Genomic DNA, 49,864 nt, shown 5'->3' on the forward strand with positions numbered 1-49,864 from the left:
TTCAGCGTTTTCACCGTGTCGTTTTGAGTGGGCTTTAGAAGCTGTCTCGGTGACGACGGAGGCGAAATATACGGAGGTAGTGGCGATGGTGCAAGAAGTTTCTTCTCATTTCACAACATGCGTTAAAGTTAGAATCTAGCGCAACAAACTTTACCCCCTATAACGACAACTACTTCACCACCCGCAAACTTGGACGACCACTCTTAACCGGCGGCTCTGTTGGCGCTGGAGGCTCTGGTGGCGGATCCTCAGCCTCAAACAAGGTCCCCTCGCCATTTTCCTTCGCGTAGATACCAAGCAAAGCATAAAACGGCACAAACACGTCCATAGGCGTACCTGCAAACCTAGCATTAAACGAAAGATACTCACCTTCTATTTCTAAGCTCCGTACGGCCCCGGGAGCAATATTCAGTACTATCCTACCATCCTGAATAAACTGCTCGGGGACGACAACATCACGAAGCAAAGCATCAACAATAATGTACGGAGTACAGTCATTGTCCAGAATCCAATCATATGTCGCCCTTAATATATAAGGGCGGCGAGAGGTCATTGTCATATCGCTACAGCCTCATTACTACAAGCAACATATTAAAGCTTTATCTGCAGGCGCATTTCGAGCTCTGCCTCAGAAAGACTGGCTTGGAACGACTCGCGAGCAAACAGACGCTCCATGTACTCATGCAACGGCTTTGTCTGCTTGGTTTTCGGAATCTCAATACCTAGATTAGGCAGACGCCAGAGTATAGGAGCCATACAGCAATCGACCAAGGTAAAATCATCACTCATAAAGTAAGGCTTCTCAGAGAAAATCAACGCGACGCCGGTCAAACTCTCACGCAATTCTTTTCGAGCCGTATCAGCCTCTTTAACCTTTGATTTCGGATCCTCAATTATATCAACAAGACGACACCAATCACGCTCGATGCGATACATCCAAAGACGGCTTTGGCCGCGAGCAACAGGATAGACTGGCAGTAACGGGGGATGCGGGAAGCGCTCATCCAAATACTCCATCATTACTTTCGACTCATACAGAACCAGATCCCTATCCAGCAATGTTGGAAGACCGTTGTATGGATTCAAGTCCGCCAGCTCAGCCGGCTTATTCTCAATATCGACATCGACGATATCAACAGTTACACCTTTCTCTGCCAACACGATGCGGACGCGGTGGCTGTAATGACTAGACCCGTCAGAGAAAAACGTCATGGAAGATCGCTTAGCAACTACACCCATCAAAATATCCTCAAAATTTCATTTTTTAAAAACACAAAAACAGCAGTGCCAGCTGACACTACTGTTATTACTAAAACGAGCAATCCGCCTTAGTGAATATCTTTCCAATACTCGCGATTGAGCAAGTAGACAAAGATAAACAAGACACACAAGAATAACAGTACATACATACCAATCTTGTGACTCTTCATTTTCGTAGGCTCACCAACATAGGCCAAGAAGTTGGTCAAATCATAAACAACCGCTTCATACTCCTTATCGCTAAGCCCAGTACCCTCAACATGCTCAACACGACCACACTGGTGCTCGGGATCTTCCTGCGGGTTGCCCGTTAACGGGTCACGCTTGACACCACCGTTGGCTGCGATCGCCCACGCAGGCTTACAAACCGTTAAACCCTGCAGCTCTCGCAAAGCATGCGGCATACCCACATCCTTAAACACTAGGTTGTTCACACCCCAAGGGCGAGAGCTATCTTGATAGAAGCTTAGCAGATAGGTGTAAACCCAGTCTTCACCACGAGCACGAGTCACCAAGGTCAGATCCGGCGGTGCCACACCAAACCACTTCTTAGCGTCCTTAGGCGTCATACCATTAGTCATGAGATCACCAATCTTTGAGTCATCAAAGATCAGATTATCCATAACCAGCTGATCGGGAATACCCAGATCTTCTGCGACGCGACCATAACGCGAGTAGGAAGCCTCATGACACCCCATACAGTAATTAACAAAGGTCTGAGCACCGCGCTGCAAAGAAGGCTTATCCGTTGGATCTACCGTAACCTTTTTGCACTCAATAGTGCCGCAAGACATCTCTTCTGCAGCCATAGCCACGAGGGGCAGCATTGACATCGTCAAAACAATTAACAATTTTTTCATTTCATTGTCACCCTATCTGGAACCGGCTTAGTCTTCTCTATAGAGGTATACCAAGGCATCAATACAAAGAACGCAAAGTACAACACGGTACATATTTGCGCCATCATCGTACGCCCAGGTGTTGTCGGCTTAACACCAAGATAACCCAGAATGACAAAGACAATAGGTAGCAATATTAGAGCAAACTTACTTATCCGCCCCTTGTAGCGCCACGATTTGACCGGACTACGATCAAGCCAGGGAAGCACAAACAGGATCGCAATAGCTCCACCCATGACCACAAACCCTAGGAACTTGGCATCAAGAGGACCAATACTTATCGTTACAGCGCGCAACATGGCATAGAAGGGGGTGTAGTACCAGACCGGGGCGATATGAGCCGGGGTCTTAAGCCCATTAGCCACTTCGAAGTTGGCGTGCTCAAGGAAGTATCCACCCATCTCCGGCATAAAGAACAGAATGCCACAAAAAACGAATAGGAAGACAGCAATGCCCACAAGATCATGCACAGTATAAAATGGATGGAACGGCACGCCGTCCTTAGGAATGCCGTTGGCATCTTTATTTTCTTTAATCTCAACGCCATCCGGGTTGTTCGAGCCCACCTCGTGAAGAGCGAGCAAATGCAACACAACCAAAGCCAGCAGCACAATAGGTAGCGCCACCACATGCAAAGCAAAGAATCGGTTAAGCGTAATACCACTAATTAAATAGTCACCCCGAATCCACTGCACAAGGTCTGGGCCGATACCTGGGATCGCACCAAACAACGACACGATAACCTGAGCCCCCCAATACGACATCTGCCCCCAGGGCAGTACATACCCCAAGAAACCTTCCGCCATCAGGGCGAGATAGATCGCCATACCAAAGATCCACACCAACTCACGTGGTTTCTTATACGAGCCATAGAGTAAGCCGCGGAACATATGCAGGTAAACAACCGCAAAGAATGCCGATGCGCCGGTCGAGTGCATCAAGCGAATGATCCAGCCGTAGTCTACGTCGCGCATGATGTATTCTACAGAGGCGAAGGCCTTATCAGGGTCAGGCACATACATCATAGTCAGCCAGATACCCGTCAGCAGCTGATTAACCAACACCAACAGAGAGAGAACACCGAAAAAATACCAAAAATTAAAGTTCTTTGGCGCATAGTACTTACCCATATGGGTATCCCATGCACGCATGATTGGCAGACGAGCATCCACCCAATCACGTAAAGCAATCAAACCTTTCATTACGCTTGCTCCTGGTCTTCGCCAACGATGATCACTACATCAGAGACATAGCGATAGGGAGGCACCTCTAAGTTAAGAGGCGCAGGCACCCCCTGATATACGCGACCAGAGAGATCATACTTCGAGCCATGGCAAGGGCAGAAGAAACCACCGACCCAATCCTCGCCTAAATCGGCAGGAGCGACTTCTGGACGATACTTAGGCGCACAACCAAGGTGAGTACACAAACCAACCAGAACAAGTAGCTCAGGCTTAATCGAACGCTCGATTCCTGTTACATAGGAAGGCTGCTGTGGCTGCTCTGATTGAGGGTCGAGCAAATGATCGTTATGCCCTGCCAACGTATCCAACTGCTCTTGCGTTCGGTGCACCAAATAAACCGGCTTACCACGCCACTCGGCAATAATCATCCGCCCCGGCTCTATCTTACCAACATCCGCGCTCACTGGCGCGCCGGCAGCCTTAGCCTTGGCACTAGGGTTCCAAGACCCCAAAAACGGCGTAGCAACACCGACGGCCCCGACTGCACCCACAACCGAAGTTGCCGCAGTCAAAAACCGTCGCCGCCCTGAATTTACCTCGTCAGTCATGACGTTCTCCCCCGTAACAGCATATCAATTATCATTCAGTCGCACTTCGGCAACCTTATAACCCTACTATAAATGCGGTCGATATTAATTAAATTAGCCCTCTCTTACAAGCAAAACCCTTGTAACAACAAGTAGTTTTACCTTTTCAACGAAGCTAACTAATTACAAGCAAAAAAAAGCGCCCGATAACGGACGCTCTTGTCGATAACACCAGCAAATTAACGCTTAGAGAACTGAGGCTTCTTACGTGCTTTACGTAGTCCGACTTTCTTACGTTCAACTTCACGAGCATCACGAGTAACAAAGCCAGCCTTACGAAGAGCTGGACGAAGACCTTCGTCGTACTCCATCAAGGCACGGGTGATACCGTGACGAATTGCACCAGCTTGACCGAAGCTACCACCGCCTTTAACAGTAATGTTCAGATCAAACTTTTCTACCAGTTCAACCAACTCTAGAGGCTGACGCACAATCATGCGCGCAACTTCACGACCGAAGAAATTTTCGATGGTGCGGTTGTTGATAGTGATGTTGCCCGTTCCTGCAGTAAGGAACACGCGAGCTGTCGAGGTCTTACGACGACCGGTACCGTAGTATTGAGTAGCAGACATTATTTACTTACCCCAAGATCAAGTTCTAGAGGCTGCTGCGCAGTGTGAGGATGCTCACTACCGGCGTAGACCTTCATTTTCTTAAACATTGCACGCCCCAGAGGGTTGCGTGGCAACATGCCCTTAACGGCAGACTGAATAACACGCTCAGGCGCTTTATCAATCAACTGCTCAAAGGTGATGCTCTTTAGACCACCAGGATATTCGGTGTGACCGTAGTAAATCTTATCCGTTGTCTTCTTACCAGATACACGGATCTTCTCTGCATTAATCACAACGATATAATCGCCGGTATCAACATGAGGAGTGTATTCTGCCTTATGCTTACCGCGTAGACGGTGTGCAATTTCGGTAGCCAGACGACCAAGAGTCTGGTCTGCCGCATCAACAACATACCAGTCGCGTTTTACATCAGCTGGCTTAGCGCTAAAAGTCTTCATCTATTTATGCCCCTTGGGCGATTTAATGTGAGTATGAACGAGTGGACTTCGCAGTAGATTTTGCCAGCTGGGACTTAGATTAGCCTCAACTAATACGACAAAACCACTACCCGAACACCCTTAAACTACCAAGCAAAGCCTAGGGCCTATGCTCTCTAGCGAGGTATTCGTGCGATTGCATTTCCAGCAACCGGCTGATTGTACGCTCAAACTCGAATGATAACCTGCCAGTGGAATACAGCTCTTCCAACGGCACCGCGGCGGATAGTACCACCTTTACCCCCCTGTCGTAAAACTCATCGACCAAATTAATGAACCTTCGCGCCAAATCATCCTTTGAATTGAACTGCGGCACCGACGAAATGACTACCGCATGAAACTCTTTGGCAAGCTCAATATAATCATTCTGCGACCGCGGGCCATCACAAATGGCATAAAAATCAAACCACACAACATCATCCGCGAGATGGCGACTCAGTATTTCCCGCCCTTCTATCTCGACCCCAACATCAGAGACACAGGCATCAGGCGCTAGATTAGTAAAACTACTCGCCAACGACAGCTCTGCCGCCTCATCCAGCGGATAATGATATAGCTCAGCCTGCTTCAGTGTCCTCAAACGATAATCAACACCACCATCAACGTTGACAATCTCCGTACGCTCATTCAGCAACTTGATCGCTGGCAAAAATCGGCTGCGCTGCAAGCCATCCCTATAAAGGCCGTCGGGAACAATATTCGATGTCGCCAATAAAGTGACGCCGCGCTCAAACAGCGCCTCAAACAAGCCCCCCAAAATCATCGCATCCGTAATATCCGAGACAAAAAACTCATCGAAGCAAATAATACGCGTCCTAGCGGCTATCTCGTCAGCGACACGGCTCAAAGGGTTCTTCTCGCCCTGCAACTCATTTAGCTTATGATGCACATCACGCATAAAGCGATGAAAGTGCGTCCGCTGCTTCTCAGAAAAAGGCAGGCTTTCATAAAAGTTATCCATTAAATAGGTCTTGCCACGACCAACCCCACCCCAAAAATACAACCCCTTAACCGCAACGGGCTGAGGGGACCCTGCAAACAAAGCTCTGACTTTAGCAACAAAACCTCCCGACCTCAGATCAGGGTTGGCCAGCAAATCATCATACAATCTCTGTAGATGCAAAACGGCCTTCTCTTGTGAAGCATCGTAGTTAAAGCCCGGTTTCTTTAAGTCATTCTTATAACGCTGAAGAGGAGTCATCTATTTTTTAACCATCATTTTGATTGCAGCACACCTCGGCAGCATAGGCTACGAGGTGCCGCACACTGTAACCACTCAATGCCAGCGACGCAATCTCAAGCGCGCAAATCACTAGCCAGGAGATCCCTTATAATGCTTTAATATTCACCAATCAATGCAACAAACATGCTGCTACAACCAGCAGCACAATCTTTAGGAGCTACCGTGTTTTCGACCCTTGAAGCTATTATTATTGCGGCCCTTTTTACGGTTATCGGTGCCGCTATTGGCATCATCCTCTCTCAGCAATTCTCGTCTAATAGCCGTAAGAATCGCGACCTTTCAGGCGAGCTAAACTCAACCAAAGACGAACTCAACGAGTACCAACAACAGGTTGAGAAACACTTTGTCGAAACCGCCCGCCTCGTCGACAACCTGACTCAAAGCTACCGAGACGTGCACAACCATCTCGCCCAAGCCGCCACCGACCTACTCGATACAACGGAGCACGAGCAGACTATCAAGAAGATCCCAAACCCCAGTGAGGAGATAGCGGAGGTGCCGGAAACAATAACTAGCGCTCCCTTGGATTACGCCCCTAAAGACCCCAACATCAAACACGGCGTACTCGATGAGAGCTTTGGCCTAGATAAAAGCCTGATCAAAAAGTAGCTCGAAAAGGCTAAGGGCAACCTTAGCCTTCCCCTCCTCTATACCGGGTTGTCAATATCCACAAAAACCACGTCAACCGCCAGCTCCCGCGCAATTCTCTCACCCAGCGCCTGCACACCGTAGCGCTCAGTGGCATGATGCCCCGCCGCATAGAAGTGGATACCGTGCTCTCGTGCTAAATGCACGGTTTGCTCTGACGCTTCACCACTAATAAAGGCATCAACACCCGCAGCAACGGCCTGCTCAATATAACCCTGACCGCCACCGGTGCACCAAGCCACAGACTTTATTGGCCTATCTGCAGCAATATGCAAAGGCTCACGAATAAGTACCCGCTCGATCCTGTCACGCAATTCCACCCCCGTCAGCGGCACTGAAAATCGCCCCATCAGCGCGATAGCCGGGCTACCGGTAGCAGGCACACCACCGACCACCTCAATCCCCAGCAAACCTGCAAGCTGCACATTATTCCCCAGCTCTGGATGGGCATCTAGCGGCAGATGATAAGCAATCAGACTGATATCATTATCAATCAAGGTCTTAATACGACGATACTTAATCCCTGTCAGGCACGGATCCTCGCCGCGCCAAAAGTAACCATGATGAACCAATACAGCCCCCGCACCGAGCTCAACAGCCCGATCCAGTAACGCCTGACAGGCTGTCACTCCAGCAACAACCAACGCCACCTCCTCTCGACCCTGCACTTGCAAGCCGTTGGGGGCAAAGTCATCAAATTGCTCGGGCCGCAACCACGACTCACAAGCCTCAAGTAATTCTCGCAATTTTATCGCCATAAACAATCCGCCTAATGAAATTTGATTGGCAAGCACGCGATGCATTCAACAATAGATAGCAGACAGCCGCAAGTTATCGCTATATCATAGCGGGTTTACACCGTAGCATTTCAATACTGGGTCTCGAATGAAGTCTCTGCTTAAATTGTTTGGCTGGCCAATCATTTCCGGCCTACTCCTTGCCGCACTAACTATCATCCTTTTCCCGCAGTATTTTTCCTCCTCGCCGGCAATATTCTTAACCAGACCCCAGCAGCAAGAGGCCGCCTCCTACGCCAACGCCGTCGAAATAGCCGCCCCCTCCGTTGTGAGCATCTATACAGCACGACGAACAGCCCCTAGCGCACACCCTTTGCTGCAAGATCCTTTTTTTCGCCACTACTCCAACAACAGCAACAGCTCTCGCCAACAACGCATAGAGCGTAGTCTCGGCTCCGGCGTCATCGTACAAAAAGATGGCTACATACTCACCAATCACCACGTCATCAAAGGAGCCGATCAAATTCTCGTGTCACTACTCGATGGCCGAGAGAGCCTCGCCGTTGTCGTCGGCAGCGATCCCGACACAGATCTTGCCGTACTTAAGATTGAACTCCCCTCGCTGACCCCCATTCGCTTCGGCCAGGCCGAGCAATCACGCGTGGGCGATGTCGTTTTAGCGCTCGGCAACCCATTTGGTTTCGGCCACACGGTCACCCAGGGAATTATCAGCGCAACCGGCCGCTACGGACTAGCACTCAACACCTACGAAAACTACATCCAAACCGACGCAGACATCAACCCTGGCAACTCCGGGGGAGCTCTGATCGACGTCTATGGCCGCCTGATTGGCATCAACTCAGCTATCTGGTCTAACGACGGCGACTCCCAAGGCATTGGCCTGGCCATTCCGGCTGACATTGCGCACAATGTCATGCGAGAAATTATCGCCAACGGACAAGTAGTCAGGGGCTGGCTTGGCATAGAAGTACAAGAGCGCAGCGCTGCACTAGCAAAAAGCAGCGAAGGGATAATCATCAGCGCGATCTACCGCAACAGCCCTGCCGCTAGAGCAGGTTTGCTCCCTGGCGACATTATCAGCAAGATCGATGACCGCCCACTGATCACCGGCAGAATGGGAATGACTCAAGTCGCCTCACTCAAACCAGGGCAAGTCATCAACGTCGAGGTGATCCGTAAAGGCAAGGCATCGAGCTTTGAGCTATCCGTGGGCAAGCGCCCGACAAAGCTCGACTAGTGTCGAGCAAAAAAATGGCGCTAGTCTTTAACCCGGTATTCAGCCGAACGGGCATGCGCCGTTAAAGACTCCCCCCTAGCAAGCACCGCCGCCGTCTTACCCAGCACTGAAGCGCCTGCCGCCGAGCACTGAATCAATGACGAGCGCTTCTGGAAGTCATAGACACCTAGGGGCGAAGAGAAGCGCGCGGTTCCTGAGGTTGGCAACACATGATTAGGCCCAGCACAATAATCACCTAGCGCCTCTGCCGTATAGCGCCCCATGAAGATTGCCCCTGCGTGACGAATCTCTTTCAACAACAATTCCGGCTCAGCCACCGATAACTCAAGGTGCTCAGGGGCTATAACATTGGCAATTTCAGCCGCCTCTTGTAAGTCATCGACAAGAATTAAGGCACAGCGAGCCTCGACTGACGCTCGAATAATTTCAGCTCGCTCCATGGTTGGCAGTAGCGCGCGCATGCTATCACGTACCGCAACCAGAAAATCAGCATCGTCACTCAGCAAAATAGCCTGCGCATCCTCATCGTGCTCCGCCTGTGAGAAAAGATCCATAGCAATCCAGTCAGGGTCGGTACCGCCATCACAGATCACCAATATCTCCGACGGCCCCGCAATCATATCTAGACCAACTTGACCAAAGACTTGGCGCTTCGCTGTCGCGACATAAATATTGCCCGGCCCGACAATCTTATCAACTTTCGGCACCGTCTCTGTACCGTAGGCCAAGGCGGCTACCGCCTGCGCCCCGCCTATCGTGTAAATCGTATCCACGCCGGCCACAGCAGCGGCGGCCAATACCATATCACTCAGCTCACCTTCCGGAGAGGGCACCACCATGACAATCTCCCGCACCCCCGCCACCTTGGCAGGAATCGCATTCATCAACACCGAAGATGGGTACGACGCCTTGCCACCAGGCACATATAAGCCCACTCGATCTAGCGGCGTAACCTTCTGTCCGAGAATAGTCCCATCGGATTCCTGATACTGCCAAGACTCCTGGCGCTGGTGCTCGTGATAGCTCTTAACTCGCTCCGCCGCCAATTCTAGCGCCGTACGGCGCTCTTCACCAATTCCTGCCAAAGCAGTAGCAACACGCTCTGAACTGACTTTCAAGGCCTCCATTGAGCTCACCGAGTAACGATCAAAGCACGCCGTATAGTCGAGTAGAGCTGCGTCACCTCGGTGTCGAACAGAGGCTATAATTTCAACAACCGCAGCTTGAACGTTATCATTAGAGACCGATTCCCATGCCAGCAACTGTTCTAGCTGGGCCGAAAAGTCGGCCGCCGAGCTCTCAAGCATCTTCACTTTGAGGGTGTTCATTTTTCCTACTCCAATACTAAAAAATCCGCTTTTAACAGCGGATTTCACTTCGACTAACTGAAAGGTTACTGCGAGGCTTAACGCTTAGCAACGACTGCGGCAGATATTTTCTCCACCACCTGCTCGATACGTTGATGCTTCATCTTCATCGCAGCCTTGTTAACAACCAAACGACTACTCACATCCGCGATCAAGTCCAACGGCTCCATACCATTAGCACGCAACGTATTTCCAGTATCAACAATATCTACGATCAAGTCAGCTAACCCCATAATCGGCGCCAACTCCATGGCACCATACAGCTTAATAATTTCAGCTTGTAGACCACGCTCCGCACAATAGCGCTTGGCGATATTGGTGAATTTTGACGCCACTTTGACACGGCCTTGCGGCAGTGCAGCCCCCTTAATCCCTGCGGTCATCAAACGACACTTTGAGATTTCAAGATCCAGCAACTCATACAGATCTGCACCGCCAACCTCTAGCAGCATGTCTTTACCCGACACCCCCATGTCCGCTACCCCGTGCTTCACATAGGTCGGCACATCAGAGCCGCGAATCACCAGCAACTGCACTGCTGGATCCGTGGTATCAAAGATCAACTTTCGACTCTTAGATATATCTTCAACAGGTTCAATGCCCGCTGCCGCCAAGAGCGGTAAGGTCTCTTTTAGAATTCGCCCTTTAGTCAGCGCGATAATCAAAGGTTGGTTCATCATCAGTCCACAATACGTTTAATAGAAGCGCCCAACAAATGCAGCTTCTCTTCAATACACTCATAGCCGCGATCAATATGGTAAATACGATCCACGATAGTATCACCTTCCGCCACTAGACCTGCAATAACAAGACTTGCCGAAGCCCGCAGGTCCGACGCCATAACCGGAGCAGCCTGCAATCCCTCCACCCCCTGGATAATGGCAGTATTGCCTTCCAGCACAATGTTAGCACCCATGCGGTTCAGCTCGTGAGCATGAACCAGGCGATTCTCAAAGATCGTTTCCGTCACCATTGCAGTACCTTCTGCAATGCTATTGAGCACCGTAAACTGCGCCTGCATGTCAGTTGGAAAACCAGGGTAAGGAACCGTTTTCAAGCTCACAGCCTTAGGGCGCTTACCACGCATATCCAACTCGATGTAGTCATCGCCACAAGTGACTTCCGCCCCAGCCTCCTCTAGCTTAAGTAATACTGCCCCGAGAGTATCACCCGTGGTATCCAGCAGCTTAACGCGGCCGGCAGTCGCTGCAGCAGCAACAAGATACGTACCCGTTTCAATACGGTCGGGCATAACTCGATACTCGCAGCCGTGCAGGCGCTCGACACCGTTAATGGTAATAGTATCAGTGCCATGGCCGGATATATCGGCTCCCATCGCTATAAGGAAGTTAGCAAGATCTACCACCTCAGGCTCACGCGCAGCATTCTCCAATACTGTTGTGCCTTCAGCTAACGCTGCTGCTGTCAGCAAATTTTCTGTACCCCCAACAGTCACCGCCTCCATGACGATATTTGCCCCGTGCAGACGCCCATTCGACTTGGCGTGAATGTAACCACCGTCAACAGAAATCTCGGCTCCCATCGCCTCCAGCCCTTTAAGGTGTATATCGACCGGACGACTACCGATAGCACAACCACCAGGAAATGAAACCCGAGCTTCACCATAATGAGCCAGCAGAGGCCCCAACACCAAAATAGAGGCGCGCATAGTCTTAACTAGCTCATACGGGGCGGTATAACAATCGATCGTCCCCGTATTAATCTCCACACTGAGTTTCTCAGTTATAGTTAACTCTACCCCTAAACAACGCAACAACTCATTCATCGTCGTCACGTCGTGTAGGTGAGGCAGGTTGTGAATAGTTAGAGGCTCATCACACAGTAGTGAAGCGGCCAAGATTGGAAGTGCGGCGTTTTTAGCGCCTGAAATGCGGATCTGCCCATCGAGCTTAGCCCCACCAGTAATCAGTAACTTATCCATTGGTTTCCTAGCGAAAAATACTTAAGATAGATAACAGCACGAGCGAACTTCAACTAAAGCCTAGGCTAGTTGATCCCACTCTGCACGGGTATAAGCTTTTATAAAATCAACGGCATGGACCTCACCCGAGGCAATCAGCTCAGCAATAGCAGCGTAAACCATCTGCTGCTTTTTGACCCGACTGACTCCTGCAAAAACATCGCCGACAATCGTGATGTCAATATGACTGCCCATGACGTTAACGGTGGCATTAGTATTGGCTAACTGCTGCTCTAACAATGCTTCTATATCTTGGGCTTGCATAGAAAAGACCTAAAACTTGGTTGGCTGTAAATTTAGAAGCCGCATTCTAGACAATTTACTCCACAATTGCGAGAGGCTGCACTTTCCCCCCTCAAAACGAATGCGACCAAAAGCACCAAGTTGGGAGCTACTTCTCCTCTAGCGGGGAGGCAGAAACAGCCCAAGTATCAATCACCACGTCGATATCTCCGTTATGAGCGCGGATAGCACTAACGAACTGCTGACGGTAAACACTACCAAGATTGACCGACTCAACCACGACATTACGCAATTTCCATTGCCCCGCTTTATTTTTGCGCATTTTATAATGCACCTCATAGGGCTTAGCGCCTTTATTGTAAATACGTTGCACAACATCAACGCTACGCCCCTCTGCCATATTGTTTCGCTGCTGCTCGGTCAAAGGCTCGATATTTAGCCTCTCACCACCAAAGCTCAACAGGCCTTTAGCATAAGTATGAATCAGCCCGGTTTTAAAGGTTGCGCTAAAGCGTCGGACCCGCTCAATAAACTGCTTTTTCTCAGCATCGGTATTTAAACGTCGATACGACTCACTACTCCCATAGTCACCCATGACATTGCGCGCAAACGTCGTGAAGTCGACATAGGGCCCTAAAACCTCATCAACTCGTCGATAGAATCGTTCAGGGTCCTTCGGGAAATAGTCTTTGGCCAGCTTAATTTCCGCGATCAGCTCCGTTCCAACACGCTCAAGAACCTGTGCTGGGTCGCTCTCCGCCTCCGCAGCCTGCAAACTCATCGAGGTGAAAAAGCAACTCAACACCACCAAACAGTTAAATAATAAAGCTTGAACTTTCATCGATACTCACTAGGCACAATAGGATTGAAGAACACATTATACTCCGTCAATTAAATAGCGACACCTCTATAAGGGGGTAAGGTAAGCTTACCTTCTATAGAGAAACATCATCCCTTCTTATAAATAGCCTAGCGGCACTAAAGATAACCTGTACTCTGTTCACGGCATTGATTAATATGCAGTCTATTTCACCTATATTAAAGTGAGTACCATGAGTAATAATGCATCCTTTATAGCCTCAGGTCTTCGTACCATAGATCTTGAACAGCAGGCAATAAACGAGCTCAGAGGTTCTATCGACGAAAATTTTGCCGAAGCCTGCTCTATTATGCTTGCCGCAAGAGGAAGAGTTGTTGTCACTGGTATGGGGAAATCGGGCCACATCGGTAATAAAATCGCAGCAACCCTAGCCAGCACTGGCAGCCCAGCCTTCTTCGTTCATCCGGGTGAGGCCAGCCATGGCGACCTAGGGATGATCACCAAAAATGATGTCGTGCTAGCGCTTTCCAACTCAGGCAACACCGCAGAAATTGTCACGATAGTGCCGCTGATTAAGCGTATGGGAGCGCCTTTAATTACCATTACAGGCAACCCAAATTCTGCCCTATCTACCGCTGCCGACGTCAACCTTAATGTCAGCATCGATAAAGAGGCGTGCCCGCTAAACCTCGCGCCCACCTCCAGTACAACGGCAGCGCTGGTCATGGGCGATGCCCTTGCTATCGCCTTGCTTGAAGAAAAGGGCTTTACTTCCGAGGACTTCGCCTTCTCTCATCCCGGAGGAACACTGGGCCGTAGATTATTACTCAAAGTACGCGATGTCATGGTTAGCGACACTGCAATCCCCCGCGTAACACCAGACACCCCCCTCAGCAAGGCACTGATAGAGATTAGCAGCAAGGGTTTGGGCATGACCAGCGTCACCGATGTCAATGGCCAACTCATCGGCGTATTTACAGATGGCGACCTGCGTCGCAGCCTAGACGGCGGCACAGACATTCACAACGTGAAGATTGAACAAATTATGAGCAAAGGCTGTCAAACTGTTAGTGGCGATATGCTTGCTGCGAGCGCTCTAAAGATTATGGAAGACAAGGCCATCACAGCCGTCGTTGTCACCGATAAAAATGGCAAGCTAGAAGGCGTCGTACATTTACACGCTCTACTGCGAGCAGGGCTGATATAATCAACTCAACCAGTAAATTTGCAGGTAGCATTTCGTGAGTCGACGTTCAAGACAAGTCCAACAACAGCTAGCGTTAGTGGCGACAGTAGTCGCCATTACGATTGCCACCTTCTATCTTCTTTCAAGCCGCAAAGTACAGGAACTAACCACTGCCGATACGATTACTAGTCCAGAGTGGTATATCTCCAAGGCTGATTTCTTAAGTTATGGGCCCGACGGTATTATTCGTAGCAAGGGCCTAGCGAGTGAAGCCATTCATCATGACTACAATCAGCAAACGACCATCGAATCTCCGAAGCTAACCAGCTTCCTGTTAGGTACCCCCTACCGTACAGCTGTCGCACAGCATGGCACTATCAATAGTAAAAAGGTCATTTTACTGACTAAAGACGTGGTATTGACTCAATTTCCGAGCAAACAGGATCGCGTACTGACATTAACGACACAAAGCCTTTTAATCGACACTAAAAACAATACCGCCGACACCTCAGCCCCCGTCACCATACGACAAGGCAGCGGCAAAACAGACGCCATCGGCCTACACGCAGACCTCGACCTAAACTTCCTCTCCCTTCTATCAGGAGTACACACCGTCTATGCGCCATAACAGACTCGCTCTCAGCAGCCTTTTGCTTTGCCTTTGCTTGAGCAGCATTGTTAACGCACTTCCGAGTGACAGAAACCAACCAATCCACATATACTCCGACCGACTCGAACGCGATGAGAAAACAGCTGTTACCACTTACATTGGTAATGTCAAACTCGATCAAGGTAGCCTCCACATTACTGCAGACAAGCTCGTTATCTATCAAGCGAATGGAGATCTTTCTAAAATTCAAGCTATTGGCAAGCCTGCACACTTACAACAACTGCCCGAAGTAGGGCAACAGATTGTCTATGCTCAAGGCGAAGTCATCGATTACTTTTCTGACAAAGACTTATTGATCCTGACCAAGAATGCCAGCATCACTCAAGACGGCACTCTAGTGAAAAGTGAGCGCATAGAGTACTTAATTAGCGAGGAAATTATCAAAGCCAAAGGTAGCGCTGAAGCCACAAGCGGCGACGACCGTGTACACGTCGTTATTCCACCGAGCCAAACCAACAACAAAGCACACTCAGCGCCAGAGAAAACGCCTGAGCAGCCTTCGCCCTCTCAACCACCGCTATCAGACGAAGAATAACCAATGGCAACGCTTAGAGCAGATAATTTAGCGAAAGCTTATAAGAGCAGAAAAATCATCAAAGATGTTTCTCTCTCCATCGAGAGCGGCCAGGTAGTAGGACTCCTCGGCCCCAACGGTGCAGGCAAGACAACCTGCTTCTACATGGTTGTCGGTATCGTCCCCCAGGATGCAGGACAGGTCTGGATCAACGACATCAACATCTCTGCCGAGCCCATGCACGGACGAGCAAAGTTCGGCATCGGTTATCTCCCACAAGAAGCCTCTATTTTTCGCAAACTTTCCGTTGAGGACAACTTGCTCGCTATACTGGAGACCCGTCACGACCTTAATCGCCAACAGCGACGTAGTAAAATGGAAGGGCTACTGCAAGAGTTTCATATTACCCATATCCGCAAGAGCCTCGGCATGTCGCTATCCGGTGGCGAGCGGCGGCGCGTTGAAATAGCCCGAGCTCTGGCTACCGAACCCGAATTCATCTTGCTTGACGAGCCCTTTGCGGGTGTCGACCCTATCTCCGTCAATGAGATAAAGGCAATTGTTAATCACCTAAAGTCCAAGGGCATTGGCGTACTGATTACCGATCATAATGTACGCGAAACTCTCGACATCTGCGATAAAGCCTATATTGTCAGCGAAGGCTATATTATCGCTGAGGGCAATGCCGATGCAGTACTCGCCAATCAGCAGGTTCGCAAAGTCTACCTAGGTGAACAGTTCAAGCTCTAAGTTGCGCACAACTGCAGCAACAAAACCGGCCTAAAGTTTGCCTGCCAGAGCTAGGCTCGCTAAACTGACCGCGGATACTTATAAAAACGACTGTATTATTATGGGTTACATCACCGTCACCGGCTGCCGAATAACCTCTACACCTAAGCAGCCATCGACCACCCGCCTGGCAACAGACACAGTCCTCAGATACACAACGCGACGGCAGCCCGCTTCTTATTTTCTTTCATTCTGGCTGCTCAGGAGACACTGACGTAGTGAAACAGTCACTTCAATTAAAGATGGGTCAACAGCTCACCATGACCCCGCAGTTACAGCAGGCTATCCGTCTGCTGCAACTATCGACACTCGACTTACAGCAGGAGATTCAACAAGCTCTTGAATCAAACCCAATGCTCGAAATCAGTGAAGATGATAACAGTCAGGGAGGGCTGAGTAGCGAAAATAACCTCGAGGCTTTAAACAGCTCTCAAGAAGGACCATGCCAGAGCACAGAGGAACATAAAAAAACGGAGCCAACAGACCCTAGCGCAGATACCAGCCACGACGATATCGACTGGTCTCAACCGGACACCATTCCCGATTTGCCAGTCGACACTCAGTGGGATGATGTCTATCAAAACACCGGCGGTAGTGCCGGTACCGCGACAGACGACTTCGATTTTGACTCACGCAATAGCCAGTCAGAAACGCTTCACGATCATCTACTCTGGCAACTCAATCTCACCCCTATGTCAGATACCGACCGAGTTATTGCCATGTCGGTCATCGATGCCGTAGAGCCTTCCGGCATGCTCTCTTTGAGCGCCGAGGAGATTCACGCAGGGCTTGACCTCGCCTCCCCGGTAGAGCTTGACGAGGTGATGGCCGTACTCCACCGCGTACAACAATTTGACCCCCCCGGCGTTGCCTCACACGACCTAAAAGAATGCCTATTAATACAACTGAACCAACTACCGGAAGATACCCCTTTGTTGGCGGAAACAAGGAAGGTGATCACTCATTACCTTCCTTTATTGGGTAATCGGGACTTCGCCCAACTGATGCGTCGTGCCAAGATAAAAGAGCCACAGTTAAAAGTAGTTATCGCACTAATACAAAGCCTTAACCCTAGGCCTGGTGACTATATCAATGAGGAGGATACCCAGTACATTGTACCGGACGTCTTCGTGCGGAAAACTGCTGAGCACTGGCAAGTAGAATTAAACCCTGATGTTTCACCAAACATACGTATCAACGGAAACTATGCCGCACTGATTAAGCGTGCCGATAGCAGTAGTGACAACACCTTTCTTAAGGACAACCTACAAGAGGCCCGCTGGCTGTTAAAAAGCTTACAAAGTCGTAATGAAACACTAATGAAAGTGGCTAGCAAAATTGTCGAACTACAGCAGGGTTTCCTTGACTACGGTGAGGAGGCCATGAAACCTATGGTGCTGCTGGACATTGCTGAAGCTGTCGAAATGCATGAGTCGACGATATCCCGAGTCACTACTCAGAAGTACATGCACACACCGCGCGGCATCTTCGAACTCAAGTACTTCTTTTCTAGCCACGTCAGCACAGAGAGCGGTGGCGAGTGTTCCTCCACCGCCATCCGCGCCATTATCAAGAAGTTAATAAACGCCGAAAACCAACGTAAGCCATTGAGCGATAATGCAATAACAAAACTCCTTGCCGAACAAGGAATCAAGGTCGCACGCAGAACAATAGCCAAATACCGCGAGTCGATGATGATTCCTCCATCCAACGAGCGTAAACAGCTGGTTTAAAGTCAGCATATGTTAGCTACAATTTATAGACGAAAAATAACAAAAAATTAGAGTGAGCCATTAACAAGCGACAACGCATGCAATCAAAAATGCTCAGCAAAGTCGCATACCGATATGCAGCTATACCGATACAACAGAGAGGAATATATATGCAAATCAACATCAGCGGTCATCACCTAGAAGTTACTAACGCGCTACATGACTACGTTGTCGGTAAATTTGATCGTTTAGATCGTCACTCAGATCTGATAACCTCCTCATCCGTTACTTTATCGATAGAAAAAACACGGCACAAAGCAGACGCCAGCCTCCATGTAACTGGAAGCAGCCTTGTCGCCTCTTCGGAGAGCGGTAATATGTATGCCGCCATTGATCTATTAGCCGACAAGCTTGATCGTCAACTGTTAAAGTATAAAGAAAAATCCACGTCGAATAATCACGGCCTCCGTTAGCCACTCTAGATATTGATCATTATGCAGCTGCCTAATATTCTTACTGTAGAGCGCACTTATTGTGATGCTCCTGGGTCGTCGAAGAAACGACTCCTCGAAACTATTTCTGAGTTTATCTGTAACGACATTAGCGCGTTCGATGCCGAGGAGCTTTTTCAGCGCTTAAAAGCTAGGGAGCGCCTCGGAAGCACAGGTATTGGGCATGGCATAGCAATCCCACACTGTCGAGTTCCCAACTGCATTACCATCACTGGCGCCCTCTTTAAACTAAAACAAGCCATTGATTTCGACGCAATTGATAATCAGCCCGTCGATCTGTTCTTTGTTTTATTGGTACCGGAAGAGGCTTGCGATCAGCATCTACAGGCGCTCTCTCTACTTGCGGAACAGTTTAACAACCAAGACTATTGCCAATCTCTCCGTGACGCCAGCAGTAATCAAGAGTTATTCGACGCAGCCATTAATATCGTCACCTCCGCTTAGGCTTTATTAATAACGGCCTTTAACATAATGAAAATGAGAAAAAGGACATAGGCAGATGAGACTCGTAGTGATTAGTGGCCGCTCTGGATCGGGAAAGAGCACCGCCTTAAATGTACTAGAGGACGCTGGTTTCTTCTGCATCGACAACCTGCCTGCTTACTTACTACCCGCACTCATTAGCGAGACGCATGCCAACTCATCCCCTGAGCACGAGAGGTTGGCCGTCTGCATTGACGCCCGCAACAACTCTCACAGTCTCTCCGAGTTTCCCCATGTAATGAAAGCCATACCAGAGGAGCTTGATACTTCTATCATCTATCTCGATGCAGCTGATAGCCGCCTCATTCAGCGCTTTAGCGAGACGCGTAGAAAGCACCCCTTGAGCAATCAACACACGGCTCTACAGGAAGCTATTATCAATGAACGCCGAGTGCTGCAACCCATAGCCAACATTGCTGATCTGACCATTGATACCAGCAAGTTGACCTATCACGAGCTACGCGACTTCATTAACAAGGAGGTAGCCCAGCAAAGTAACAATCAGATGACTGTGCTGTTCCAATCGTTCGGTTTCAAACATGGCAGCCCCTCCTACGCCGATATGATCTTCGATCTTCGCTGTTTACCTAACCCGCATTGGGTGACCTCTCTGCGGAGCCAGACTGGCTTAGACGCCGGCGTCAGAGAGTTTCTCGAAGGGGAGCAAGATGTCGATGAGATGCTCAACGATATCACCGCCTACTTAGAGCGATGGCTGCCACGCTTTCTCGCCAACAACCGCTCCTACACCACCGTCGCCATCGGCTGTACCGGAGGGCAACATCGTAGCGTCTACCTAGCAGACAAACTTTTCCAACACTTCGAGGAACATTTTGATCATGTACAAATTCGTCATCGTGAACTCGAATAACAACTTCAAACGCCGATAAGTCTGCCATGGTTAAACAACAAGTAGAGATCATCAACAAATTAGGCCTACACGCCAGAGCCGCCGCGAAACTGGTTACCACGGCGACGAACTTCGCCTGCAGCATACAAGTGACTAAAGATGGCCGCAGTGTCGATGGAAAAAGCATCATGTCGGTCATGATGCTGGCCGCCTCCAAAGGCTGCTGCATCATCATTCAGTGCGACGGTGAAGATGAAAACGATGCCCTAGAAAGCTTGTGCCGCCTTGTGAACAACCGTTTTGACGAGGAGGAATAGTTCATCAGCGGCGGTAAAAAACACCATTGTTGACGAGTGTCAGCGATAATAGATTGTTGTCACACAGCATTTCTTGCATAATCGCGTGCAAACACATACACCAACAGAAAAGGTCACGCCTAGCGCTTACCCACCTCTCTTCGTCGAGTATTCTGCATGCCGCAAGCAAACGATCAAGCCCAAACTCAGCACCACTTACGCACTCTCTCCGACGCTGTCGATACGGGCGCTCTGCAGAGTATTAGGCACTTGCTTAAAAGCCTCTCGTCCCCCGATATAGCCCACCTTATCGAGTCCTCCCCTCCCAGGCAACGTGCTGTTCTATGGCGCTTACTCGATAGTGAGCGCGAGGGTAACGTGCTACAAGAACTCGGTGATGACGTACAGGCGCAGTTCCTTAAAGGCATGGATACCGATGAGCTCATCGCCTTAACCGATGGTCTCGAGCCCGACGATATTGCCGACATACTACAGCAGCTTCCCGATCGTATCATTCAAGAAGTGCTGCTCGCGATGGATACGCAAGACCGTCAACGGGTAGAAAAAATACTTCCATATCAAGAAGATACTGCCGGCGGCCTAATGAATACTGACAATATCAGTGTCAGGGCAGACATCACTCTAGATGTCGTATTGCGCTATCTCCGACGGCTACCAGAACTCCCAGAAATATTCGATACCATCTTTGTTGTCAACCGCAACGACCGCTTCTTAGGGCAGCTTTCCATCAGTAAGCTACTCTCCAGCGACCCAGCGATGACCGTCCGTGAGATTATGGCAACCGATATCGAACCAATACTCGCCAGCGTTCCCGACACCGAAGTGGCAAACTTATTCGAGCGTCATGACTGGGTATCTTCTCCCGTCATCAACGAAGACGGCGAGCTCCTCGGCCGCATCACCATCGACGATGTTGTTGACGTTATCCGCGATGACGCTGATCACTCTCTATTGAGCATGGCCGGCCTTGACGAAGATTCGGACACCTTCGCCACCGTACGCAATACCTTTCCGCAGCGTGCACTCTGGCTGGGCCTAAATCTACTAACGGCGTTATTCTCCGCTAATGTTATCGGCCTATTTGAGCAAACCATCGAGAAAGTTGTCGCCCTTGCTGTATTAATGCCTATTGTCGCCAGTATGGGGGGGGTTGCCGGCAATCAAACTCTCACCATCATCATTCGAGGCATGGCCCTCGGGCAAATAGGCAAGAGTAATACCTACTGGCTATTCAGCAGAGAGTTGGGCGTCGCTATCTGTAACGGTCTACTCTGGGCCAGTTGTGCCGCATTAGTTGCTAGCTTATGGTTTAATGACATTATCATCGGAGCCATCATTGCTAGCGCTATGATCATCAACTTAATGACTGCAGCAACGGCAGGGGTGTTAATTCCCGTAGCCCTCAGAGCGATGAAGATAGACCCCGCCTTAGCCGGCACTATGGCCCTAACCACCATTACTGATGCCGTGGGCTTCTTCTCCTTTCTCGGTCTAGCGACCGTATTTTTAACCTAACGGTTAAAGCCCCCAAACAGCGTAAATATAACGAGCGTTACAGTTAAAAAAGAGACAACTCATGAGTGACGAGCAAGAATTCGAATACGATGGACCTTCAAAAAGCCAAATCAAGCGCGAGATGCACGAGCTACAAAAAATCGCTCAGAGGCTAGTCGAACTGCCTAAAGCCGAGCGAGCCAGAATCCCGCTCAATGAAAAGTTAATCGACGCCATAGCCACGGCTCACCGCATCAAGAGCCGAGAGGCGCTTCGACGTCAAATTGCCTACACCGGCAAAGTGCTGCGAACCATCGACATCGAGCCAATCATTGAGGCGCTAGATAAGATCGATCGTGGACAGCTAGAACTAGCACACCGCTTTCGCCGGGTTGAAGCAATGCGTGACAAAGTCGTCGCAGAGGGGCTGCCTGCTTTAGAAGAGGTACTGAGTAACTACCCCGGTGCCGACCGCCAGCACTTGCGTCAATTAACGCGACAAATCACCAAGGAAAGCAAAGAACAGAAGCCTCCCGCTGCCGCACGCAAGCTATTCAAATATTTACGAGAACTCGAAAGCGAGCGCTAACTTATATCGTGGTTCATCGACAGGGCCGGCTGCGCGGTCCTCGGTATACCGACGACTTTTGCCGGCACACCTGCCACGGTAGTGTGCTCCGCCACGCTACTCAATACGACACTCCCCGCTGCAATCTTAGCGCCTTCACCAATAGTCACACCACCTAAGACCTTCGCTCCCGCACTAATCAACACGCCATCACCCACAACTGGGTGACGAGCCCCCTGCGAACAACCAGAGCCACCCAGGGTAACCTCATGCAAAATCGAGACATTATTGCCAACCACAGCAGTCTCACCGATCACGAGGCCAGTCGCATGATCCAACATTAAGCCAAAACCTATCGTCGCCGCTGGGTGAATATCGACATCAAAAACTGTGGCTATACAATTCTGGAAATAGAGCGCCAGCGGCACACGCCCCTGCTGCCACAACCAATGACTGACTCGATAGGCCTGCACCGCCTGAAAACCTTTAAAGTACAACAAAGGCATCGAATACTCTTTGCAAGCAGCATCCCGTTCCGGGTACGAAGATAGATCAGCCAATACAGCCTGCATAATATCCTTATCCGCAGCAAAGGCCTCATTACACACATCGCGTATCAACATCGCCGGCACCGTCTCACTATCGAGCCGAATAGCCAGCTGGTAAGCTAGCGCCTGATCAAGTCCTGAATGGTTAAGCACCGCAGCATGATAAAAGCTCGCCAGCAAAGGCTCGCTCGAACGATGCCCCCTGACCTCATCAATAATATGCTGCCAAACCTCATTACTATTCACTGCTAGCCAACCCTGCCCTAGTTAATTGTTGCTGTAATTGTGCCATCGAAGACACCCCTGCACTAGCCAGCGATGAGTATTGCTCGCTCTGACAGGCAAAATGAATAACCTGCATACCCGCGGCAACGGCGGCCTCAATACCTGGCTGCGCATCTTCTATCACTAGACAGCGTTCTGCTGACACCCCCATACGCTCGGCAGCGTAGAGGAAAATATCCGGCGCTGGCTTGCCATTAGCGACATCATCAGCACTGTATACTCGCTGACCAAACACCGACTGTAGCCTCGTTTTACTGAGTGTCCGTGACAGTTTTTCATAGCTACCACTCGAGGCCACACAGTTTGCGCACAGTAATTTAGCTAGCAGCCTCTTCACCCCATCAATAGCACACAACTCACGATCAAAGCGCGCATAGGTCTCTACTTGTAGCTCATCAAAGAAACCCTTAGGTAAAGGCTTACCTAGATACGCCTCAATAATCCTTCCGCAACTATTCAAGCTGCGCCCCTTGAAGTTCTGCTGGCATTCATCACTATTCATCGTCCAGCCCTGTCGAGTGACATGTTTCGCCAAAACATCGTTGGCGATGACCTCACTATCGACCAAGACCCCATCGCAATCAAATATAATCAACTCGACCTGAGCTAAATTAAGCACCTATTCACCTATATACATTAATAATAAAACGACGATAGAGGCTGTCCAAGTTATCGATGCAATAATCACCCAAGGCGATTTCATGCTGACGAAGTAGGCTACTCAAACACTCAACGGTCAGGCTCTGCTGACAAAGAGTTGCAACCGGACGATAACTAATATGCCATAGCTCTGGCGCAACGCCACCTCGATCTCGGTCGTAGGGGCGAAAAAAGTCCTCACTGAGGCCACGCGCCCACCGCTCATCTAGCCAACGTGTTAGATTATTAAAAACCCCACCTGGGCCATACTCCTCTGGCACCAGCTGTAGTTGATAACCTGCCGGAACAGCCTGCGCGTCGTAAATATCAAAATCACTGCCCCAGTGATGACGCGACGCACCTGGCATTGCAGACCAACGCATCATAGCCATCACGAGCTCTTCCTTAGAAAGCTCTGCGCATTCAAGTGCCTTTCCCTCACTATCAAGAATAGTTCGCTCGCCCCGTGCCTTGGCATCCCAGATTACCTTCTGCCGAGCAAAGCCACGATGACCACTGGCAATAACGATCTCAATACCACTCTTACTAGCCTCTGCCTGCAGCTCTCGAAATGCTACAGCTGTTTCAGCTTCAAGGTAATGCCTCCCCCGCGCATCAGTTACAGACACCAAATGACTACTGTCTAGCCCTGTGATCTGCTCAATTGTTAACATTGCTCGCTCTCCAAATATGATTCACCGCTCACAACAGACAATATAACTCCGGGACAGTGCCAAGGTATTGTACTAAATTATATTCACGATATTATGTTCAATGAAGTATGTGAACCGATACGGATTTCGGCACCTCCCACCTCCGATATAAAACAAGGACTGTTATGAGTGAGCAGACATCGCTATATCAACTAAAAAACCTCGGCAACACCACCATCAACTGGCTACGCGCCATTGGTATACGTGATATCCACCAACTGAGCCAAGTTGGTGCCGTCAATGCTTATATGAGAATCAAAGAGCGTGGTTTCAACGTGTCAAAAGTCGTTCTCTATGCGTTACATGGTGCACTCAACGACGAAGACTGGAAGAACTTATCTAACAGTCAGAAAAAAGAGCTACTACAACTTGCCGAATCAGCAAAAACTGAAGCAACGGATTGATCAATCCATTATCAATCTTCGCCAATATTATCAGTAGCAACGGCATCTAAGCAGAGACATATCGCAGCTTTAAGCTCTGCTTCCGCGCCCTTTTGCCCACAACAACCTAACACACTTACAACATCGTTCCAGCTTCGGCGTTGCATGAGTTTGAGCGCTAAGATTCGCACAGCCACCTCTGGTAAATCGACACCAATCACAAACGCATGTAGCGCCAAGCTATACAAGGCAGGTGAACAATTATCGTAACTATTACTTGCTTGAGCATAAGCCTTAGCGCTGTCAACAATGTAAGCATCTAGTTGTTCAGCCTCGCCAACGTAGAGCAGACGAGCAACCAACTCCGGAGCCAAAAAACGAAACGGCTCCGTAAGCCAGTGCGGTAACGCTCGCAAAAACTGCTCTCTAGCCTCCTTTAACAACACATTACCTTCGCGGGTTAAGCATCGCAAAACGATAACAGAGTGCTCACCACTAGCGTTATCCCTCTTGAAGCCCAGCTTGACCGATTGATAACCAGCTGACTGCCAAAAACTGATCAGCTCATCGTTGACGCCAAAGACAGAAGAGACAAAATCGACAGAATTCAGTCGTGCTTGATTCTCCACCGCGGCCAGTAGTTGCTGACCAATTCCTTGGCCTTGATAATCGTAATGCACCGCTATCCGCATCACACGATAACTTCGTAATGAGGCAGCCTCATACAAGCGATAACTGGCAATAAGCTGCTGTACAGCCAGTTGTCCACGAGTTCGACGACGCCCTTGCCAAACCTGCTCGCAATCTATCGCAGCACTCCCTCCCCCCTCAACAGCAAGCAAGCAAACAGCAACGATAGAATCACCCGCAAATAACGCAAAGCGCCTAATGGCTGTGCTATCGAGCAACATACGTAAATCATCGGGTGTAGTCTGATAGTGTGCGCCCACCAAAAGACCAAAGAACTGCGTCAATAACGTCTCATCCGTAGTCAACTGCTCTGCACTTAACTCTTTAAACAATAAACGACTACTATCGATCAGACCGATGACCTCTCGATCATGAGGCTCTGCCCCCAATAACAGAGCATCACTAATAAAAGCCTCAAGTGGATCGCCATGCGCCCACCTAATAGGCGCTGTCATCGTTAACCTACGCCACTGGGGGCGCAATTTATCAAGCACTTTAAAAAAACGCTGAGTGAAGCCGCGACCACTACCTTCGTAACCATGTGTCGTGCTGGAAAAAATCACACGAGTATAGCGCTCGGCAATATAGGCCAATTGCGGTACAGGTATTGCCGCGGCCTCGTCAACAAACAATACATCAACCTCTGCTATAGACTCTGCAACCACCACATCGACTGGAAGATACCGCACACGACTTGCGTCGATGTGGTGCAGCGCCATCGCTAGATAAACCGCATCCAATGCTGTACGGCGCATCGCTGTCAAAGCGATATTGAGTTTCGGCCGTAATTGCAACAACTCAACAATCGCCAAACCTAACGCATAACTCTTTCCTCTTCCTCGATCTGCCGTCAGCACAAGCGGACGCTTCGCTCTACCTGATGCCGCCGATACAATCGATTTGACGACCAAGCTTTGATCTTTCTCGAAGTTGATAACTGCAGGCCTAAACAACGGTATATAATTCGAGATCAGCTCAAATAAGCGTCGCTCAAACAGACTCTGAGTGAAGTCTCCGGCGATAATCGCGAACCGCTTAACCTCTTCTGTAAGAACACTCATCCTCTCTGTTGACGGCAAACACAGTAACAGCACCCCCCCTTTCGCGACAAGACCACCACAAACCCCTAGGGCGCGAGCCGAAACACCTGATCTCGCATCGACAATGACTCTCTCATATTCCCGCCCCAGCAGACCACCCACCTTTATCGTTGCACAGCGATCATCAAAAGAGTAATCATCCTCTCCAACATAGAGATAGTCTGCCAGGACAATAGTCGACAATGCATACAACTCTGCTAAGCCCCCCTGATAACAGCACAACATTCGTGCAGCCGTGCCACTATCAAGATGTTTTTGTATGGCTGCAGCAACTTCTGTAGCACTCTCATATATATTCAAATGAAACACCGTATCTTTAAACAAAAAAGGGCCTGCAAAGCAGGCCCTTTATAACAAATATTCTCAGTGTTATAAATCAGCTAACGCCTGCTCCGCCGTGTCTCTGCCCTTAAACTGTAGCTCTTTATCTGCAAGCGCAGATTCAAGGTACTTCTTTGCCTCATCACTCATCTCCGTAGCCTTATACGCCATTCCAAGGTGATAGTCGAACTCGACCCCCTCACCACCACGCGATTTTGCCAAGCGTAAATATGAGACTGCCTGAGTATAGTTACCCAATCGATACTGCAACCAACCAAAAGTATCTAGGAAGGCTGGTACGTTCGATTCCTCAAAGCCGATCAACAACTCCCTAGCCTCTCGTACATCTTTCTCATCACCGAAGTAGTCCAGCAATAATACGGCATAGTTATTTTTGGCAATCACGTTATTTGGCTTAGTATCGAGTATCTGACGATACATATTACGCGCATCATCATAACGCTCTAGGAGGCGATATAACTCAGCCAAAGCCAACTCTCCCTTCTCTGGCTCGGCACTATTATTCACTACGTCCATATAATAAGCTTCGGCGGCCTTATAGTCCTGTACCACCATGGCCATTGAGGCCAAACGTAGATACGAAGTACTAGCAGCAGGGTTTAACTCAACAGCCTTTATATAACTCTGCTTGGCCTTTTCATTTTCACCTTTAATCTGATAAATCATTCCACGCGTTTCATAAGCATGAAATGCCTTTGGGTTATCAACAATAAATTGATTAATGAAAGTCTCGGCATCTGATACACGGTTCGTCGACAGCATCAATTGTATATAAGTAGTTAATGGCTCAATGATACCGGGGGCTGAGTAAATGGACTTTATCAGAAGAGGTTCAGCTGCCTTCAAGTCATTCTCACGCAATAGGATTCTTGCCATCACATAAGAGCGAAGCGCAGTATAGTTCTCATCATTTTCTATTGACTGCAACAGTGACTTTGCATCATCCCAACGCTCCTGCGATGAGTAGATATCCGCTAAAACACCTATGGCAGAACCATTCTTCGGCTGATCTTGAACGACCCGAGACAAATACTGCTCCGCCATTTCGAAGTCCCCCATTTTATTGTTCAGCAACCCCAGCTTTAATAAAGCGGAGAGGTTATTAGGCTCATAGCCAACCGCCTTTTTATAATTTTCCAAGGCTAGTAGGCTATCATTATTAAATTCATATACGCCACCAAGAATTAATAACGCCTCAACAGAATCAGGCTTAACATTCAAAGCTGATCGCAACCCAGTTATCGCCCTGTCGAGTTCAGACCTAGAAAGCTGTAATTTAGCCTTAATAATAAGCGCATCAACATTAACTGAGTCTATCGCAAGCGTCTCATCGACGTACCGTTCCCCTTTCTCTGCCTCGCCTTTTGCTAAACTGATCTTCGCTAGCTTCAACCGTGAGGATAGTGCTGAGGCGCCATCCGGGTTATAGTCAATTGCCGACTGAAATACTTTTTCAGCATTCTCAGGCTCCTTATTCGTCATGTACAGCTTAGCCAGCGCTTCTCGATAAACAAAAACCTCTGGAAACTCAGCTATAACACTTTTAATATACTTTGCGGACTCCTCATACCCCTTATTCATTCTTATAACATCCGCACGCCATAATTTTAGCCGTGGTTCTTCTGGGTTTTCTAATATCGCATCATCAAGAATTAAAGTAACTTTCTTGAAATCTACGACCTCGTCAGACATATAAGACTTAAAATAACCATTATAGTAAGCTATATTATGCTTATCTAAGCTAACAAGATTCTTGAAATCATCGCGAACGCCTTCAATATCATTCGCTTGAGCATCGACCCGAAGCTTCAGCTTATATAGTTCCTCACTAGCAGGGGAAGCTTGTAGCGCAGCTGTTATATAGCTTAAGGCTTTAACTGGTGACTCCGCGTTCGCCTTAACAAGAACCGTAACCGCCAATAAATTAGCGGAATCCACTTGAAGTCCCTTCTCTGCTAGTACAATAGCTTTCTCTCTATCGCCCTCTGTCAAGGCTATAATTGACAGGCTAGCATAAGACTCTGCCCTCTCTGGGGCCACTTTAGTCAGAATATCTGCCGCTAACTTAGCCTCATCCAACTTCTTCATTGCAATATATACTTGTACTAACTTTGCATTAGCCTCGTAGTTTTCAGGGTCCTTATCGACAACGAAAAGTAAATTCTGATACATTCCTTGCCAATTTTTATTCTCCTCTTCAATCTCGGCCAAAATCAATCGACCTTGAATATTGTTAGCATTAATCTGGAGCACATTTTTTACATCGACCAATGCTTTATCGAAGTTCCCTTCCTCAATATAGGACTTAGCCTTATCGACATAAACCTCCTCACGATCCTCACGACCACCACACCCAGACAAAACAATAACACTGGCCATGCATAAAGCTGCCGATGCGACCGAGAATTTATTTTTAAGATACATAATGTATAACCTCAATATAAATACGTAAACAAAGAAAGTGAAAAAACACTCAACGGCACAACCCTACAAACCAATTTTTTACTGAAATCAGTACGACTCACAAGAAATTCGCACGCATAGAAAAAAACTATTATCCGAAAAGTAAAATGATCTACCGAATATTTATCAACTGACTCAAACGGGAGCTGAGAGACTGCTAAGACAGCAATAAAAACCAACAAATCTTGATTATCCAATCTAAAAAACTCTCTTCTCGTCATCCTGATCGCCAAACCAAGAACAAACACAAAAGCCAACAAATAAACATCGACAACAGCAACCATAATATTGCTTTCATCTAACAATGAAAGTAAGTAAGTAACGACAACAGCCCCGCCATACAGAACAAATCGGACTGACATCGAACGACTCACCGCCGAAAAAAAGTATGTAACATAGAGCAAACAAGAAAAAACCATTAGAAAAATAGACAGTGGGTCTGAAATTTTATCTGCCACTGAAAATACAAGAAAAAATGCGGCCAGGAGAAAAACCTGAATAACATACGGTGAGTTCTTATAAAACCACTCAAACCTTCTTAGAAGACTATTCCTTTTATCTTTTTGCAATATACCAGCATCAACGACAAGCAACTCATCAGCCAAAGAAAACTTGCCTGACATTACAAAAAGCATTGTTGACAACATAAAACAAAACGACACGTAAAAAACCAACAGTGTTAAATTAGACTCATAACGCAACAAATACGATACGCAGAGCAAAAACACCTGCATCAAATAGATAACAGCAACAGCTCGATAATGTGGCAGCCCTGACTTCATCAACTGATGATGTAAATGATTTCTGTCAGGCGAAAATGGTGACCTTCCGCTTTTGACCCTTATTAACATCACCATCACAGTATCAAAGATTGGAATACCTAAAACAACAACAGGCAACATTGTGCTGAGATACGAACCATCGACCTGAGTAACAAGAACTAACAATGCTGATAAAACATAACCCGCTAACTGACTACCTGTATCACCAAGAAACACCTGCGCAGGATAAGTATTAAAGCGTAAAAAGCCCAAAAGACCGCCAATTGCTATAATGGCGATAACAGTTGCCGCAACACTACCAACAATATTGCTATAAATAGCGATCAAGACTAAAGACAAGAGGCTGACACCAGCCGCCAAGCCATCAAGACCGTCCGATAAATTCACAGCATTAATACAGCCGAGGATAAAAAAAAACGTAATTAGGTAGCCAACCTCCCGGTAAAAAACAAAATCACGAGACAAAAATGGGACATCTACAACAACAACACCAAAGCGCAGTAAACAAAGCACAGCCAATATCTGCCCAATAAATTTCCACTTGTAATTCAGCTCAAAAATATCATCAGCAAGGCCAAAGATACAAACAATAGCCCCACCAACAATCACCCCCAGAGCCTGCTCTCCCATAGGAAGCCAAAAGTAGAGTGGTAGCACTGATGCTAATGCGATTGCTATACCACCACAACGAGGAATAAACTCCGTATGTACCTTCCTCTCATCACTGGGGTCATCTAATAAGCCTAGCCTAGAGGCATAACGAATCATTTTTGGCATTAAGATTACAGTACCCAATAGTGACATCGCAAAACTAAAGAGTATTTCCAATAGCGGCCTCCATTATTATTGTTCTCTCAGCCTGTGGCTAAACACCAGGCACGGCCTTCATAACATCCGGATAGAATTCAAGTAAAAAACTCTCGAAACGCTTATCGACATCCTCAGCGGTTTCATCAAAGGCTATAGGTGAAACTAACCTTACAAGCGCACCATCTGTTCTATTAATCATTATTGCGTCTTGCATCAAGTACCACTTGAGCAAATACTCATTAGTCAATTTTCGCCCGCGCTGTTCAAACCAATAATACACTAGCTGCTTAGACTCACCTTTAACAATAATACTTCGATTAACATTAACTCCTTTCATTGATGGTACATTACTTATTTCATGTTGCCCAAATTCTTGTAGCACCCAGCCACCTCCTGGCAAACATGATTTCGGAGAATGTATCGAAGCACCTCTTCGTTGTGAGGCATAATACGCTGCGTACAAATTAACTATTGCACCGTCTTGCCGGCTAATATAGTTTGCATTCATATAATCTGTAAGTTTCAAGACACCTAGCACATCCTCAGAAAGCTTCACCGACTTTCCACGCCAGTTATCATTAACCAAAGGCACTGACACAAAACTCTCTCGTTCAGGATGAATATCCTCCCTACCCTTAATCGCCCCACTAACAAACAAAGCGGCCATCAAAACAACAAAGCAGCCAACTAAAGGCCTTTGGTTTCTCATTAAAAAGAAGTCACCATTAAAATCAACCAACTTAAAATCTGGGAGATCTAAATTAAACCTATCAATAACAGCTCCCTTCATCCCGGAAATAAATCCAAGAAGAGCTATTTCAAGAAAAAGAAAGAACAAACAAGCAATAAATATTACCCAGCCTTCGAAGTCATGCAGCACTCCCTCAGCCATCTCAATACCCCAGTACTCAACCGTCACCCCGATCAAACCTATGCGAAAGCTATTCATCAGCACAGTAATAGGTATAGTACTTAGAAATATAACGACCTTATGCCATAATTTACCCTTATAAACAGCCGCCATTAGAAAACCAAAGCTCATCAATGGAAAAAGATACCGAAGGCCACTGCAGGCCTCAACCACCTGAAGTTTATAAACCCCTAGATCAATTACATTACCCTCTAAATAAACGCTAATATCAAAAGCGCGCACCACCATAACGCCAAGCTGAGAGGATATTAACTGAAGAGTCTGACTCAGATTACTGTATAGAAAACTGGGCAGAGGAATCATAAACACCAAATATATTAGCGGTATAAAAACCACAAAAAATCCACGCCAACCGACGACAGCTATTGATACTGCATATATCGCTAACAAAAAGGAATATTGAGAGATAATAAACAAAGAGCTGAGCTCTGCAACCACCCATAGCCCCACGGAAAGAACAACAAGAACAACGCCAGCCCAACTTGATGACCTTGATCTTTTCGACAAACTAGGTAACGACTGAAGAACTAGGAGTAACGAAATCACAGGAATCATATAGCCATGGCTATACTCATCGCGCTCCCACCACTGCACCATCATTGATAGCGAGTCAGAAAACAAGAATATAATTAAAGAAACTGATATCGCCAGAAAAACAAAAAAAACATAAGGTTTCGATCCCTCAAGCACTGTACTATTTTTTAACCCAGTTTCTATATCAGTCATCACAGCTCTCTTCAAATATTATTATATTGATTCACATGAAAACGCCAAATCTAGCAAAAACAGGCTAAAACGAGATAACATCAAACCATCTCACGCCCTAGATTCACCCCTGTTGTCATTTCTATAAACTCCATCACACTCTCTTTGTCATGTTTTTTGTCGACAGCATGATTTAACCCTCCGATTCTCCTCCCTTTAGCCACAGCCAATATAGACTCAACATCCACTACGCTTTTATCATTAGAAAAGGCATACAAAAGTGCATAATCTGCCAATGTATTTATTAACCTTGGCACACCGTTCGTCAGATAGTAAATAGCATATATTGATGAGTCATCGAAAACTGCTTCATCACCACCCGCCACCTTCATCCTATGCTGGACATACGCCACAGTCTCTGATGCTGTCAAGGATTCTAAGTGATATTCCACCGATACTCTTTGCGCTAACTGGATAAGACTCTGAGAGCTTAGCCTTCCAAGCAGTTCAGGCTGCCCCACCAAAATAACTTTTAGCAAGTCATCGCCCTCAGAGTTTATATTATTTAATAACCGCAACTCTTCTAACGAGTCGTCTGATAAGTTCTGCGCCTCATCAACAACAATGACAGTGGTCTTCCTATTAGCATAATTATTAATAACAAAGTTTTGAAACGCTCTCAACAACCCTATATGCCCTTCAGCAGCATGATCCAAGCCAAATGACATCATCACCCACTCCATCAACTTCCCGGAGCCATCATACATATTATTGACTAGACCAATAACCAAATCGTCTGACGAATAGTTATTCATCAAGTGACGCAAAAGAGTCGTCTTACCCGCGCCCACATCACCTGTAATCACGGTTATACCACTTTGTTCCATCAGACCATATTCCAGCATTGAATAAGCTACACGGTGCTTTGCTGAAAAGTATAAAAATTCCGGATTTGGCGTTAGAGAAAACGGCTTTTCTATCAGCGAAAAATGCTTTCTATACATCTCTGCCCCCTCTATTCCGATTTATTTAAAATAGTGCCAATAAAATTATCGCTATCCAGCAACACTCGGCAGCGCTCAACTCCTTCCTTACTTGTCACGCCGTCTTCCACAACCAATAATGCAGCATCTACCTTGCCACCAATGACTATCGCATCATCGTCATTGAGCAGAGGGGGCAAATCATAAATAACAATTCTTTCGGGATATTTCTTTTCTAGCTCGTGCATTAAATCGATCATAGAAGGTGAGGATAATATCTCTGATGTATTGCCTTCTACCTTTAAAGCAGGAAGCACAACTAAACGCTCTAAATCTGGGTTTATAAGGACATCGCAAACCTCAGCATTACCTTCTATAATATCTCTTACACCAAGCCCCACCTCCAAGCCTAATGTTTTTGCTATACTTGGAGATTTGAGATCTAAGTCAACTAAAAGAACTGTTTGATTAACTTCTTTTGATAATTCAACTGCCAAATTTATAGCAGTCAAGGTCTTACCCGCCCCCTTATCGGCCGAGACGAGCGCCAAGCTCTGGTAACCTTTTTCACGAAACGTCTTCAATAAGATAGTTCTTAACTGTCTATATGGCTCGGCACGCTTATCTGATGATAATGCAGTGATCACCCGCTCCCTCTCGAGATGTAGCTTATTCAACTTTTGAATCTTCGTTTCGCTATAGGTTATTTTTGTTAAATCTTGTACTTTATTTTCTTTGCTTTCTCCTGTGGCATTAGCGCCATCAAACTTAGAGTGCCTCTGTGACCTTGCCTTTGCTATTGCCTCTTGAACATATTCCATTTCAGACTCCTCAAATACCTAGCTTTCGTAAAGCAATGAACCACATGACATCCAACGGCTTATAAAAGAAATGAATCAAGGCCATTGAAGTAATTACCAGAAGTATCAAACCACCAAATACAATCAACAACTTTCTATTAGGCTCACTCCGCATCATTTCTTCAGGATTTTTTATATACTGAATAGTCACCAAAGGCATTACCCCCGTCACACCCATCACAGCATTATTCCCTCTAATACTTTGATCTAATGCGTCCTTAAGTAGAGCCACAGCCAAACCTACACCGGCCGATAAAAGCAGCCCCAAAATGACAATGACTATCCTATTTGGGCTAGTTGGTGCCTGTGGCTCTGTAGGCGGTTCGATTAAAGTGAATCGCTCTGATCTCAACTCTTGCTCCAACTGAACAGCCAAGCCTGCCGTTCTCTGCTTCATCTTAATTTCAGCATATTTCATCGAGACTTCTTGGTAATGGCGGCTTAGATCTTGATACTTAACCTCGACATCCGGGGATTTCGCAATAGCTACATTTACCGCCTTAAGCTGCTCCTCCAGCGACACAAGCTTTTCCTTAGATGACCTAATTTCGAGCGTCAAAGAGTTCTTTTTAGTCAATAACTGTACGTAAAGCGGGTTATCTGCAGATGCCACATTTACCTCAGAAACTCTTGCATTACCTTGCTGGCTTTTCATGCTCTTAATGAGATTTCGCTTATCAATAACCGCTGGGTGTTCGTCAGTAAACTTTACCTTTAAAGCATTTAATTCCGATTGATTCTGTAGGATGAGCTTTTTTAAATCGTCCGGCTTTAATGTTGATCCGACAACAGCTGCCAATCTATTAATCTCTGATTTCAGCCGAACTAAATCTGGATGATCCTCCTTATAACGCGCCGACTTTTCCCTGAATTCAGACTGTAGTGCTTTTAGCCTATCTACATCCCCCATCGCAGCTCGTCCATCAGCAAGAATAGTTGGCGCATAAGGTGAAACTGTACTTACCCTCGACTCAATATCGAGTAGTTCACTCTGCAACTGTGCAATATAGCTATTAAGATCTAACAACTCTCTTTCTAGGCGATCGCTTACTTGCATGTTGTAATTAAACAACTCAGGAAGTGAATCTTTGTTCTGCTGCTTAAAATCAGCCATTTCTTTTTCGTACCCGGCCAGCTCATCTTCTAGTGTCCCGCCTTCTTTATCAAGAAATTCTCTGGCATTCTTCGCCTGCTCAGATCTCTGCTTAATATTCTCACGAAGATATATACTAACTAGATCGTTAGTCACCTTCTGGGCCTTCTTTGGATTATTGTGCTCATAGGATATCGTAAAGGCAATAGTCGCCTCTGTGGGCCGCCCAGAAATCGGGTCAACAACATTTGCGGATATCACATCAATCTTCGTATCTTCTTTGAAGTCTAAGGCAATCTCCGACCGAGGTGTCCTATCGAGATCTTTTTTACTGACCAACTCATATTTAGACACAAGGTCCATAATATTAGTAAGCGTCATAGCTCTCTGTGTTATTTCTTGTATTTGTTTATCGGCGAACGTCGTAACAGTGCTCCTTACCATATCGGTCGGGATATCCTGCTCTTCTATCAAAATTGTTGCTGTTGATCGGTACGTTGGAGGCCAGAACAACGCGACAAGCAAAGAGATAATGAACACAATAGAAGCCACTATCATTGACGGTTTTTTATGTCGTTTAATTAGCCGGACATAATCCATGCCAGACTTACCTTGTTCTTCTTGTTCGTAATAGCTACTCATTTAAAACCCCAGAAATACTTAAAATATATAGTTGCTTGGGCTATAAGTGACGCCTAAGCCCCATACCTGACCATTTGCAACGCCACCGCTCTCAGTTTTATTTTTTTTATAATTATATTTTAGAGACCCTCTCCAACTCTCATTAAATCTATAATAGTAACTAATCGCCCCTAAATAATATTCCCTTCCATCCCCTTCCACATCAACATCAACCCTTTTGTTCTCACCATACTTCCCTACAAGGTACAGCGTTGAGTTGTCAGAAACACGACTGCTATAAGAGACCTTTATCGAACTACTTTGCTCAAGATAACCGTTTGAACTCGGTAAATTCTGGATGCTAGCTGACAAACTAAAAGAACTGTTCTCAGCATGCTTATAATCCACATCAAAACCAACAACCTTCGAACTATCTTCGAAGCCTGATATTTCCACTGAACTCTTTGGCGACATTACTGCACAAGAATAGCTAAGCATGAATTCATCGATACACCGTATTTTTTCATACTTCTGAGATAGGTACCCAACTCCAACATATCCTGACAAGCGAATAAGCTCAGAGTACTGATAACTAAGCTGTACAGGAATTGAAATATTACTCGACGAGTCAACTCTCCGACCATACCCTCTCAGCGCATATTGAAATCTAGAATAAATGCTTTCAAGTTCATTAGGGTCAAATTGCTCACTAACATAATCAACAATGCTATAACTAGGTAGCAACGACACAGTCCAGCGCTCTGAAAGCATATAGCGCCATTGTCCATTAACTGTCGCAGACTTACGATCAACATTTGCCTCACTACTATAATCCAGCTGAGAAACACCTAGCCGCAGCGACACGTACTGCCTTTCTGTAAGCACTTTTTCAATATTCGTATCAAGATTCCATTGCTCGACGTCGCCAGTATCTATTTTCCCAGCTTCTGTTAGCTCAGTGACTCTTGTAGGCAGCCTTGTAAAACCACCAGTTACGCCTAGCTCGGTAGTATCATCATAGATATAGTTTGACGCTAGATTGATGTCTGCGTTATTGCTGTTGTAGTCATCATTATCAAAACGCTCAAATTCTAGCCTACCCTTCGCCTCTAAGCGGAATACTTCATCATCCCACGAGTAAGCCAACCTTGGAGATAAGCTATAACCTTGTAGCGCAACTTTATTTTCGCTATCTACACTCATTCTGGCGTTTGAATCATTATCCGTCGACAGCTCTACTGACGACGTAAACAAACGTTCAGCTGCTATGGAACAACTTGAGAACAGCAGCATAATAATGGGTAGACAAAAACTCAGCGTACTCAGCCTTTTTATACAAACCCAACTCATACAAAGCCCCCTGGGCTTTTCTTATTATTATCAGGATGTCGAACGTTAAGGGACGACCACCACATCACCAGACCTCAACATAATGTTGCTACTAAGATCTCGCCCTTTTCTAATAGCCGAATAATCAAAGCTTATTGCGGTCTGCACCCCTTCGCTGTCTCTGCGTATTACCTTGATATCATCTTCGTCAGCAAAGCTGTTTAAACCACCCGCCAGCGCTAGCGCCTGCGCCACATCCGTCTGCATCAATACATTAAACACGCCGGGCCGGTTAACTTTACCGATGACATAAATGTTATTTCCCGCCAGACTGACAATAGAGACGGTCACTTGTGGCTTGTTTTTCATGTAATTGGCAAGAGAGTCTTCAATAGCGTCGGTAACCTCTCCTACGTTTCTTCCACCAGCCTGCACTTCTCCAACCAAGGGGTAACTAATAAAGCCATCTGGCCTTACAATCACCTCTCTCGCCAACGCCTCTTCGCCCCAAATAAAAACACTCAATACATCGCCGGCATTGACATGATAATCCCCACTAGGAGACAGGTCGTCCGCATTCTTTTCTGCATATGCTGTAATCGACAGCAGACACAATAACAGTGCACTTATTAACATATTCATTTTATTATTATTCCCTCTTCCTTATTGCCGCGCATTGCCACTCGCTCAATGCACCAAGATTCTCACACACAGACTTAGCTTTACAATAAGTGTTGATAATCTTTACATTTTAGCGATTAATGGCTACCCCGCTGTTACCTTAGGTGGGGCGAAGTTACTAGTAAGTAACACTACTCACTTATTTTATCTCAACTTATAAGACCATTGCTCAACCGCATTTAGCGCTTACTTACTCTGTTATAGCGCCATTTTTATGTCGTGTTACTGTCAAACGCTAGTCTGTAATGCGATAATAGCTACCAAATGCCTTCTTAACCTTGGATTACAACATGCAAACCCTTTCTATGGCTCTCAGGCTTAACAACACTCCTGTAGAGCTCATCAACACACTCCAAACCATTGCTTTAGCAGGCAAAGATATCGACTTCAAGCTCAGGCAAGGGTCACTAGGGGGAGTGTTAGGCAGTGCGGGCAACCAAAACGTTCAGGGTGAGACCCAAAAAAAACTAGACGTCATATCTAACGACCTCCTTAAAAAGGTTCTGCTAGAATGCGGCTCAGTCAGAGCTATTGCCTCTGAGGAAGAAGAGACGTATGTAGAAGGCCCTAAAGATGGAAGTTATTTAGTTAACTTCGATCCTTTGGATGGCTCATCCAACATTGATATCAATGCCATGGTTGGCACCATTTTCTCAATCTACCCCGACCAGTCTACTCCCTTAAGTGAAGCTTCCTTTCTTCAACCCGGTAACAACCAGGTAGCCGCGGGATACATTTTATATGGCCCCTCAACGATGTTGGTACTCACTACTGGCCAAGGCGTACAAATGTTTACCCTCGACCCTGCCATGGGCGAGTTCATTTTGACCTCTGATCAAGTCAAAGTTAGTGAGCAAACACAAGAGTTTGCCATCAATATGTCCAATCAACGATTCTGGGCCGAGCCGATGCAAAACTACATTGGCGACCTTCTGGCCGGTAAAGAGGGCAAGCGAGCTAAGAACTTTAATATGCGCTGGGTCGCCGCCATGGTCGGAGACGTTCACCGCGTACTCTGTCGCGGGGGGCTTTTTACCTACCCTTGGGATAGCCGAGAGCCTAACAAAGCAGGGAAGCTCCGACTCATGTATGAGGCTAACCCAATGTCTTTCTTGATCGAGCAGGCCGGAGGACTCAGCTGGACTGACAGCGAGCGCATTCTCTCGATCCAGCCCACAGCAATACATCAACGCGTTCCGGTCATATTAGGCTCCAGCGAAGAAGTTAAGCAATGCCTAAAGAGTCACGGCGTCACTATCTAAACCTTTCCGCACAACGTGGTAAGGCCTCAAGAACGGCCTTATCACTTTGCTCTACCACCTCTTGCCACCCCTCCCCTCGTAGCGACGCCAACACACTGGCGATTAACGGTATTACCAATGGAGTATTCTCACAGTTCTTCGGTAAGAAGCTCGGCCGCATATCAGGGCTATCCGTCTCCAAAACAATACTACCCGTAGATAATTTAGCCACTACTCGCCTCAACCTTACAGCTCTCGGGTGGGTAATCGCCCCACCAACACCTAACTTAAAGCCCAACTTCAGCCACTGCTCTGCCTGTTGCTCGCTGCCACTAAAGGCATGAACAATACCACCGTTACTAAAACCTAGCTTACGCACAATGCCTATCAACTCATCAAGGCTTTGCCTTGCGTGCAAAATGACCGGCACCCCTTGCTCCTTTGCTAGCGTAAGCTGCTGATTCAGAATCTCTTTTTGAGCAGACAAATCTTCGCTATGGTGCAGGCGATTAAGCCCTATTTCACCAATGGCGACGACAGATGGGTGATTCAAAGACTGCTCTAACTGTAATAGGTCTGCCGAGCGGTGATCCTCCATAAAAGCCGGGTGTAAACCGAGCGCCAATGCACATTGACTATCTTGCTCCACCACCTCTAGCAACCTTGACCACGTATCAGCCTTAACGCCAGGTATAATGTAGCCCGTAATGCCTGCTGCCCTCATCCTAGCAAGCAGCTCAGCTCTATAAGTATCAAATATTTCAAAGTCTAAATGACAATGACTATCAATCATCTTCACTCCCCGTTACGCTAAGCTTTTATCGACTAAAGACCATCTATGCAAACCTCCACGCCCTCGATCTGCCCTTTATGTCAAAGCGACGAGCACCATCTATTCTACCGTGACCAGCTTCGTAGCTTTCTTCATTGTCAGCGGTGCTCCCTCGTCTATGTACCCTCTTGTTACCACCTCGGGGCTGAACAAGAAAAGGCCGAGTACGACCTCCACCAAAATAGACCAGACGATCAGGGTTACCGTAAGTTTCTTAACCGCCTTTGCGCCCCTTTGATTGAGCGCCTTACACCAAAGAGTCACGGCCTTGACTTTGGCTGCGGGCCGGGACCAACACTGTCATTAATGCTTGAAGAGCTCGGTCACCACGTATCACTCTTCGATATATATTACTGTAATACACCCGAGGTTCTAAACAAGCCTTACGACTTCATCACTGCCACAGAGGTTATAGAGCACCTCTCAAAGCCTGCAGAAGTACTAGATAAACTTTGGCAGCAAATAAAGCCAGGCGGTTATCTTGCGATTATGACCAAACTGGTTATCAATCAACAACGCTTTGCCTGCTGGCACTACAAAAATGACCGTACCCACATCAGCTTTTTTAGCCAAGCAACGTTTAACTATTTTTTCTCCAACAAAAATGCCTACATCGAGTATCTCGGTGATGACGTTATAATCATTAACAAAAGTTAATGGTTAATTGTTACCCAGGCTAAGCCTGATGATAGAGCCCTGTGTAAAAAAAGCTGTCACCCATCGACACAGTCGAATATCTAGATCGCTGCTGAGCGCAAAAAGTAACATACGCAAGACTGTACAACTGTCGGTTTTATTGGCAGTATTATTTTAAGTTAAATGATGACTCAGCGGTTATTAAATGTGGTTAAAGGAATTAACTCGCATACCTTACCGTAACATTTAACCCCTAAAATAAAAAAATTATACACACGGATCTTGTAGAGGGCATTAGATATGACTTCAGTACCACGTAGCAACACACTACCATCACGTGACGCTCTGCGTCATCAAATCGCAAACGAAGTGGCTGCATTTCTTTCCAGTGGCGGCAAGATTGATAAGGTCACTCGCCCCAACGAACCTACCTCACACACCCCAAAACCACGACCGTGGATGGGTGACATCCTGTAGTTGAGATTATGATCAATGCACTGCAATACCGCAGTGCATTGAGCTAACAATTTGACTCTGCTAAGACAGGTAACTGATGATAAGATCTCTCACCACGATAACAATGAGTGAGACAGCTGATGATTGCGCAAGAAATTGCTACGCCACCGATAGACATCACTACTATAGAAAGCCGTTGGGGCGATGAGGATCGCCTGGGACATATTAACAATGTCGTTTATTTCAGGTATTTTGAAGAGACACGGGTTCGCCTATTTGAACAACTATTTGGCGATAATTATCGACAAACTGCTTCATCTCCTGTTCTGGTCCACTCCGCAGCCAGCTACCTTAAACCATTGCATTACCCCAGCAGCGCCATCATAAAAAGTTGGCTACACCAATCCGGAAACACTAGCCTCACTCTCTACCATCAACTCTTTGATAGCCAATCTTCAGCCCTTTGCACCGTGGCCGAGGTTAAGCTTGTTTGGATCAACCTCAACAGCGGTCAATCGAGCCCTCTACCCCCCGCTATTAAAGCCTGGGCAGAACAACAAACCCGCGTCGATATCCCACGGTAGGTGACACTTGATTAGCGCAACACAGGCCTGCAGTAGCCTGCGAGAAATAAAGCAACTCCTTATACATAACGACACTTTACACGCTGTTATTAACTCGGCCTGCAACGACAACCGCTACCAACTCCATATAATAGCGCAGCAGCATGGACAGGCCCTGTACGCACAACTTGATTGTCATTCTTTACTCAATAGTTATGGCGGCGGCAGCGTAGCCAGCACATCATCAACACTATGGGTCAGCGACAAGCACGAGCTAGTATCGATAGAAAATGATCATGAATGCTCACGCAGATCCTCCATCACTGCGGGTGACCTCTGCACAGATGAGTTTTTTGATCGCTGTTTAGGCGTTGTAGAAGTCGATGAACAACAACACATTATCGACTGCCAAGCCCCCGACAAATACTTAATCTCTGGTGCTGATTTCTATTCCTCACCTTGCGTCTCACCCGATGGTCGTCATTTAGCCTTCGTCTGTCGAAACACGCCCAATATGCCTTGGGACAACAGCGAGCTTTGGATATGTCAACTCGACCAATCCGGGCACCCACTACCCCACTCACTCCTCCTTGTTAGCCAAAGCCAGTCGATCTCACTCAAAGACGGTGAGTCGATCAACCAGCCACAGTGGAGAAACAACTCACAGCTAGCCTTTATTTCAGATCGCTCCGGATACTGGGGCTACTACTACTATGACCTTTCGACATCGACTATTATGGCGCTCTATACACCAGCTGCAGAGCTCTGCGGTGCTGCTTGGGAGTCTGGGAACCATAACGTTGTACTACTAAATGACGGCGGCATTCTCTGTAGTGCCGTTATTCGTGGCCGCTGGCAGCTTCACCGGGTCTCTAGCACTGGCAAAGTAACCATCGTCGCCGGCCACAATCACGATAGTCTCTGTCACTTCAGCCAGCTCACACTACACAAAAACGCTGTCTATTTCGTCGCCCAAAGCAGTACCCTGGCCAGTAACATCTATTACCTCAATTTAGCCGATAACAGTATCGAAGCCGCACTACCTCCCGATAACTCCGGCAGGCTTAACACCCCGCCGCCCTCATACCTACAGTTTGGTCTTGGAGAGTCAGTTAGTTATGGCTATTTTTACCCCCCAACAACTGCTTCTGTCGCTGTTCCTCCACTCATCGTGAGAGCTCACGGAGGCCCTACCTCAGCGACAACCGCATCCCTCGACCTTATCACCCGCTACTTTAACGAGCGGGGCTTCGCTGTGCTCGATATAAACTATCGTGGCAGTACAGGCTACGGTCGTTCATACAGACACAGCCTCTATGGCCACTGGGGAGTGTCAGAGGTCGAAGACACCGCCAATGCCATCGAGCTACTTGCCAGCAAGAAATTAATAGACCCCCGACTCGTTTTTGCACGCGGCAATAGTGCCGGCGGTTACATGACCCTTTGCCTAGCCACCTTCAGCTCTCTTCTTGCCGGCGGCATGGTTAGTGCTGGAATATCAGATCTTAAGTTACTCGAAAAGAATACCCACCGCTTCGAACGTTTTTATATTCAACAGCTGCTCGCAGCCCCCTACTCACCAAGTCATAGCAGCCCTTGGTATCAGAGAAGCCCGATCCATTTCGCGGATAGCGTTCAACAACCATTGCTTTTCGTACAAGGAAAACAAGACAATATCTGCCCTACTGAGCAGGCAGAGCATTTTATTACCGTGCTACAAAAGAATGATCTTGCTTACGATTACCTCTTATTTGCCGATGAGCACCACGGTATCAAGAAAGAAAGGAATATGCATAAGGCACTGTTGCGTGAATTAGCCTTTTATCGCGCAATTATCAAAAAACATCGAGCTAATATATAACTAAGTCAAACAGCAACCCGGCACAGGCGAGACTGAGTTACCAACGGACCATTGCAAATGCTATCTTCAGGCACACGATAACGCCTTATCAATGGAGAGCACTTTGTCACGATTTAACCTCACGAAATATACTATCTTATTCTTGACGCTATTAATCAGCTCATGCAGCAGCCTAAAAATTCCATTTGACCAACCCAAAGTCGAGGTCGTTGCCCTTAAGGCAGTGCCTAGCTCACAAGCTATCCCTAACTTTCTTATCACCCTCAGAGTAATCAACCCCAACGCTCAAGCGATTAATATTCGTGGCATCTTCTACACCGTTAACATTGAAGGTTACGACCTGCTAAGCGGCGTCAGCAATGATATCCCAACTGTCGAAGGCTATGCAGAAACGAATATTGAGCTCACCGCTAAGGCCAGCCTTATTTCGGGTATCCGACTCATGGGAAAGCTAGTTCAAAAACCACTTGATGCTCTTAATTACACTGTTACCGCCAAAATCGATAGCGGCTCGATAATGGGCGCGATCAAGGTTTCTCATGACGGCATACTCAGTCTCGATAACACCGGCACGACAACAAAACAGCGATAACATTCGGAAAAACACAGCCTCGTCCGAACGGACTAGGGAGCACACCGTATGGCTTTAGGTCATTCTCCGAATTACCGCCAGCAACACTTTTACCTATGATGGCTGCAATTTCAAACATCACATTAATTATAGGTAAAAAACATGATTGCTCCCTTCATTGCTACACTCAGTCTCTTCCTCGTCGCTGCAATTATTGCCGACGAGGCAATGTCCTAAAACAGCGAAAAAATACAAGAGGTAAGGCACCACCTCTTGTATTCTCATCAGATCAGCTAGGCAAAAACGACATTATATACATCGCGGTATGTACGCGCATAGTGAACACTAACCCCTTCTTGCAGGTAATCTGCTAGCTCTGCAAAATCTCTTCTGTTAGCTTCCGGCAAGATCAACTCATTGATCCCCCCTCTCTTCGCCGCAATCACCTTCTCCTTGATCCCCCCTACTGCCAAGACTCGCCCGCTCAACGTCAGCTCACCCGTCATCGCAATACTCCGTCGCAGCGGTTTACCCTGAGCCAAAGAGATAAGTGATGTCGCCATCGTCACTCCGGCGCTAGGGCCATCTTTCGGCGTCGCTCCTTCTGGCACATGAAGATGAATCGCAGCTTTATCGAAAAATGCTTTATCCCCATCAAAGGAGGGTAAGTTAGCCATAACATAGCTATAGGCGATCTGCGCGGACTCTTTCATCACATCACCCAACTGCCCGGTAAGCTGCAATTTTCTGCCTAACTCATGCACCTTATTAGCCTCAATTGTCAGAGTCGCCCCTCCCATAGAAGTCCAAGCTAAACCTGTAACGACACCAACACCTCGCTGGGGCAACTCTCGATCAAAAGTTGGTTGCCCAAGCCAGCGCTCAACCTCCTTTTTGCCAATACGAACCGCTGTTGCCTCAGTCTCTAGTAATCGGACTATCGACTTCCTAATCAACTTGCCCAGTAGTTTCTCCAAGTTACGAACGCCTGCTTCACGCGCATAACCCTCAATGAGGTAGCGCAGCGCCGCATCACTAATCTTCACTGTTGAGCGTTTCACGCCAGCACGATTAAGTAGCTTAGGCCAGAGGTGCTGCTTGGCAATTGCCAGCTTTTCCTCTGCAATATAACCCGCCAACCGCAGTATCTCCATACGGTCGAGCAAGGGCGCGGGGATTGTATCAAGCTGGTTAGCGGTGCAGACAAACAACACCTTTGAAAGGTCGATACGTAAATCGAGATAATGATCCAAGAAGTCAGCATTCTGCTCTGGATCCAGCGCCTCAAGCAATGCAGAAGCAGGATCGCCTTGGAAACTAGCGCCGATCTTATCAACCTCATCCAGCATGATAACGGGGTTCTCAACTTCAACCTCTTTTAAGGCCTGCACGAATTTGCCCGGCATCGCGCCAATATAGGTGCGACGGTGCCCTTTGATTTCTGCTTCATCGCGCATACCGCCGACACTAAAGCGGTAAAACTTCCGCCCTAAAGCATCCGCTATCGACTTACCAATCGATGTTTTACCCACTCCTGGCGGTCCTACTAACAACATAATAGAACCGGAGATTTCACCTTTATAAGCTCCTTGTGCAATGAACTCAATAATCCTATCTTTCACGTCACTAAGACCATTATGATGCTTTTCCAGCACCTCTCGAGCGGGCCCCAGCTCGAGCCGGTCAATTGAATGCATGCCCCACGGCAGCTCAGTAACGCAATCGAGATAGTTACGCGTCACACCATACTCTGGTGACCCCATCTCCAATACGGACAGCTTAATCATTTCGTCATCTATACGAGCTGAGACATGATCAGGTAACTCTTTACCTTCTAGTCGCCCTCTAAACTCATCAACGTCAGATGTCTTATCATCCTTGGTTATACCCAGCTCTTTTTGAATTAACTTGAGCTGCTCACGCAAGAAAAACTCACGCTGCTGTGCACTGATCTTATCGTTGACTTGTTCAGACAATTCACCCTGTAATTTAGCCACCTCCAACTCTTGCCTCAATAGCAACAAGACTGCATCCATACGCTCAATCAAGGGTACCGTATCAACGATATTCTGTAGCTCATCGTTACTAGCAGTCGTAATTGAAGCCGCGAAGTCGGCAAGCGGAGATGGGTCATTGGGTCCAAACCTATTGAGGTATTGGCGTAACTCGTCTGAGTACAGCGGGTTAAGTGGGAGCAACTCTTTGATCACCGCCAAAATAGCAATGGATCTAGCCCGCAAACCGCTGTCATCCTCAACTGGCGCATCTGGATACTCAACCTCAACCTGATAAGGTGGTGACTCTCGTAACCAACGCACTATACGAAAGCGGCGTCTTCCCATCGCAATCAGATGTAAGTACTCACCATCACTTTCAACACTCTGCACCCTCGCAACACAACCGGTTAATGCTAAATCATCGACAGAGAAATCGCCCTCTTCAACAGGGCAGTAAATAAGCCCTACATAGGGCTGGTCCGCCTCCGATACACGATGGATCGTCTCAGCCCAACGCTCACTCGTTACCGTCACCGGTTGCATCTGAGCGGGGAAGAAAGGCCTGCTAGAAATAGGCAGCAATTCAATAACATTCGGCAATACCTGATCAGGCAGTGCGATAGATTTATTTTCAGCAGCCGCTTCTGTTTCTATATTCTCATTTAACTCTGCTACCACTGCCCTACCTCATTCTACGCCGATTACAGGTTGCCAGGCTGTTGCAGGGATTGCCTCAGTGACTGACATCTAACCTATATGGGGTCGCAACAAGCAAATTCCAATAAGTGAAGCGCGCAATACGCGACAACACTCACCCATTGCTACACTGATTAATATCCCTTTATCGTATAGAGGTGTATTAAGGTATGCTTACAAGAAAACATAACTTAGCCTGTTTCCTTTTACTGATGGCCGTTACCACAGCGTTGTCGCTAAGTATCTATCAGTCAGGAAGAAGCTTCCAGGCTAGCTCTAGCCTTATGCTAGAACAAGATATCCCTCGACTTACCACCATTAATTCGCTTAATTCAGAGGTAGGCAGACTACTAACAATCTATACCAACCTAAAAAATACGCCATCGCCAATACAGCCTAATCTAGAATTGGCACACAGCTTACTCGCTGCTAGCATCATAAACTTTCAAGAGCCTAATACTTTAAAAAAGTTACAGCTTAAACTCTGGAAAATAGAAAAGATTTCTAACAATAATAGCCAGATCATCCTTGAGCTGGAAGCAATACAGAGTAACCTGAAAACAATACAACAAAGCCTCACCTTCAAGCTAAGTGAGCATGGCCGAGAAAGTATTCAGCAAGCAATAACACTCAGCGGACGAATTGAACTTTATACTGTCATCATTTTCATCGTGGGTACCGCCCTCACCTTAACTCACCTCCCTTCACGCGAATATCCAGCAAAAAACAACCTACAAAGCTAGTGCAGCAAGACAACATTCTTGTAATAAAACCGTTACCGTTCCGTCACATCTATGTAATATGTGCTGACCATAATACATGCCATTAAATGTATGGATAGCTAAAACAAACTTTGGAATGAACTGGAGATGTATGATGAACGTAAATAAATTAACGGCTGCGCTACTAGCAACCACAGGCTTGGCCGTCACTTCCGCTTACGCTGACACTGATGTTACTGTCTACGGCAAGCTCAATGTCACCGCAGAGAATGTCGATAACGGTGATGACTCAACAGCTAAGCTTAACTCAAATGCCTCACGCTTAGGCTTTAAAGGCAAAACCGGCTTAACAGAGAGCACCTCCGTTATCTACAAGATGGAATATGAAGTTGCTGTCGACGACGGCGACACTAAAGATGGCAACGCCTTTAAGCAGCGCAACATCTACATCGGACTAACGGGTGACTTTGGTACTGTCTTCGCTGGTAACCATGACACAGCCCTAAAGCTATCGCAAAACAAAGTCGATGTGATGAACGACCTTAACGGCGGCGACATGAAGAACGTGCTGGTAGGGGAAACGCGCGCTAAGAACATCATTAACTATACAACCCCTAGCTATAGCGGTTTCAGCGCCACTATTCAGCCAATCCTCAACGAAGGTGATAATATCACTGGTGAAGATGGTGATAAGGAAGATGGCTTCTTCGACTCATTCTCGTCTTCCGTTAACTGGGAAAATGACAGTTTCTACGTTGCCCTTGCTCATGACAACAATGTAGCGACTAAGTCAGCGCTTGAGCATGACGCCTTTGATAATACCCGTCTCGTTGCACAGTATAAAATTGCTGCTCTTACCTTTGGCGCGCTTTATCAAGTCTCTGATTATCAGGGCGTCGATGCTAGCAACCTAAATGAAGATAGCTTTACTGGCTATCTTGTCAGCGCAGCTTATAAGATCAACAAGCAGTGGAAGGTTTATGGTCAAGTGGGCCAATCTGACATGCCAATTGAATATGTCGACACCGATAAAAACGAGCAGTACGGTATCGGCGTAGACTATAACTTTAGTAAGGCCACCAAGGTCTTTGGCTTCTATAACAGCTTAGAAGCGACAGAGAATGTTAGTAATAACAAAGAAGAGCTGGACGTTTTAGGCCTTGGTCTACAGCACAAGTTCTAAATAGAGACAGCTTTACCAATACCACCGAAAAGGGGGGAGTGCGATAGCGCTCCCCCCTTTTCACTATCTTTAGCGACAAAAGGGATCCACTCATGAAAACAATGCTGACAATTACCATCATCACATTGAACCTGTTAAATTACGCTCATGCCGCAGAATCAACTGTCGATGACGCTGACAGCTTAAATTTCAGCAATTTTCATAAGGATGACAAAATAAAGCTCATTGATAGTGAGAAGCCTCAAAAAGCTATCATGATTAACGGCGAAAAAAAGACGACATCAACAAACAAGAACCACATTGCAACGGCACAGTACCAACTCACAAGTAACCGTCATAAAGCCGAGCAAGCAGTACAAGAAAAAGCCGCTCTCCTCTGCCCTAAAGGATGGAGAGAAGCGGATCAGTGGATAAAAAAGAACGGCAATAAATTTACTATCAACTATGAATTTAGCTGCCGATAATAGGTGAGTGTTACTGACACAAACTATTGCGAGCCAAGAAGCAACAACCCAAGCAATCACTACAGCCCACCACTCACCTGGCTCGCCTCCCCCTGCACCACGCCATTCATTAGCAATTTAGCCTGTCCCCTCCAACACTAACCATAGATTTCGCCACAGGCATAAAAAAACCCCGTAAGCGCGAGCTTACGGGGTTTTAGCATAAGAGCCTGACAATGACCTACTCTCACATGGGGAAGCCCCACACTACC

The 49,864-nt window shown here is 47.1% G+C and carries 49 protein-coding genes and 1 pseudogene; 23 read left to right on the forward strand and 27 right to left on the reverse strand.

The features are described 5' to 3' along the window. Positions 1-169: 169 nt before the first annotated feature. The 7 genes and pseudogenes from EDC56_RS00005 to zapE all read right to left on the reverse strand — a co-directional run bounded on the left by EDC56_RS00005 (position 170) and on the right by zapE (position 6,242). Positions 170-559: a ClpXP protease specificity-enhancing factor gene (locus EDC56_RS00005; RefSeq protein WP_123710491.1), complete on the reverse strand. Its 390-nt coding sequence runs from the start codon at positions 557-559 to the stop codon at positions 170-172. A 32-nt stretch (positions 560-591) separates the two neighbouring features. Beyond that, the gene (locus EDC56_RS00010; RefSeq protein ID WP_123710492.1) at positions 592-1,239 is read right to left on the reverse strand and encodes a glutathione S-transferase N-terminal domain-containing protein; all 648 of its coding nucleotides are present in this window, start codon (positions 1,237-1,239) and stop codon (positions 592-594) included. An 89-nt stretch (positions 1,240-1,328) separates the two neighbouring features. After that, a pseudogene (locus EDC56_RS19740) lies at positions 1,329-3,361 on the reverse strand (ubiquinol-cytochrome c reductase). Then, positions 3,361-3,951, reverse strand: coding sequence for a ubiquinol-cytochrome c reductase iron-sulfur subunit (gene petA, locus EDC56_RS00025; RefSeq protein ID WP_123710495.1), 591 nt, complete (start codon positions 3,949-3,951; stop codon positions 3,361-3,363). The pseudogene EDC56_RS19740 and the gene petA overlap by 1 nt, the downstream one beginning before the upstream one ends. A gap of 218 nt (positions 3,952-4,169) precedes the next feature. Further along, the gene (gene rpsI / locus EDC56_RS00030; protein WP_123710496.1) at positions 4,170-4,562 is read right to left on the reverse strand and encodes a 30S ribosomal protein S9; all 393 of its coding nucleotides are present in this window, start codon (positions 4,560-4,562) and stop codon (positions 4,170-4,172) included. Beyond that, positions 4,562-5,002 carry a 50S ribosomal protein L13 gene (gene rplM / locus EDC56_RS00035; RefSeq protein WP_123710497.1) on the reverse strand — a complete coding sequence of 147 codons (441 nt, stop codon included), beginning with the start codon at positions 5,000-5,002 and terminating at the stop codon, positions 4,562-4,564. Before rplM ends, rpsI begins: the two co-directional genes overlap by 1 nt. A 139-nt stretch (positions 5,003-5,141) precedes the next feature. After that, complete coding sequence (gene zapE, locus EDC56_RS00040) at positions 5,142-6,242, reverse strand: cell division protein ZapE (RefSeq protein WP_123710498.1); 1,101 nt, start codon at positions 6,240-6,242, stop codon at positions 5,142-5,144. 204 nt (positions 6,243-6,446) lie between these two features. Between zapE and EDC56_RS00045 the strand changes: the two genes are divergently transcribed. Then, the gene (locus EDC56_RS00045) at positions 6,447-6,893 is read left to right on the forward strand and encodes a Z-ring associated ZapG family protein (RefSeq protein ID WP_162844028.1); all 447 of its coding nucleotides are present in this window, start codon (positions 6,447-6,449) and stop codon (positions 6,891-6,893) included. 38 nt (positions 6,894-6,931) lie between these two features. Here EDC56_RS00045 and EDC56_RS00050 read toward each other — a convergent pair whose 3' ends face one another. Further along, positions 6,932-7,690 carry a Nif3-like dinuclear metal center hexameric protein gene (locus tag EDC56_RS00050; RefSeq protein WP_123710538.1) on the reverse strand — a complete coding sequence of 253 codons (759 nt, stop codon included), beginning with the start codon at positions 7,688-7,690 and terminating at the stop codon, positions 6,932-6,934. A gap of 127 nt (positions 7,691-7,817) precedes the next feature. On the opposite strand from EDC56_RS00050, the gene EDC56_RS00055 reads away from it, so the two are divergent. Further along, on the forward strand, positions 7,818-8,927 hold the full coding sequence (locus EDC56_RS00055; RefSeq protein ID WP_123710500.1) for a S1C family serine protease: 1,110 nt from the start codon (positions 7,818-7,820) through the stop codon (positions 8,925-8,927). Positions 8,928-8,947: 20 nt separating this feature from the next. On the opposite strand, the gene hisD is transcribed toward EDC56_RS00055, so the two are convergent. From hisD to EDC56_RS00080, 5 genes are all read right to left on the reverse strand, one after another. Next, on the reverse strand, positions 8,948-10,255 hold the full coding sequence (gene hisD / locus EDC56_RS00060; protein ID WP_123710501.1) for a histidinol dehydrogenase: 1,308 nt from the start codon (positions 10,253-10,255) through the stop codon (positions 8,948-8,950). A gap of 77 nt (positions 10,256-10,332) precedes the next feature. Beyond that, on the reverse strand, positions 10,333-10,971 hold the full coding sequence (hisG, locus tag EDC56_RS00065; RefSeq protein ID WP_123710539.1) for an ATP phosphoribosyltransferase: 639 nt from the start codon (positions 10,969-10,971) through the stop codon (positions 10,333-10,335). 2 nt (positions 10,972-10,973) lie between these two features. Next, positions 10,974-12,236: a UDP-N-acetylglucosamine 1-carboxyvinyltransferase gene (murA, locus tag EDC56_RS00070; RefSeq protein WP_123710502.1), complete on the reverse strand. Its 1,263-nt coding sequence runs from the start codon at positions 12,234-12,236 to the stop codon at positions 10,974-10,976. Between the two features lie 60 nt (positions 12,237-12,296). Further along, positions 12,297-12,539 (reverse strand): BolA family protein, encoded by a 243-nt coding sequence (locus EDC56_RS00075; RefSeq protein ID WP_123710503.1) that lies wholly within the window; start codon positions 12,537-12,539, stop codon positions 12,297-12,299. Positions 12,540-12,666: 127 nt separating this feature from the next. Continuing rightward, positions 12,667-13,359, reverse strand: coding sequence for an MlaC/ttg2D family ABC transporter substrate-binding protein (locus EDC56_RS00080; protein ID WP_123710504.1), 693 nt, complete (start codon positions 13,357-13,359; stop codon positions 12,667-12,669). Between the two features lie 211 nt (positions 13,360-13,570). Here EDC56_RS00080 and EDC56_RS00085 point away from each other — a divergent pair, with 211 nt between their 5' ends. From EDC56_RS00085 to yjgA, 11 genes are all read left to right on the forward strand, one after another. Next, a complete protein-coding gene (locus EDC56_RS00085; protein ID WP_123710505.1) occupies positions 13,571-14,545 on the forward strand; it encodes a KpsF/GutQ family sugar-phosphate isomerase in 975 nt (324 codons plus the stop codon). A gap of 34 nt (positions 14,546-14,579) precedes the next feature. Beyond that, positions 14,580-15,152 (forward strand): LPS export ABC transporter periplasmic protein LptC, encoded by a 573-nt coding sequence (gene lptC, locus EDC56_RS00090; RefSeq protein ID WP_123710506.1) that lies wholly within the window; start codon positions 14,580-14,582, stop codon positions 15,150-15,152. Next, positions 15,142-15,729, forward strand: a complete 588-nt coding sequence (gene lptA / locus EDC56_RS00095; RefSeq protein ID WP_123710507.1) for a lipopolysaccharide transport periplasmic protein LptA — start codon at positions 15,142-15,144, stop codon at positions 15,727-15,729. The genes lptC and lptA overlap by 11 nt, the downstream gene beginning before the upstream one ends. 3 nt (positions 15,730-15,732) lie before the next feature. Beyond that, entirely contained in the window at positions 15,733-16,458 is a 726-nt protein-coding gene (gene lptB / locus EDC56_RS00100) for an LPS export ABC transporter ATP-binding protein (RefSeq protein WP_123710508.1), read from the forward strand. A gap of 257 nt (positions 16,459-16,715) precedes the next feature. Continuing rightward, entirely contained in the window at positions 16,716-18,230 is a 1,515-nt protein-coding gene (locus tag EDC56_RS00105) for an RNA polymerase factor sigma-54 (RefSeq protein WP_123710509.1), read from the forward strand. A 149-nt stretch (positions 18,231-18,379) separates the two neighbouring features. Beyond that, positions 18,380-18,682 carry a ribosome hibernation-promoting factor, HPF/YfiA family gene (gene hpf, locus EDC56_RS00110; protein WP_123710510.1) on the forward strand — a complete coding sequence of 101 codons (303 nt, stop codon included), beginning with the start codon at positions 18,380-18,382 and terminating at the stop codon, positions 18,680-18,682. Between the two features lie 21 nt (positions 18,683-18,703). Next, complete coding sequence (gene ptsN, locus EDC56_RS00115) at positions 18,704-19,165, forward strand: PTS IIA-like nitrogen regulatory protein PtsN (RefSeq protein WP_123710540.1); 462 nt, start codon at positions 18,704-18,706, stop codon at positions 19,163-19,165. Positions 19,166-19,220: 55 nt separating this feature from the next. Beyond that, positions 19,221-20,075, forward strand: coding sequence for an RNase adapter RapZ (gene rapZ, locus EDC56_RS00120; RefSeq protein WP_123710511.1), 855 nt, complete (start codon positions 19,221-19,223; stop codon positions 20,073-20,075). A gap of 26 nt (positions 20,076-20,101) precedes the next feature. Beyond that, positions 20,102-20,371 carry an HPr family phosphocarrier protein gene (locus tag EDC56_RS00125; RefSeq protein WP_123710512.1) on the forward strand — a complete coding sequence of 90 codons (270 nt, stop codon included), beginning with the start codon at positions 20,102-20,104 and terminating at the stop codon, positions 20,369-20,371. A gap of 156 nt (positions 20,372-20,527) precedes the next feature. Then, the gene (mgtE, locus tag EDC56_RS00130) at positions 20,528-21,886 is read left to right on the forward strand and encodes a magnesium transporter (protein ID WP_123710513.1); all 1,359 of its coding nucleotides are present in this window, start codon (positions 20,528-20,530) and stop codon (positions 21,884-21,886) included. A 61-nt stretch (positions 21,887-21,947) separates the two neighbouring features. Next, a complete protein-coding gene (gene yjgA / locus EDC56_RS00135) occupies positions 21,948-22,454 on the forward strand; it encodes a ribosome biogenesis factor YjgA (protein ID WP_123710514.1) in 507 nt (168 codons plus the stop codon). Here the strand turns inward: yjgA and cysE are convergent. Genes cysE through EDC56_RS00150 form a run of 3 tightly spaced genes read right to left on the reverse strand, consistent with a single transcriptional unit; the run spans position 22,451 to position 24,579 of the window. After that, positions 22,451-23,227, reverse strand: coding sequence for a serine O-acetyltransferase (gene cysE, locus EDC56_RS00140; protein WP_123710515.1), 777 nt, complete (start codon positions 23,225-23,227; stop codon positions 22,451-22,453). The genes yjgA and cysE overlap by 4 nt on opposite strands. Next, the gene (locus EDC56_RS00145) at positions 23,220-23,885 is read right to left on the reverse strand and encodes an HAD family hydrolase (protein WP_123710516.1); all 666 of its coding nucleotides are present in this window, start codon (positions 23,883-23,885) and stop codon (positions 23,220-23,222) included. Before EDC56_RS00145 ends, cysE begins: the two co-directional genes overlap by 8 nt. A gap of 4 nt (positions 23,886-23,889) precedes the next feature. After that, positions 23,890-24,579 carry a M15 family metallopeptidase gene (locus EDC56_RS00150; RefSeq protein WP_123710517.1) on the reverse strand — a complete coding sequence of 230 codons (690 nt, stop codon included), beginning with the start codon at positions 24,577-24,579 and terminating at the stop codon, positions 23,890-23,892. 164 nt (positions 24,580-24,743) lie between these two features. Between EDC56_RS00150 and EDC56_RS00155 the strand changes: the two genes are divergently transcribed. Further along, complete coding sequence (locus EDC56_RS00155; protein ID WP_123710518.1) at positions 24,744-25,022, forward strand: TfoX/Sxy family protein; 279 nt, start codon at positions 24,744-24,746, stop codon at positions 25,020-25,022. A gap of 11 nt (positions 25,023-25,033) precedes the next feature. Here EDC56_RS00155 and EDC56_RS00160 read toward each other — a convergent pair whose 3' ends face one another. From EDC56_RS00160 to EDC56_RS00200, 9 genes are all read right to left on the reverse strand, one after another. Next, complete coding sequence (locus EDC56_RS00160; protein ID WP_148059262.1) at positions 25,034-27,091, reverse strand: tRNA(Met) cytidine acetyltransferase TmcA; 2,058 nt, start codon at positions 27,089-27,091, stop codon at positions 25,034-25,036. A 69-nt stretch (positions 27,092-27,160) separates the two neighbouring features. Continuing rightward, complete coding sequence (locus tag EDC56_RS00165; protein WP_123710520.1) at positions 27,161-29,557, reverse strand: tetratricopeptide repeat protein; 2,397 nt, start codon at positions 29,555-29,557, stop codon at positions 27,161-27,163. Between the two features lie 11 nt (positions 29,558-29,568). Further along, positions 29,569-31,206 (reverse strand): glycosyltransferase family 4 protein, encoded by a 1,638-nt coding sequence (locus EDC56_RS00170; protein WP_123710521.1) that lies wholly within the window; start codon positions 31,204-31,206, stop codon positions 29,569-29,571. A gap of 37 nt (positions 31,207-31,243) precedes the next feature. After that, on the reverse strand, positions 31,244-32,845 hold the full coding sequence (gene xrtD / locus EDC56_RS00175; RefSeq protein ID WP_123710522.1) for a VPLPA-CTERM-specific exosortase XrtD: 1,602 nt from the start codon (positions 32,843-32,845) through the stop codon (positions 31,244-31,246). Positions 32,846-32,925: 80 nt separating this feature from the next. Continuing rightward, positions 32,926-33,828: an ExeA family protein gene (locus EDC56_RS00180; RefSeq protein WP_123710523.1), complete on the reverse strand. Its 903-nt coding sequence runs from the start codon at positions 33,826-33,828 to the stop codon at positions 32,926-32,928. An 11-nt stretch (positions 33,829-33,839) separates the two neighbouring features. Beyond that, entirely contained in the window at positions 33,840-34,628 is a 789-nt protein-coding gene (locus EDC56_RS00185; protein WP_123710524.1) for a CpsD/CapB family tyrosine-protein kinase, read from the reverse strand. Positions 34,629-34,638: 10 nt separating this feature from the next. Further along, positions 34,639-36,402: a GumC family protein gene (locus tag EDC56_RS00190; protein WP_123710525.1), complete on the reverse strand. Its 1,764-nt coding sequence runs from the start codon at positions 36,400-36,402 to the stop codon at positions 34,639-34,641. Positions 36,403-36,420: 18 nt separating this feature from the next. After that, complete coding sequence (locus EDC56_RS00195) at positions 36,421-37,731, reverse strand: hypothetical protein (RefSeq protein ID WP_148059263.1); 1,311 nt, start codon at positions 37,729-37,731, stop codon at positions 36,421-36,423. A gap of 45 nt (positions 37,732-37,776) precedes the next feature. After that, positions 37,777-38,352 carry a polysaccharide biosynthesis/export family protein gene (locus EDC56_RS00200; RefSeq protein WP_123710527.1) on the reverse strand — a complete coding sequence of 192 codons (576 nt, stop codon included), beginning with the start codon at positions 38,350-38,352 and terminating at the stop codon, positions 37,777-37,779. Between the two features lie 329 nt (positions 38,353-38,681). On the opposite strand from EDC56_RS00200, the gene EDC56_RS00205 reads away from it, so the two are divergent. Then, positions 38,682-39,653 (forward strand): class 1 fructose-bisphosphatase, encoded by a 972-nt coding sequence (locus tag EDC56_RS00205; protein WP_123710528.1) that lies wholly within the window; start codon positions 38,682-38,684, stop codon positions 39,651-39,653. Here the strand turns inward: EDC56_RS00205 and EDC56_RS00210 are convergent. After that, positions 39,646-40,425 (reverse strand): TatD family hydrolase, encoded by a 780-nt coding sequence (locus tag EDC56_RS00210; RefSeq protein WP_123710529.1) that lies wholly within the window; start codon positions 40,423-40,425, stop codon positions 39,646-39,648. The two genes, EDC56_RS00205 and EDC56_RS00210, sit on opposite strands and share 8 nt — an antisense overlap. Before the next feature lie 45 nt (positions 40,426-40,470). Here EDC56_RS00210 and EDC56_RS00215 point away from each other — a divergent pair, with 45 nt between their 5' ends. From EDC56_RS00215 to EDC56_RS00230, 5 genes are all read left to right on the forward strand, one after another. Then, positions 40,471-41,121 carry a class I SAM-dependent methyltransferase gene (locus tag EDC56_RS00215; RefSeq protein ID WP_123710530.1) on the forward strand — a complete coding sequence of 217 codons (651 nt, stop codon included), beginning with the start codon at positions 40,471-40,473 and terminating at the stop codon, positions 41,119-41,121. 279 nt (positions 41,122-41,400) lie between these two features. Further along, entirely contained in the window at positions 41,401-41,577 is a 177-nt protein-coding gene (locus EDC56_RS19525) for a hypothetical protein (RefSeq protein ID WP_162844029.1), read from the forward strand. Positions 41,578-41,696: 119 nt separating this feature from the next. Then, complete coding sequence (locus tag EDC56_RS00220) at positions 41,697-42,140, forward strand: acyl-CoA thioesterase (RefSeq protein WP_123710531.1); 444 nt, start codon at positions 41,697-41,699, stop codon at positions 42,138-42,140. A gap of 7 nt (positions 42,141-42,147) precedes the next feature. Beyond that, the gene (locus EDC56_RS00225; RefSeq protein ID WP_123710532.1) at positions 42,148-43,980 is read left to right on the forward strand and encodes a S9 family peptidase; all 1,833 of its coding nucleotides are present in this window, start codon (positions 42,148-42,150) and stop codon (positions 43,978-43,980) included. Positions 43,981-44,083: 103 nt separating this feature from the next. Then, complete coding sequence (locus EDC56_RS00230; protein ID WP_162844030.1) at positions 44,084-44,572, forward strand: LEA/WHy family protein; 489 nt, start codon at positions 44,084-44,086, stop codon at positions 44,570-44,572. 272 nt (positions 44,573-44,844) lie between these two features. On the opposite strand, the gene lon is transcribed toward EDC56_RS00230, so the two are convergent. Next, entirely contained in the window at positions 44,845-47,226 is a 2,382-nt protein-coding gene (gene lon, locus EDC56_RS00235; RefSeq protein ID WP_123710534.1) for an endopeptidase La, read from the reverse strand. 188 nt (positions 47,227-47,414) lie between these two features. On the opposite strand from lon, the gene EDC56_RS00240 reads away from it, so the two are divergent. From EDC56_RS00240 to EDC56_RS00250, 3 genes are all read left to right on the forward strand, one after another. Then, positions 47,415-47,987 carry a hypothetical protein gene (locus tag EDC56_RS00240; RefSeq protein WP_123710535.1) on the forward strand — a complete coding sequence of 191 codons (573 nt, stop codon included), beginning with the start codon at positions 47,415-47,417 and terminating at the stop codon, positions 47,985-47,987. Positions 47,988-48,117: 130 nt separating this feature from the next. Next, positions 48,118-49,149, forward strand: a complete 1,032-nt coding sequence (locus tag EDC56_RS00245; RefSeq protein ID WP_162844031.1) for a porin — start codon at positions 48,118-48,120, stop codon at positions 49,147-49,149. Between the two features lie 92 nt (positions 49,150-49,241). Next, the gene (locus EDC56_RS00250; RefSeq protein WP_123710537.1) at positions 49,242-49,613 is read left to right on the forward strand and encodes a hypothetical protein; all 372 of its coding nucleotides are present in this window, start codon (positions 49,242-49,244) and stop codon (positions 49,611-49,613) included. The last annotated feature ends 251 nt before the right edge of the window (positions 49,614-49,864 follow it).

The organism is Sinobacterium caligoides (genome assembly GCF_003752585.1).
Lineage (GTDB): Bacteria > Pseudomonadota > Gammaproteobacteria > Pseudomonadales > Sinobacteriaceae > Sinobacterium > Sinobacterium caligoides.

What these genes read in the sequence shown, in the direction of transcription:
- EDC56_RS00215 (WP_123710530.1), top strand. Translation starts at nt 40,471, where the DNA reads ATGCAAACCTCCACGCCCTCGATCTGCCCTTTATGTCAAAGCGACGAG.
- mgtE (WP_123710513.1), top strand. Translation starts at nt 20,528, where the DNA reads ATGCCGCAAGCAAACGATCAAGCCCAAACTCAGCACCACTTACGCACT.
- EDC56_RS00150 (WP_123710517.1), bottom strand. Translation starts at nt 24,579, where the DNA reads ATGTTAACAATTGAGCAGATCACAGGGCTAGACAGTAGTCATTTGGTG.
- hpf (WP_123710510.1), top strand. Translation starts at nt 18,380, where the DNA reads ATGCAAATCAACATCAGCGGTCATCACCTAGAAGTTACTAACGCGCTA.
- hisD (WP_123710501.1), bottom strand. Translation starts at nt 10,255, where the DNA reads ATGAACACCCTCAAAGTGAAGATGCTTGAGAGCTCGGCGGCCGACTTT.
- EDC56_RS00200 (WP_123710527.1), bottom strand. Translation starts at nt 38,352, where the DNA reads ATGAATATGTTAATAAGTGCACTGTTATTGTGTCTGCTGTCGATTACA.
- EDC56_RS00245 (WP_162844031.1), top strand. Translation starts at nt 48,118, where the DNA reads ATGATGAACGTAAATAAATTAACGGCTGCGCTACTAGCAACCACAGGC.
- yjgA (WP_123710514.1), top strand. Translation starts at nt 21,948, where the DNA reads ATGAGTGACGAGCAAGAATTCGAATACGATGGACCTTCAAAAAGCCAA.
- EDC56_RS00190 (WP_123710525.1), bottom strand. Translation starts at nt 36,402, where the DNA reads ATGAGTAGCTATTACGAACAAGAAGAACAAGGTAAGTCTGGCATGGAT.
- EDC56_RS19525 (WP_162844029.1), top strand. Translation starts at nt 41,401, where the DNA reads ATGACTTCAGTACCACGTAGCAACACACTACCATCACGTGACGCTCTG.
- murA (WP_123710502.1), bottom strand. Translation starts at nt 12,236, where the DNA reads ATGGATAAGTTACTGATTACTGGTGGGGCTAAGCTCGATGGGCAGATC.
- hisG (WP_123710539.1), bottom strand. Translation starts at nt 10,971, where the DNA reads ATGAACCAACCTTTGATTATCGCGCTGACTAAAGGGCGAATTCTAAAA.
- EDC56_RS00050 (WP_123710538.1), bottom strand. Translation starts at nt 7,690, where the DNA reads ATGGCGATAAAATTGCGAGAATTACTTGAGGCTTGTGAGTCGTGGTTG.
- EDC56_RS00240 (WP_123710535.1), top strand. Translation starts at nt 47,415, where the DNA reads ATGCTTACAAGAAAACATAACTTAGCCTGTTTCCTTTTACTGATGGCC.
- EDC56_RS00010 (WP_123710492.1), bottom strand. Translation starts at nt 1,239, where the DNA reads ATGGGTGTAGTTGCTAAGCGATCTTCCATGACGTTTTTCTCTGACGGG.
- EDC56_RS00055 (WP_123710500.1), top strand. Translation starts at nt 7,818, where the DNA reads ATGAAGTCTCTGCTTAAATTGTTTGGCTGGCCAATCATTTCCGGCCTA.
- rapZ (WP_123710511.1), top strand. Translation starts at nt 19,221, where the DNA reads ATGAGACTCGTAGTGATTAGTGGCCGCTCTGGATCGGGAAAGAGCACC.
- EDC56_RS00220 (WP_123710531.1), top strand. Translation starts at nt 41,697, where the DNA reads ATGATTGCGCAAGAAATTGCTACGCCACCGATAGACATCACTACTATA.
- EDC56_RS00180 (WP_123710523.1), bottom strand. Translation starts at nt 33,828, where the DNA reads ATGTATAGAAAGCATTTTTCGCTGATAGAAAAGCCGTTTTCTCTAACG.
- EDC56_RS00080 (WP_123710504.1), bottom strand. Translation starts at nt 13,359, where the DNA reads ATGAAAGTTCAAGCTTTATTATTTAACTGTTTGGTGGTGTTGAGTTGC.
- EDC56_RS00195 (WP_148059263.1), bottom strand. Translation starts at nt 37,731, where the DNA reads ATGAGTTGGGTTTGTATAAAAAGGCTGAGTACGCTGAGTTTTTGTCTA.
- EDC56_RS00075 (WP_123710503.1), bottom strand. Translation starts at nt 12,539, where the DNA reads ATGCAAGCCCAAGATATAGAAGCATTGTTAGAGCAGCAGTTAGCCAAT.
- zapE (WP_123710498.1), bottom strand. Translation starts at nt 6,242, where the DNA reads ATGACTCCTCTTCAGCGTTATAAGAATGACTTAAAGAAACCGGGCTTT.
- EDC56_RS00125 (WP_123710512.1), top strand. Translation starts at nt 20,102, where the DNA reads ATGGTTAAACAACAAGTAGAGATCATCAACAAATTAGGCCTACACGCC.
- ptsN (WP_123710540.1), top strand. Translation starts at nt 18,704, where the DNA reads ATGCAGCTGCCTAATATTCTTACTGTAGAGCGCACTTATTGTGATGCT.
- petA (WP_123710495.1), bottom strand. Translation starts at nt 3,951, where the DNA reads ATGACTGACGAGGTAAATTCAGGGCGGCGACGGTTTTTGACTGCGGCA.
- EDC56_RS00210 (WP_123710529.1), bottom strand. Translation starts at nt 40,425, where the DNA reads ATGATTGATAGTCATTGTCATTTAGACTTTGAAATATTTGATACTTAT.
- lptB (WP_123710508.1), top strand. Translation starts at nt 15,733, where the DNA reads ATGGCAACGCTTAGAGCAGATAATTTAGCGAAAGCTTATAAGAGCAGA.
- EDC56_RS00205 (WP_123710528.1), top strand. Translation starts at nt 38,682, where the DNA reads ATGCAAACCCTTTCTATGGCTCTCAGGCTTAACAACACTCCTGTAGAG.
- EDC56_RS00005 (WP_123710491.1), bottom strand. Translation starts at nt 559, where the DNA reads ATGACAATGACCTCTCGCCGCCCTTATATATTAAGGGCGACATATGAT.
- EDC56_RS00085 (WP_123710505.1), top strand. Translation starts at nt 13,571, where the DNA reads ATGAGTAATAATGCATCCTTTATAGCCTCAGGTCTTCGTACCATAGAT.
- xrtD (WP_123710522.1), bottom strand. Translation starts at nt 32,845, where the DNA reads ATGACTGATATAGAAACTGGGTTAAAAAATAGTACAGTGCTTGAGGGA.
- lptA (WP_123710507.1), top strand. Translation starts at nt 15,142, where the DNA reads ATGCGCCATAACAGACTCGCTCTCAGCAGCCTTTTGCTTTGCCTTTGC.
- rpsI (WP_123710496.1), bottom strand. Translation starts at nt 4,562, where the DNA reads ATGTCTGCTACTCAATACTACGGTACCGGTCGTCGTAAGACCTCGACA.
- EDC56_RS00155 (WP_123710518.1), top strand. Translation starts at nt 24,744, where the DNA reads ATGAGTGAGCAGACATCGCTATATCAACTAAAAAACCTCGGCAACACC.
- EDC56_RS00250 (WP_123710537.1), top strand. Translation starts at nt 49,242, where the DNA reads ATGAAAACAATGCTGACAATTACCATCATCACATTGAACCTGTTAAAT.
- EDC56_RS00185 (WP_123710524.1), bottom strand. Translation starts at nt 34,628, where the DNA reads ATGGAATATGTTCAAGAGGCAATAGCAAAGGCAAGGTCACAGAGGCAC.
- EDC56_RS00165 (WP_123710520.1), bottom strand. Translation starts at nt 29,557, where the DNA reads ATGTATCTTAAAAATAAATTCTCGGTCGCATCGGCAGCTTTATGCATG.
- rplM (WP_123710497.1), bottom strand. Translation starts at nt 5,002, where the DNA reads ATGAAGACTTTTAGCGCTAAGCCAGCTGATGTAAAACGCGACTGGTAT.